Below are 51512 nucleotides of genomic sequence, written 5' to 3' on the forward strand. Positions count from 1 at the left end.
CCTTCGTACGCGCTCAGACTCACTCAGACCCGCTCAGAGCAGGTGTCCGTCAGGCGGAGTCGCCGCCTTCGGCACCGTCGACGGTGCCCGGCTCGCCGACCGTCTCGCCCGGTCCGGTGCCGGGGTCGCCCGCGCCGTCGCCCGGGTCGCCCGCGCCGTCGCCGGGGTCACCGGAGCCGTCGCCCGGGTCGCCGGAGTTGGTCGGGTCCGGACTGTTGTTGGGCGGCGGGCTGTTGGGCGTGGACGGGGCGGTGTTGTCGTCCTTGGGTTTCGTCGGCTTCTCCGGCTGCTGGTTGCCGCCGCTGTTGCTGCCGTTGTTCCAGTCGTTGGTGGGCCGCTGGTTGTTCCCGCCGGTCTCCCGCTCCCGCTCCGAGTCGTTCTCGGTCTCCTTCGTCGGCTCGGACGGCTTGGGCTTGGGCGCCACCGGGTTCTGGGAGGTCTTGACGGTCTCCTTGGGCGGGGAGTTGTCGCCGGGCTTGTCGCGGTTGCTCAACGCGTACGCGATCCCCGAGACGATCACGACCACCGCCAGCACGGCGGCCAGCACCACCGGGGCGCGGCGGCGACCGCCGCCACCCCGGGGCGCGCCGTCGTATCCGCCGTCGTCCGGATTGAGCGGCGGCAGTATCGGCCCCTGCGCGGTGTTGCCGTGCACCGGATGGTGCGCGGCGGTCGCCCCCATCGCGCGGGTCAGGCCCATCGACTGGGTCATGCCGTCCGGGCCCTGCACCGGCCCGGTGTTCCAGTGACCGTTGTGGCTGCCCTGCTGCTGGAGCATCTGGAGCGCGTACTGGACCAGTCCGCGCATCTCCTCGGCGCTCTGGAACCGGTCGTCCGGGTCCTTCGCCAGCGACCGCATCACCAGCCCGTCCAGCTCCGGCGGCACCACGTCCGAGGTCTGCGACGGCGGCACCGGGATGTCCTGGACATGCTGGTAGACCACCGAGAGCGGGGTCTCCCCGGTGAACGGGGGCCGCAGCGCCAGCAGTTCGTAGAGCAGACAGCCGGTCGCGTAGAGGTCGGAACGGTGGTCGACGGCCTTGCCCAGCGCCTGCTCGGGGGAGAGGTACTGGGGCGTGCCCATGACCATGCCGGTCTGCGTCATCGTCGTGGACGCGCCGTGCAGCGCGCGGGCGATGCCGAAGTCCATCACCTTGACCGCGCCCGTGGTGGTGATAGACACGTTGGCGGGCTTGATGTCCCGGTGCACGATCCCGTGCTGATGGGAGTAGGCCAGCGCGTCCAGCACCCCGGAGACGATGGCCAGCGCCTGCTCGGTCGGCGGCGCGGCCGCGTTGATCAGCAGATCGCGGATGGTGCGGCCCTCGACCAGCTCCATCACGATGTAGGGGACGGACTGCCCGGCCACCATGTCCTCGCCGGAGTCGTACACCGCGACGATGTTGTGGTGGTTGAGCCCGGCCACCGACTGCGCCTCGCGGGTGAAGCGGGCCTTGGAGACGGGGTCCTCGGCGAGGTCGGCGCGGAGCAGCTTCACCGCGACCGTACGGCCGAGGCGGATGTCCTCGGCGGCGAAGACCTCCGCCATGCCACCACGGCCCAGCCGACCCGTCAGCCGGTAGCGGCCCTCGCCGACCAGTCCGTCGATCCCCCAGGATTCCGGGGAGTCCGGCACACCGCCGCCATCAGCTTCGGGATCGGGTGCCATCAGTCCTCGCCGTCGTATCCGGGAAAGTCATATCCGTGAATGAAGAGCCTCGGCTCACGCTACAGCCTTCATAGGGGAGGCCAGCCCGAGATGGACCGGTCATCAAACCCGCTGTGAGCACGGCCACGCAAATTTCGTGGCACAGCTGTAACGCTACCGGGACGCTTCCTGTGCTCACGGTCACCAGCGGGGCTCGGCGCTTGACGTGTCGGACCCCTGAGGCAGACTTGCCCCCGTCTCAGGGATCACAGGAAGCACAGCGATCACGGGGAGTCGGAACGCGGACCGCCGGGCCACGGGCGGTGGATCCACCCGGCTCGCCGCGCCAGGGGGAGATGCGGTCATGGGCCAGGACGGCACGCGCGGGGAAACCCCCGGGGACACGGCGAACGCCCCCGGACACCCCGCACCCGGGCGGTACTCCCCCGGACACCACTCCCCCGGGTATGACGCCTCGGGACACCCCGTCCTCGGACAGCACGCCTCGGGACCTGCGGAAGGCACACCTCCGGTGGCGGGCCCGGCTGGGCCGGGGGTGACGAGCGATACGGGTGCTTCCGTGGCCGACTCGCGTGGTTCAGGGGCCGGTTCAGAGGCCGGTTCGGGCGGTCCGGACGGCACGGCGGGCGGTCCGGGCGGCACGGCGGGCGGTTCGCTCGCGGGCGGTCGCTACCAGGTGCTCTCTCCGCTCGGCGAGGGCGGCATGGCCCGTGTCCATCTCGCCTATGACACCGCGCTCGACCGCCAGGTCGCGATCAAGACCCTCCACACCGAACTGGGCCGCGAGCCGTCCTTCCGGGAACGCTTCCGCCGTGAGGCCCAGGCCGTCGCCAAGCTCTCCCACCCCCATATCGTCGCGGTGTACGACACCGGCGAGGACTCCCTCGTCCCCGGCGCCGCGCCGATGCCGTACATCGTCATGGAGTACGTGGAGGGGGACTCGCTCAGCGCGGTACTCCACGACGACATCGAGCGGTACGGCGCCATGCCCGCCGAGCGGGCGCTGAAGGTGACGGCGGAGGTGCTCTCCGCGCTGGAGGCCAGCCACGAGAGCGGACTGGTCCACCGGGACATCAAGCCGGGCAATGTGATGGTGACCCGGCGCGGTGACATCAAGGTGATGGACTTCGGCATCGCGCGGGCGGTGCAGTCCGGTGTGACCTCCATGACCCAGACCGGCATGGTCGTCGGCACCCCCCAGTACCTCTCCCCCGAGCAGGCGCTCGGCCGCTCGGTGGACGCGCGGGCCGACCTCTACTCGGTCGGTGTGATGCTCTTCCAACTGCTGACCGGCCGCCTCCCCTTCGAGGGCGACTCCCCTCTCTCCATCGCGTACGCCCATGTCCAGCGGGAGGCCCTCGCGCCCTCCGGCGTCAACCGCTCGGTCACGCCCGCGATGGACGCGCTCGTGGCCCGCGCCCTGAGGAAGAACCCGAACGAGCGCTTTCCCAGCGCGGCCACCATGCGCGAGGAGTGCGCCCGGGTCGCGGCGGCCGGGCGGACGCCACCGCCGGCGATCGTGCCGGGGGCCGCGCTGCCCAGCGGCGCGGGTGTGTCGGCGGCGGTCTTCCCTCCCGTGGGGGCCGACGGGGGCGGTGGTCCCGTGGGAGCAGGTGGTACTCCCGTGGGAGCAGGTGGGGGCAGTGGGGCCACAGGGGCTCCAGGAGCGCCTGCGGCGGGTATCCCGGGGCAGGGCATGGGCGGCGGGTACGCGGCGTACCCGCCGGGTCCTTACGGGCCTCCGGCGCCCGCTCCGGGCCCCGCGCCCGTTCCCTCGTACGGCTATCCGGCCGGCCCGGGCTACGGGCCGCCGTCCGCCCCGGCCGCGCGCGCCTTCTCGTACACCGTCTCCCCGGCGCCGCGACCCGCGCCCCGGCGGTCACCGACGCGCCGGAGAGCCTCCCTGCTCGCGCTCGTGTTCCTGCTGGTGATACTGGCGATCGTCGCGGCGCAGGGCCTGCTCAGAACCGGCGACGACCGGGACGGCGGCCCCGGCACGAGCGAGGACGCGGCCGGGAACGGGAGCGGCGCCGGGCAGAAGGGCGGCGGGTCGGCGGTGATCGCGCCGGACCGTACCCGCACCATCGACCCCCAGCGGTGTGCGGAGGCCATGGAGGACACCTCCGACCCGGCGAAGGTGCTCGCGCCCGATCTCCGTTACAAGGACCTGCTCTCCGTGAAGGAGTGCCTGCGGGCGGCGGGCTGGACCTGGAAGGTCACGGAGGTGGAGAACACCCAGTGGCCCCGGGACGCGGTGATCGAGCAGTACCCGGGGAAGGGGGTCGCCGTGACGCCCGAGGACCAGGAGTACGAACTGAAGGTCTCGACGGGCAGGTCGTCCGGAAGCTAGAACCGCCGGGCGGGCTCATGACCGCCCGGCGGGGCCGGACCGCCGGGCCGCCGGACCGCCGGGCCGCCGGACGGGCTCGGGCGCCGGACGGGCTCGGGCGCCGGGCCCGACGGGGGCGGTCGGAGCGCCAGGGTTCCGGCGGGATCACCGGGACCCCGCAGCGCACCCCCGCCACCCCCCGGCAGCACTCCTCCCGCCACCCCGGCGCTACTCCTCCCACCCACCCGGCACCACTCCTCCCACCCACCCGGCACCACTCCCCCCACCCACCCTCCCGAGATGCCGGATTCATCACGTCGTGTGACGCTGAGTCCGTCATCACCACCGCCATCGCGGCCGCGCGGACCACGCGGCCGGAACCGGTACGGGAGGGGGTCACCCGATGACTCCAGGGGTCCGCGCACGGTGCGCCCTCGCCCTCGCGGCGGCGTCGGCGCTACTGGCGGGCGCGATGGCCGTCGCGGGAGCCGAACCGGACACCCGAGTGGCACCCCGCATGCCGGAAGAGCGAGTTCCGGCCCTGGTGGGTGTCGTACGCACCCCCGCACCACCCGGGGGCGCGGTGATCGCCGGGGGAGCCGGGGGAGCCGTTCTCGTACCGCCTCCCCTGACCGAACGGGAGGACGAGCACCCGCCCGCCATCGGGCCCGCGCCCGTGGTCGGGCCGTCGCTCGCCGGGCGATCGGCGGGCGAGGGACGCTCACGGCCGGGACGGGAGTGGCCACAGGAGCACCTTGGGGCGATTGATCCATCGACGGCCCTCGATGTGTCACAGATTCGTCCCGGTTCCGTGCCGCCGTCCCCACCCTCCTCCAGCGATGACCCTGGCGCAGTCCCTCCCGCGATGGACGACCCGGCACTCACGGCGGACGAGGCGGGCGACCTGGCCGCCACCGCGACCGTCTCCCCACCCCCGGGCACCCACCCCCGGGATCCCGCTCTGGCACGTCAGCGCGGATCCGAGGCCCTCGCCCCGGCCACGGCCCCGCACCGGATCTCCCCCCTCTCGCTGGGCGTCGGCATGGCGCTGATGGGCCTCGGCATCGGCTTCCTGGGTGTACGGATACGGCGTCACTGAGCCCCCGGAACGGGCCATTCCATCTTCAGGTCCCCCTTGCGACGGAGAGGACAACTCCCCCTGGGGACGGTTGGAGTGAGACGGCATACCCGGTATACATACTCGGTATGTCCATCCGTCACGGGCTGCTCGCCCTCCTCGAACACGGGCCGCGCTACGGCTCACAACTGCGCACCGAGTTCGAGTCGCGTACCGGAGCCACCTGGCCCCTGAACGTCGGTCAGGTCTATACGACCCTGAACCGGCTGGAACGGGACGGCCTCGTCGCCCAAGGCGGCCAGGACACGGCGGGGCACGTCCTGTACTCGATCACCGACCACGGCCGCGACGAGCTGCGGAACTGGTTCACCAGCCCGGTCGACCGCAGCAGCCCGCCCCGGGACGAACTCTCCATCAAGCTGGCGATGGCGATCGGTGCCCCTGGCGTCGATATCCGCAAGGTCATCCAGTCCCAGCGGCACCACACCGTGAGGGCGATGCAGGACTACACCCGTCTCAAGGTGCAGGCCCTGGCCGCGATCGAGACCGGGGGTCCCCGCGAACGCGACGACGTGGCCTGGCTGCTCGTCCTGGAACAGCTCATCTTCCAGACGGAGGCCGAGGCGCGCTGGCTCGACCACTGCGAGGTCCGGCTTGTGCGGCTCTCCCTGCTGGCCCGCTCCTCGCCCGACGCCGGGGCGGTGGGCGGGGCGGGGCCGGAGGCGGCCGGAGAGGGGGCGGCCGGGAGTGCCTCTGGCGGGCCCGGCGCGGCCAGGACAGACTCCGGTTCCGGTCCCGGTTCGGATTCCGGCCCCGGTTCGGGCCCCAGTTCAGGTCCGGGTTCGGGTTCCGGTTCCGATCCTGGTTCGGGCACCGGCTCCGGATCCGGTTTCGGCTCCGATCCCGGTGATGACGACCCTGGCGGGGTACCCGCCCCCGTCAGCACGGCCGCCGCGGCGGGCCGGGCGGGCCGCCTCTTCCGCAGGGGCTGACAGCCGCCCGGCCCCGCCCGCGCCTCCGTAGCCCTTCTTCCTCCCTTCTCCTCGTCCGTACCGCTCGTACCGCTCGTAACTCCTTCTCCTCGCACTCCTTCTCCTCGCACTCCTTCTCCTCGTACCGCCGCCGCACTCCGGTACCGCCCCTCGCGCGGTCGTCCCCACGGCCGCCCGCCCGCACACCCCGTCCCCACCCACCACCCCACCCGCACCGCTCGTCCCGTGATTCCCGTCCCGGGATCCCCGCGCAGTGATCCCGCGTCGCGAACCGCCCGTCGCACGATCCGTCACGGCGGCTCCGAGCCCGTCATCACGCGATCACCCGGGCCATCCCCCGCCACCGAGACCACCCCTGGGGCGGGGCGGCCCGACCGCTCGATCGCCTGCCCCACCTCGTTCCGCCTACCGCTCCTCTCCGCTCCACCGCTTTCTCACCACGTACCGATGTCAGGACGACGCGTCACTCTTTCCCGTCGTCACGGCGCGCGTATCCATCCCGCGCCCCACTCCCACCGCTCGCTCCGGCTCGCGCCCCTACCCCCGCGAACCCCGGAGCCGCCGCTCGACCACTTCCGTCCTAGGGGGACCTGACCATGTCCACTTCTCTGTCCCAGCAGTCACAGAAGCCTGTGCTGCAACTCCGGCAACTGACCCGGGTCCACGGCAGCGGCGCCACCGAGGTGCACGCCCTGCGCGGGATCGACCTGGATGTCTTCCCCGGTGAACTCGTCGCTGTCATGGGCCCGTCGGGCTCGGGCAAGTCCACGCTGCTCACCATCGCGGGCGGGCTCGATCTGCCCACCTCGGGACAGGTGATCGTCGAGGACACCGACATCACCACCGCCGACCGCAAGGCCCTCGCCGCACTGCGCCGCCGCAGCATCGGCTATGTCTTCCAGGACTACAACCTGATCCCGGCGCTCACCGCGGCCGAGAACGTCTCCCTCCCCCGTGAGCTGGACGGAGTCTCCGCCCGCAAGGCCCGCAAGGAGGCCGTGGCCGCTCTGGCGGAGATGGAGCTGAGCCATCTCGCCGACCGCTTCCCCGATGAGATGTCCGGCGGTCAGCAGCAGCGCGTCGCCATCGCCCGGGCGCTGGTCGGCGGGCGGCGACTGGTCCTGGCCGACGAACCGACCGGCGCCCTGGACTCCGAGACCGGCGAGGCCGTGCTCGCGCTGCTGCGCGCGCGGTGTGACGCCGGAGCCGCGGCCATCCTCGTCACCCACGAACCGCGCTTCGCGGCCTGGGCGGACCGGGTGGTCTTCCTCAGGGACGGTGCCGTCGTCGACCAGACCGTCCGCAGCCACGCCGACTCGCTGCTGACCGGCCTCTCCGGCTCCGGATCGGGGCCGGTGTGGGGCTCAGGCCACTCCGGCCAGGGGGCGGCCGAACTGTGAACAGCTGGTTCCATGCCTGGCGGACCGCGATACGCATCGCCCGCCGTGACGCCTGGCGCAACAAGGGCCGCAGCCTGCTCGTCCTCGCGATGCTCGCCCTGCCGATCGTCGGTGTCAGCGCCGCCGACATCACCCTGCGCACCGCCGAACTCTCCCCCGCCGAGAAGCTCTCCCGCGATATCGGACGGGCCGACGCCCGGATGCGGGACGCCGGTACGGGCGGGGTCCCCGTGTATCAGGCCCCCAACGGAGACAGCGTCTCCCCCGTGGGGAACTTCGAGAACAAGCCCTATCCCCAGGGCTCCACGGATGTGCTCAAGGCGATCCCGGCGGGCACGACCATCCTGAGTGACACCTCGGGCCACGCCAAGCTCCGTACCAAACACGGTCTGCTGAGCACCGAGATCCGTGAGATCAAGTCCAGTGACCGCATGGTCAAGGGCATGATGCGGCTCCGCGACGGCCGGTTCCCGCGGAAGTCGGACGAGGTGGCCGCCACCACGTCCTTCCTCAAGAACAGCGGACTCTCGGTCGGTTCCACGCTCCAGGCACGCACCCTGGACCGTCCGTACACCATCGTCGGCTCCTATGAGCTGCCCGGCCTGCTCAAGGTCGACCAGGTCACCGCCCTGCCGGACGCGCTGCTCGCACCGCTGGACAAGGCGCTGGAGAAGGCGGGTCTGCCCACGACGGACGCCCACACCACTCATCTGCTCGCGCTGCGCGGTGGTTTCACGTGGAACATGGTCAAGCAGATCAACACCAAGGGTGTGGTGGTCGAGTCCCGCGCCGTGATCCTGGACCCGCCGGCCCGGTCCGATGTGCCGCTCTACCAGCAGGAGGGCCACGGAGGGTACGCCTACAGCACCGGGGCGGACATGATGACGCTGGCCGTCGTCGCCACGGTCGTCGGCCTCGCCATGCTGGAGATCTGTCTGCTCGCCGGTCCCGCCTTCGCGGTCGGCGCCCGGCGCTCGCGCCGCCAGCTCGGTCTCGTCGGCGCCAACGGCGGTGACCGCCACCATGTCCGCGCCATCGTGCTCGCCAGCGGACTGGTGCTCGGGGTGGCCGCGGCCCTGGTCGGTACCGCGCTGGGCATGGTGCTGACGCTGGCGCTGCGCACCACGATGGAGGACCTGGTCGGTGAACGCTTCGGGGCGCTGGACATCCGGCCGCTGGAGCTGCTGGGCATCGCCCTGCTCGCGGTGATCACCGGGCTCCTGGCCGCGCTCGTCCCGGCCGTCAACGCCGCCCGCCAGCCCGTCCTCGCCTCCCTCACCGGCCGCCGTGGTGTCCGCCGCACCAGCAGGGTGCTGCCCACGATCGGGCTGGTCGCCGTGGCCCTGGGCGCGGCCATCGCGCTCTACGGCTCCACCCTCAGCGACAGCATCGTCATCGTGGGCGCGGGCAGCGCCATCGCCGAGCTGGGCGTGGTCGCCATGACCCCGGCGCTGGTCGGACTCTTCGGCCGGATCGGGCGCTTCCTGCCGCTCTCCCCCCGGCTCGCGCTGCGGGACGCCGTCCGTAACCGGGGGCGCACGGCCCCGGCGGTCGCCGCCGTCCTGGCGGCCGTGGCGGGCACGGTCGCCGTGGCGACCTACGCGGCGAGCAGCGACTCCGAGCAGCGGGCCCAGTACCAGGCGAGCATGCCGCACGGGGCCGTCTCCGTGATGGTCGAGGAGGCGGGCGGGGCCCGGGACGTGCCGCAGATCCGCGCCGCCGTCCAGAAGGCACTCCCGGTGGACATACGAGCCGATGTGGACCGGCTCGTGGTCGGCAGCCCCGGATGCTCGATGTACGGCGCGTACTCGACCAACGAGAAGGGGTGTGGCCGCTATGAACTGGTCACGCCCAAGGCCAACGAGTGCCCGCTGTGGGCCGGCGACGCGGCCCGTCCGGGCGAGGACCCGGCCATGAAGTACTCGGTCGCCGAGCGCCGCGAGCTCTCCAAGGACTGGCGCTGCAAGGAGCCGATGGACGGCCACTACGGCTACACCGACATGCTCATCGGCGACGCGTCGATCCTGAAGGTCCTGGGGATCACCGACCCCGCCACGGTGAAGGCGTTCCAGGACGGCAAGGCTCTCGCCTTCGACCACCGCTACCTCGACACCTCGAACCGGGTCGGCATCAAGCTGATCACCGATCTCAAGGCCGCCGAGAAGGCCGAGGCCGCGTCCAAGCCGGTCCCCGGCGAGATCCGGACCCTGACCGCCCACAAGGCCGGCGATGTGGGGGCCTCCTACGGCATCCCGCTGCTCATCCCCAAGGAGGCGATGAAGGACGCCCGTCTGTCGACGGTCGCCTACGGTGCGTACTACTCCACCGACAAGCTGCCGGGCTCGGAGCAGCGCCAGCGCCTCGAACGGGATCTGGAGAAGATCGGCTCCGACGCGATGCTCCGCATCGAGGAGGGCTACACCAGCGAGAACGACATCTACACACTCGCCCTGCTGGCCTTCGCCGGACTGATCACCATCGGCGCGGCCGGGATCGCCACCGGGCTGGCCCAGTCCGACGCCGAGGCGGATCTGAAGACGCTGGCCGCCGTCGGCGCCCCGCCCCGGGTACGCCGGACGCTCAGCGGCTTCCAGTGCGGTGTGGTGGCCGCGATGGGTGTGATCCTCGGGTCGGTGGCGGGTGTCCTGCCCGCGATCGGGCTGCGGCTGGCCGACCGCCGGGAGCGGATGGAGTACTACGAGGCGGAGCTGGCCCGGGGCTTCGGCTCGGCCGAAGGCATGCCCTTCGTCCCGATCGTGATCCCCTGGCCGACGCTGCTGGCCCTGCTGATCGTGGTCCCGCTGGGCGCGACGCTGCTGGCCGCCCTGCTCACCCGCTCCCGGGGCGCCCTCGCCCGTCGCGCGGTGAACTGACGGCGGCCGGTGGTCCGGCGCTCTGGCCGGTGACCCAGAAGAGGTCTCAGCGCCCCGGCGGAGCCCGGTGACCCGGGGGAGACCGAGGTGGGCTGGGAAGCGCACCGAGGTGGGCTGAGGGGCGGGAGGGGCGGGGCCGTGCGGCCCCGCCCTTCGCGTTCCCGGGCGTCCCGGCGCTCTCCCCCCGGCCGGGGCGTGGTGCGACGACGATCACTCTCCTCCAGGGGCGCCCCGCGCGAACGCCCCGGTACGCGACAATGTCCGCATGGAGATGCCGAGCAATGAACGGTCACAGGAGAATCCGCACGTCCTGATCGTGGGCCAAGACGGTATGGCCCTCGGCGGCAGCCCCGACGACGAGTCGCGCGAGCTCCCGATCACGGACATGGTCGAACAACCCGCGAAGGTCATGCGCATCGGCAGCATGATCAAGCAGCTTCTGGAGGAGGTCCGCGCGGCTCCTCTGGACGAGGCGAGCCGAGTCCGGCTCAAGGAGATCCACTCCAGTTCGGTCAAGGAACTGGAGGACGGACTCGCGCCGGAGCTGGTGGAGGAACTGGAGCGGCTCTCGCTTCCCTTCACCGATGAGGCGGTCCCCTCCGAGGCCGAACTGCGTATCGCGCAGGCCCAGTTGGTGGGCTGGCTCGAGGGGCTCTTCCACGGCATCCAGACGGCGCTCTTCGCCCAGCAGATGGCGGCCCGCGCCCAGCTGGAGCAGATGCGCCGCGCCCTTCCGCCGGGCGCCTCCCACGAGGACGAGCCGCCGCACTCCGGTCCGGTCCGGTCGGGCCCGTATCTGTAGCCCGTCCGTCGGCCGGTAGCCGGACGCGCGGGGGATCGATGGCGATCCCCGCGGATCCGGGACCGGAAGCGATGACGACGCGGAGCGGTGGCGCCGCCCCGGGGAACCACTGGCCATGAGCGGACCAGAGGAGCCGACGGCGGGAGCGGGTCGGCCCCGGGGCGCCCGCCGGCCTCCGCCCGCGCGGGTCGGATCACCCGACCCCGGCCCGACCCCGGCCCGGCGCCCTCGCGGCGGCCTCGCGGCGGCCGATGGACGCATGAGCCCACCGCCACCAACGGCCACCAGCGGTGACAGCGGACCGTGACCGGGCGTGGCGGCGCCCTTCAGCGGTCATCGGCGATCGTGGTCGGCGACGGCTCCGACCGTCGTGTCGCCGGTACCGCGCCACCGTCGCACGGTGAGCGGTCCAGCCCGTTCAGCCGTTCAGCCGTTCAGCCGTTCAGCCGTTCAGCCGTTCAGCAGCAGTACCTTGCCCACATGGCCGCTGGCCGCCACCACACGGTGGGCCTCCGGCGCCTCCGGCAGGGCGATCCGCCGGTCCACGATCGGCTGTACCCGGCCCGTCTCGATCAGCGGCCACACATGCTCGCGCACCGCCGCCACGATCGACGCCTTCTCCCCGAGGGGACGCCGCCGCAGTGAGGTCGCGGTCACGGCGGCCCGCTTGTTCAGCAGGGTCGCCAGGTTCAGCTCGCCCTTGACCCCGCCCTGGAGGCCGATAATCGCGAGCCGCCCGTTGACCGCGAGCGCCCGGACATTGCGGTCCAGGTACTTGGCTCCGATGATGTCGAGGATCACATCCGCGCCCGAGCCGCCGGTCGCCCGGCGTAGCTCGTCCACGAAATCCTGCTTCCGGTAGTCGATCAGGATGTCCGCGCCCAGCTCGGCGCAGCGGGCCAGCTTCTCCGGCGACCCGGCCGTGACGGCCACCGTGGCCCCGACCGCCTTGGCGAGCTGGATCGCCATGGTGCCGATGCCGCTGGCACCGCCGTGGACCAGCAGGGTCTCCCCGGGACGGAGGTGGGCGATCATAAAGGCGTTGGACCACACCGTGGTGGTGACCTCCGGCAGCGCGGCCGCCGTGACCAGGTCCACCCCTTGGGGCACCGGCAGCAGCTGTCCGGCCGGTACCGCGACCTTCTCGGCATAGCCGCCGCCGGAGAGCAGCGCGCAGACCTCGTCCCCGACGGCCCAGCCCGCGACCCCCGCGCCCAGCGCGGTGATCCGGCCGGAACACTCAAGACCGGGGTACGGCGAGGCTCCCGGCGGTGGATCGTAGTAGCCCTGTCGCTGGAGCAGGTCGGCACGGTTGACACCGCTCGCCACCACCTCGACGAGGACCTCACCCTCGCCGGGCACCGGATCGGGCACCTCCGCCCACACCAGCGCCTCGGGCCCACCCGGTTCGGGAATCGTGATCGCATGCATGGCCGCGAGGCTACCCCCGTCGACGCCGCTCCTCGCCGGTGCGGGGCGGTGGTGACGCGGCGGAGGACGACGGGGGAACGGCGGGGTACGCGGGGGAGACGGACGGTGACGACGACGGAGGGGTGTCCTCACCCGTGCCGCCGCCGGTGCGCGCGCTGCCGGTGCCCTCCGCCCGGACGATCGTGATCACCCGGTCCGTCAGCCGCAGCGGACTGGCGGCCGGGTCGTCGTACCCCAGCAGCCGGTGTCCTCGTACCACGCTGACGACAAGATCCTGGGTCTCCCGGACATCGCGTCCCACCTCGGCCTTTATCACCGGCCGTTCCACCAGGTCGAGTCCGCTGCCCTGCTGGATGAGGTCCTCCATCACCGCGCCCGTACTGGGACTGAGCACGGAGAGACCCAGCAGCCGTCCGGCGGCGCTCGCGCTGGTGATCACCGCGTCGGCACCGGACTGCTTGAGCAGCGGGGCGTTCTCCTCCTCCCGCACGGTCACGACGATCTTCGCCTCGCGGTTGAGCTGGCGCGCCGTAAGCGTCACCAGCACCGCCGTGTCATCGCGCTGGGTGGCAATGATGATCTGCCCGGCCCGCTGGACCTCGGCCTTGATCAGGACATCGCTACGGGTGGCGTCCCCGACCACTCCGGCGAAGCCATCGGCGGCGGCTGCCTCGATCACCTTGCCGCTGGGGTCGACCACCACGATGTGGTCCTTCTTCAGCCCCGTCGCGGCCAGCGTCTGGATCGCGGACCGCCCTTTCGTTCCGTATCCGACGACGACGGTATGTCCACGCACGTGAAACCTCCCACGGTCGGATAGACGCTACCCTCCCCGCCCATGTCCTCGCCGACCTCCTCGGGCGACATGCCCCGACGCGGCGCCCCGGTCCCTGTGGACCCGGGGCTGATCGGGGACCATGGTCACGCAGACCGATGAGATGGACCACCGCTAGGGGGCTCGCGATGAGGGACGAGAAACACCACCCACACGGGAAAGGACGCTTCTCGATCCTGCGCTCCCTCTGGTACCGCTCGCGCAGCGAGGCGAAGGAGGACGCGGAGGCCGGGCGTTCCATCACCATGCCCGCCCAGGACACCGTGCCCCCGCTCCAGCAGGTGCTGCGGCGGCTGGCCATGGCGCTGCTGGTGCTGACGGTGACCACCCTGCTGGTCTGGTTCGACCGCGATGGCTACAACGACAACGCCGACGGCAAGGTCGATTTCCTGGACGCGGCCTACTACACCACCGTCACCCTCTCCACCACGGGCTACGGCGATATCGCACCGGTCAGCGATCTCGCCCGGCTGACCAATATCTTCATCATCACCCCGCTGCGGGTGCTCTTCCTGATCATCCTGGTCGGCACCACCCTGGAGGTCCTCACCGAGCGCACCCGTCAGCAGGTCCAGGTGCACCGCTGGCGCTCCCGGATGCAGGACCACGTCATCGTGGTCGGCTATGGCACCAAGGGGCGGCACTCGATCGAGACCCTGCTCGGCCAGGGCTACCCCAAGGACAAGATCGTGGTGGTCGATCCCCAGCAGAAGGCCGTGGACGCGGCGAGCTCCGATGGGCTGGTCGCCGTCCTCGGGGACGCCACCCGCTCCAAGACCCTGATCAAGGCGGAGCTTCAGACGGCCAGCCGGATAATCATCGCTCCCCAGCGCGATGACACCGCGACCCTGGTCACCCTCACCGCCCGCCAGCTCAACAAGCGCGCCACGATCGTGGTCGCGGTCCGCGAGGACGAGAACGTGCCCCTGCTCAAGCAGTCCGGCGCCAACACCGTGATCACCAGTTCCAGCTCGGCGGGCCGTCTGCTCGGCGTCTCGATGGCCAGTCCCCATGTGGCCGACACCCTGGAGGATCTGATGACCCGCCGGGGCAGTGGACTGAATCTGGCCGAGCGCGCGGTGAGCAACAACGAGGTGGGGCGCTCTCCTCGTGAGTGTGCCGACCTGGTGGTGGCCGTCATCCGCAACCAGCGGATGATGGACTACACCGACCCGGAGTGCGCGAGCCTGAAGTTCGGTGACCGGCTGATCACCATCCGCCGGGATGAACCGAGCTACTGACCTCGGCCCACCGGCCCGCGAGGACCTGGTGGGGCCCTGCTCGCGGGCGGGGTTCGGCCCGGCCGGGCGCGGGCGGCGAGCCCACGGTGGGGCCAGCACACCCTCGGCCGTTTCACGTGAAACATGACCGTGTTTCACGTGAAACACCCTCAGTTGGCCGATCCGCCCATCGGTCGCCAGGGGAACTCCAGCACCCGCAGTTCCTCCCCGGTCCGCACCCCTCCCGGCGGGATCACGGCCAGCCCATCGGCGGCGGCGACCCCACGGAGCATCGCGGGCCCCGCATAGCGCACGGGCGTCATCCAGCCATCGCGGAAGACACACGGCAGCAGGCGGGTGTCATGGAGATGGCCGGGCACCTCCTCCTGTGCGGGCACCCGGCAGGGAAGGGGGGCCCGCATTCCTCCGAGCCCTCGCAGCAGCGGCTCCACCAGGGTCAGCAGCCCGGCCACCGCCGCGAGCGGATTCCCGGGCAGTCCCACGAGATAGCGCGCCGGGCGGCCCTCAGTGGCGGGGAGGCGGGCCAGCAGCATCGGATGCCCCGGCCGGACGGCGACCCCGTCCACCAGCAGTTCGGCACCCAGCGTCCGCAGAACGGTATGGACATGGTCGACCGGGCCCGCCGCCGTGCCCCCGGTGGTGACCACCAGCTCGGCGGTGGAGCCACTGACGGCCTGGTGGAGTGCCTCCTGGTCATCACCGAGACGCCGGGTGGCGAGGGTCTCCACTCCGAGGGCGCTCAGCCAGGGCGCGGTCATCGGCCCCAGAGCGTCGCGGATCAGCCCGTCCCGGGCGGGCCCCTCGGTCAGCAGCTCGTCCCCCAGGACCAGCACCTCGGCCCGTGGTCGGCGCACCACGTCCAGCTCGTCATAGCCCGCCGCGGCGGCGAGCCCCAACACGGCCGGGGTGACCGGGAAACCCGCGGGCAGCAGCCGGTCACCGGAGCGGCACTCCTGGCCCCGGGGGCGGATGTCCTGCCCCTGGATCACGGTGCGCTCGGCGAAGAGCAGCCGACGCCGCTCATCGGCGCGGGCGTGTTCGGACCGGATCACGGCGGTGGCGCCGACCGGTACCCGGGCACCCGTGGCGATCCGCACCGCCGTACCGTCCTCCAGCGGCGACGCGGAGCTGTGGCCCGCCAACAGGGAGAGGCCCTCGCCCAGGTGCCAGGGGCCGGGGCCCGCGACAGCCCAGCCGTCCATGGCGGAGGTGTCGAAGGACGGCAGATCGCCCAGGGCGGTGAGCGGCTGGGCGAGCACGCGCCGCAGGGCGCCGGGCAGCGGCACACGGTCGACGCTCTGGCCGCCCGCGCCACGACCGGCGTGGACGGCCCGCTCATGGGCCTCGGGCCAGGACAGGCCCTGGTGCCGGGGGGCGCGTGTCCGAGGGCGCTCCCTTGCGGCGGCCCTCGCTCCGGCGTTCTCCCGGGCACCGGGTCCCACCAGCGCGAGGGCCTCCTCCAGACCGTCGCCGCCGGGGTCCGGGCCCCCGGGGCGCGTCATCAGGCGCCCTGTCCGGGGCCGGGGTCCGGTCGGCGTGCGCCCTGTCCGAGGTCCGGGTCCACGGTGCCGGGACCAGGGGCTGCGGTATCAGGGGCTCCCGGGGGCGCGGCCTCCGCCTCCCAGCGCCGGGCGAGCGCGGCCGCCTTGCGGACGGCCGCCGCGACCGCCTCCGGCCCGCCCTGACCGGCACTCGCCGCCGCGTACCCGACCAGGAAGGTGGTGAGCGGGGCGGCGGGCCGGGTCACCCCATGGGCGGCGTCCCGGGCGAGATCCAGGAGCAGGGGGGTGTCGACATCGAGGTCGATCCCGAGCTCCGCCTTGACCACGGAGATCCATTCATCCAGCACGGAGCCATGCTCCCTGATCCGGGCCCGTGCGGCGGAGACGTCGTCCCAGGTGTCGCAGTCGAAGGTGGCCAGCGGCTCCGCGTCGACCCGGGTCAGCTCCAGTTCCCCCGCCAGCAGCCGCAGCGGAAGCCCGCCGAGGCCGCCGTACTCGGTCGCGAGCAGTGCCAGCTCCCGGCGGAGCGGCTCGGCCCGGTAGACGGCCACCAGCGGATGGTCCTGACCGTCGGCGTCCCGGACGACGACCCCTTCCGCCCCAGGGGCGGCGGTCAGCGCGCCCAGGAGGTCCCGTACGGTCTCCCGACGCAGGAAGGGCAGATCCGCCGAGAGCACCAGCACCGTCCCGGCCTCGGGGTCGAGGGACCGCACCCCGGCGTCGAGCGCGGCCACGGGTCCGCCGCCGGGCGGCTGCTCCCGGGCCCAGACCACGGGGCGCGTGGTGACCCTGCGGTCCCCGACGACGACCGTGCGCCCGGCGTCCCGGCAGGCGTCGAGCACCCGGTCGAGCAGGGCCCGGCCACCCACGCTGACCCCCGGCTTGTCGGCTCCGCCCAGTCTGCGCGCGGCGCCCCCGGCGAGCACCACCACGTCATAGGCGGCGATCGGCGATCGGGGCTGCTGAGTCTCCGTCATAGCCGCAGTATCGCGCCCGCCTTCCCCTCCTCCGTACGGACCTGTCCCTACCGAGTCCATCGATGGCTGTCGGTGCCTGTCGGTGGCCATGGGTGCCCGTCGGTGTCTATCGGTGGCTGCCGGTCCCGCCCAGCCCGCTCCGGCCGGTACGTGGCGGGTGTGGCGTTCGATCACGGCGCCGGGCCGCCGCCACGCCCCGCGGCGCGGCCGGCGCGCGGCGGCGGCACACGGCCCCGCCGTCGGCGTCCCGGCCTCACCAGCGAGAGAGGCCGGATCCGGCCGCCTCACCCGGCGGGCCGCGCACCGGGAACCCGACCACACGGTGAGCGAGGCCGGGTCGCGACCACCTCAGGGGGCGGGCCGCGCCACGGCCCCTACAGCGTGCGCAGCAGCAGGGCGGGCCGCTCCACACAGTCGGCCACGAAGCGCAGGAAGCCTCCCGCCGTACCCCCGTCACAGACCCGGTGGTCGAAGGTGAGGGAGAGCTGCACCACCTGCCGTACCGCCAGTTCGCCCTCGTGGACCCAGGGCTTGGCCACGATCCTGCCCACGCCGAGCATCGCCGCCTCGGGGTGGTTGATGATGGGCGTGGAGCCGTCCACACCGAACACCCCGTAGTTGTTGAGGGTGAAGGTGCCACCGGTGAGATCGGCGGGAGTGAGCGCGCCCTGGCGGGCCGCCTCCGTCAGCCGGGTGAACTCCTCGCCGAGCGACTCCGCCGAACGGGCCTGGGCGCCCCGCACCACGGGGACCACCAGTCCGCGCTCGGTCTGGGCCGCGAAGCCGAGATGGACCTCAGGCAGCCGCACGATCTCCCGTGCCGCCAGGTCGACGGTGGAGTTCAGCTCGGGGTAGCGGGCCAGCGCCGCCACGCAGATCCGGGCGAACAACGCGAGCACGGAGATCTTGGGGCCGTCCGAGGCGTTCATCACCGCGCGCGCCGCCAGCAGTTCGGTGGCGTCCGCGTCGACCCAGCACGTGGCGTCGGGGATCTCGGAGCGGCTGCGCGACAGCTTGTCGGCCATCGCGCCCCGGATCCCACGGAGCGGTATCCGGGTGGCCCCGGCGGCCCCGGTGGCGATCGGGGCGCCGGTCTGCGGGGCGGGCGCGGCGGTCTCCTCGGGTGTGCTCAGGGCCCGTTCCACGTCGGAGCGCAGGATCAGCCCCTCGGGGCCGGAACCACTCAGCCGCCGCAGATCGACGCCGTGTTCCCGGGCGAGCCTGCGCACCAGGGGGGAGATCACGGGGACGGCCCCGGCGACCCTCTGACGCGTGTCCGGCGCCAGGGGCGCGGGCGCGGTGGCCCCGGGGACCCCGCGCGGGCCGGAGGCGGACTCACTCACGGTAGCTGCCGGGACGGCGGCACCCGGCGCGGCCGGGCGGATCCGGCGCCTGCGGGCGGCGGGCGCCCCGGTGCCATAGCCCACCAGGACGTTGCCCGACGCCTCCGGCGCGTCCGGGTCCGCCCCGGCGCCTCCCTCCGTCACGGGCGCGGCCTCCCCGATCGGCGCGGGCGCGCCGACGGTGGCCGCCTCCAGGGACGCCGCGCCGACGGCGACCGTGATCAGGGGCGCGCCGACGGGCAGTTCCGTGCCCTCGTCACCGAAGCGCGCGGTCACCACCCCTCCGTATGGGCAGGGGACCTCGACCATCGCCTTGGCCGTCTCGACCTCGACCACGGGCTGGTCGATGGCGACGACATCGCCCACGGCGACCAGCCAGCGCACGATCTCCGCCTCGGTCAGCCCCTCCCCGAGGTCGGGCAGGGTGAACTCCAGTACCTGAGCCATCAGTGACCCGCCTCCCACTGGAGCCGCGCCACCGCGTCCAGAATCCGGTCGACACCCGGCAGATGGTGCCGTTCCAGCATCGGCGGCGGATACGGGAGGTCGAATCCGGCCACCCTCAGCACGGGCGCCTCCAGATGGTGGAAGCAGCGCTCGGTCACCCGCGCGGCGATCTCTCCCCCGGGACCGCCGAAGCCGGTGGACTCATGGACGACGACCGCGCGCCCCGTGCGCCGTACGGAGGCGGTGACGGTCTCGTCGTCGAACGGCACCAGGGAGCGCAGATCCACGACCTCCAGGTCCCAGCCCTCCGCCCGGGCGGCCTCGGCCGCCTCCAGGCAGACCGGCAGGGAGGGCCCGTAGGTGATCAGGCTGGCGCTGCGGCCCGGGCGCCGGATGACGGCCCGGCCGATGGGCTCGACCGGGGCGGGGGACTCGGCCGACCAGGCCGCCTTCGACCAGTACAGCCGCTTGGGCTCCAGGAAGACCACGGGGTCGTCGCTGGCGATCGACGCCCTGAGCAGCCCATAGGCGTCCGCCACGGTCGCGGGGGTGACGACGTGGAGCCCCGGCGTCGCCATGTAGTACGCCTCGGACGAGTCGCTGTGGTGTTCGACGCCCCCGATCCCGCCGCCGTAAGGGATACGAATGGTCAGCGGCAGCCCCATCCGGCCCCGGGTGCGGTTGCGCATCTTCGAGACATGGCTGACCAGCTGCTCGAAGGCCGGGTAGGCGAAGGCGTCGAACTGCATCTCGACCACCGGCCGCAGTCCGTACATCGCCATGCCGACGGCGGCGCCGAGGATGCCCGCCTCCGCCAGGGGCGTGTCCGTACATCGGTCGTCGCCGAACTCCTTCGCGAGTCCGTCGGTGACCCGGAAGACCCCGCCGAGGGTCCCCACGTCCTCGCCCAGCACATGGACCGAGGGATCCGCCGCCATGGCGTCGCGCATCGCGCGCTGGAGGGCCTGCGCCATGGTCGCGGGCTTCACCCGCGACCCGGTCGCCGCTACAGGTGTCATGGTCGTCATCGCCTTCCCTCCATCCCGCCGGGCGCGCCCGCTCCGCCGCCGGTGTCCGCCCCCGTCCGCTCGGGGCCGTGTGCGGGGTCGTGTGTGGCCTCCCGCTCGGCCTCCAGCTCCGCCCGCAGCCCCGCCGCCTGCTCCCGCAGCTGCGGGGTCGGCTCGGCGTAGACATGGGCGAACAGGTCCATGGGATCGAGCACCGGATCGGCGTTCATCCGCTCCCGCAGCCGCGCGGCCATCGTCTCGGCGGCCTCGGCGGCGGCGCGGCGCCCCTCCTCGTCCAGGAGTCCGCGCCCGGTCAGCTCGCGCTCCAGCAGCAGCACCGGGTCATGGGCCCGCCATGCCTCGACCTCGGCGGAGGCGCGGTAGCGGGTGGCGTCGTCGGCGTTGGTGTGCGCGTCCATCCGGTAGGTGACGGCCTCGATCAGGGTGGGGCCACCACCGCCCCGGGCGCGGGCGACGGCATCGGAGATCACCTGGTGCACGGCGGGGGCGTCGTTCCCGTCGACCAGACGGCCGGGCATGCCGTATCCCACGGCCTTGTGGGCCAGGGAGGGCGCGGCCGTCTGCTTGGCGAGGGGCACCGAGATCGCGAAGCCGTTGTTCTGCACCAGGAAGACGACGGGGGCGCGCCAGACGGCCGCGAAGTTCAGCGCCTCATGGAAGTCCCCCTCGCTGGTGCCGCCGTCGCCGACCATGGCGAGCGCGACGACATCGTCCCCCTGGAGCCGGGCGGCGTGCGCCAGCCCCACGGCGTGCGGCAGCTGGGTGGCGAGGGGGGTGCTGAGGGGAGCCACCCGGTGCTCGTACGGGTCGTACCCGGTGTGCCAGTCGCCGCGCAGCAGGGTGAGCGCCTGCACCGGGTCCAGCCCGCGCGCGACGGCGGCGAGGGTGTCCCGGTAGCTCGGGAAGAGCCAGTCCCGCTCTTCCAGGGCGAGGGCGGCGGCGACCTCGCACGCCTCCTGGCCGGTGCTCGACGGGTAGACGGCGAGCCGGCCCTGCTTGGTCAGGGCCATCGCCTGCGCGTTGTACCGGCGGCCGAGGACGAGCTGGCGGTAGAGCGCCCGCAACAGCTCGGGGTCGGTGTCCGCGGCGGCGTCCGTACCCAGCACCCGGAACGGTTCGGGATCGGGCAGGAGCGGGGCGGCATCGACACGGGGCCGCCAGGCCGGGGGCGGGGCGAGCCGGTAGGCGGCACCGGGCGGTTCCTGAACCGTCATGCTGCTGTCTCGCAAGGCGAGCACCTCCTCGGGGAAGCGGCGACAGACGGCACGGCTATGACGTGCCTCACCTACCGATTGTTCGGTCGTGGACGCATTTTGGCTACAGGCACCCCCGCCCTGTGGACAAACGGTTCTCCACAGCCTGTGATGGAGCCAGGTCGTCCATGCCAGAGAGGCGGGGGGATATGACACCTGAACATATGGCCGAGGATGGCAACCGTCCGGCACCCGACGCGCACCCAGCGGAACCGGCTCAGCCGATCCGTCCGCTCGACTCCATCGACCGTGACATCCTGCGCATCCTCCAGAGCGAGGGCCGCGCCTCCATACGGTCCGTCGCCGACCGCGTCCATGTCTCCCGCGCCAACGCGTACGCGCGGATCAACCGGCTCATCGACGATGGGGTGATCCGGGGCTTCGGCGCCCGGGTCGACCATGAGCGGGCGGGCCAGGGCGCGTCCGCGTACATCACCCTCAAGATCGTGCAGAACTCCTGGCGCACGGTCCGCGAACAGCTCCAGGCGCTGCCGGGGGCCGCCCATATCGCTCTCGTCAGCGGCGACTTCGACGTGCTGTTCCTGGTCCACACACCGGACAACCGCAGTCTGCGCGAGCTGGTCCTGACCAAGCTCCAGTCGATCCCTGAGGTCCTGTCGACCCGGACCCTGCTTGTCTTCGAGGAGACGGCCCTCCACCCCGACCTCTCCCCCGTCTCCACCCCGCCCTGACGGCGCCGCGCCCACGCCGCCCGGCGGCCGGATCCCCGGCATCCGGCCGGTGCGCCCCGTACGGGCGCGGCGGGCCCGCGAACCACGGCGGGCCGGGACCCGGGACCGGCCCACGGACCCTACCGCCGGACCGTTCCCGTACCCGAGGCCGGAACCGCGCGGGTCGGCCGACAGCGACACCAGCACGGGGCGCGTCACCTAGGTGACGCGCCCCCGCCCGGCGATCACCCCCTACGGCACGCCCTCAGCGGTGGGTGCGCAGCCCGTCGAAGGCCAGCCGGACGACCGTCCCAGCCAGCCGCTCCTCCTCCTCCTGGGCCGCGCCCGGATGCGGCCGGTACCACTCCACCAGCGAGTTCACCATCCCGAAGAGCAGCCGTGTCGCCAGCCGGTCATCCACGTCCGCCCGCAGATCGCCCGCGTCGGCGGCGGCCCGCATCAGCTCCGAGACGCGCTGGTCGAACTCGCGCCTGCGCTCCAGCGCCCAGCGCTCGGTCGTCGTGTTGCCCCGTACGCGCAGCAAGAGCGTCACATAGGGCAGTTCGGCCATGAGCACCTCGACGGTGCGCCTGGTGACGTACTCGACGCGGTCGATCGCTCGCCCCTCGACCGCCCCCGGCTCGTCGAGGGTCTCGAAGAGCGCGTCGAGCGCCCTGCTCACCGCGCGGCGCAGCAGTTCCTCCTTGCTCGCCACATGGTGGTAGATCGACGACTTGGAGATCCCCGCCGCCTGGGAGAGGTGCTCCATGGAGGTTCCGTCGTACCCGCGCTCGTTGAAGACGCGCACGGCGACCGTCAGCAGGGTCTCGGGCGTGTAGGTGTCCCGTTTGGCCGTGGTCATACGTCGGTGTCCCATGTGGTCATGGTCATGTGTCGGTGTCCTCTTCCGTGTCGTCGGGGGCGGCGCCGGGGCGTTGCCGGTCGGCGGTCGGCCCGCCCGGTCGCTCCCCGGCCGCCGGCGGGTACTGGAAGAGCGCGAGGCTCGGCCCGTACCGTCCGCCCGGCACCCGCTCATGGGTGTTCGTCAGCAGGTCATGCGCCCAGCCAGGCGGGAGTCGGCGGTTCCACTCGAAGGGCCCCCTGGGGTAGTTCACGCCCAGCCGCAGGGCCGTGTCGATGTCCTCCTCGGTGGCCACGCCTTTGGCGACGGCGTCGGCGGCGAGGTCGATCAGCATCGCGACCGTCCGCGCGACGATCATCCCGGGTACGTCTCCGATGACGCTGACCTTCTTGCCGAGCGCCTGGAACAGGCCGATCGCCTCGGTGAGCGTACGGCGCGGGGTAGCGGGGGACACGGCGAGCGCCACACGGGTGGCGGTCCGGTAGTCGAGCGCCAGATCGAAGCTGACGGCGTCCTGGTACTCACCACAGGTCCGGCCGTCCGCGAGCACCAACTGACCGCCGCCGGGCAGCACCAGCCGGGTGCGCTCGTCCTCGGGCGCCCGGCGCAGCGCGACGGGCGACTCGGCGATCAGTTCCACCAGCCCGGCCGCCGCCCCCAGATCGCCCTCGGCGATCACATACGCGGGCGGCTCGGCCGCCTCGGCGGTGTGCGGCCGGGGGCGCTCGGCCCCCTCCCCGTACGAGAACCAGCCACGACCGGACTTCACTCCGAGCAGACCCGCGTCGACCAGACGGCGTTGCGCCAGGGACGGGACGAACTTGGGGCTGCGGTGGAACGACTCCCATACGGAGCGGGTGACCGCCTCGTTGACGTCCTGGCCGATCAGATCGGTCAGCTCGAACGGGCCCATCCGGAATCCGCCGCACTCCTTGAGCACCGCGTCGAGGGTGGCGGGGTCGGCGGCACGGTCCTCCAGGACCGCAAACGCCTCCGCGTAGAAGGGGCGCGCGAGCCGGTTGACGATGAAGCCCGGCAGATCGGCGCAGCGCACCGGGGTCTTGCCCCAGACGGTGACCGTCTCCTGGGCGCGCCGCGCGGCCGTGGGGTCGGTGGCGTAGCCGCTCACGACCTCGACCAGCGGGAGCAGCGGCGCCGGGTTGAAGAAGTGCAGGCCCACGAAGCGGCCCGGGTGGCGCAGGGCGCCCGCGACGGCCGTGACGGAAAGGGACGAGGTGTTGGTGGCGAGCAGGCAGTCGTCGGCGACGACCTCCTCCAGTGCCGCGAACAGCTCCCGCTTGGCGTCGAGACGCTCGACGATCGCCTCCACGACGAGCGTGGCGTCCGCGAGCCCGGCGAGTGCCGGGACCGGGCGCAGCCGGTCCCGCGCGGCGTCCCGTGCCTCCGCCGTCAACCGCCCCTTGACGACCAGCCGGTCCAGACGGGCGGCGACGGCGGTCACGGCCTCCTCCGCCCGCCCCGGGGCGGCGTCGTACAGCCGCACGGGATGGCCCGCGACGAGGGCGACCTGGGCGATGCCCTGGCCCATGGTCCCGGTCCCCACCACGGCCACCAGACCCCGCGTGTCCACCGTGTCCCGTGTGGTCGCCGAGGTCTGTGGTTCCCCGGTGACTCCTGCTCTCCCCGCGCTGCCGGTGCCGCCGGTGTCGCCCGCACCCACGGGGGCCACAGGGGACACCGGTGACACCGGTGATTCCGGGCGCCGGCCGGAGCCTCCGGCGTCGATGGCCGGATCGATGACGGTCATGGGAGTGATCCTCCCGGATGAGTTATCCACAGGCTTGACAGCCCCCCTTGTCCCGACCGATCGTTCGGTTACTCTAACTCTGTCCCTCCGTCCCCGCCCAGCGCGACGAGGAGTTGGTCCGCCCCATGCAGCTCACCGAGACCCGGCTCTCCGAGAGCCATCGGCCCACGCTCGACCAGGCCCTCGAAGCGATCCGCACCCGTGCGTACTGGTCGCCCCACCCCGAGCACCCCAAGGGGTACGGCGAGAGCGCGCCCGCCGACGGCCTCGCCGCCTTCGAGGCCCTCAAGGGCACCCGCTTCGACCTGGACCAGCCCGGCACCGATGACTGGACCGGGGGTGAAGTCTCGCCGTACGGACCTCGGCTGGGCATCGAGTATCCCCACCCGGACATCGACGTGCTGCTCCCCGCGATGCGCGCGGCGCTGCCCGCCTGGCGCGACGCGGGCCCCGAACTGCGGGCCCTGGTCTGCCTGGAGATCCTCTCGCGGATCAGTGCGCGGACCCATGAGTTCGCGCACACCGTCATGCACACCAGCGGCCAGGCGTTCATGATGGCGTTCCAGGCGGGCGGCCCCCATGCCCAGGACCGTGGCCTGGAGGCGGTGGCGTACGCCTACGCCGAGCAGACCCGCACCCCGGCCGCCGCCGACTGGTCCAAGCCGCAGGGCAAGCGCGACCCCCTGGAGCTGCGGAAGACCTTCACCACGGCGGGGCGGGGCATCGCCCTGATGATCGGCTGCAACACCTTCCCGACGTGGAACGGCTATCCGGGCCTGTTCGCCTCGCTGGCGACGGGCAACGCGGTGCTGGTCAAGCCCCACCCGCGTGCCGTGCTGCCGCTCGCGCTCACCGTGCGGGTGGCCCGTGAGGTGCTCGCGGAGGCGGGCTTCGACCCCAACCTCGTCGCCCTGGCCGTGGACCGCCCCGGCGAGGGCATCGCCAAGACGCTCGCCCTGCGCCCCGAGATCAAGGTCATCGACTACACGGGCTCCACCGAGTTCGGCGTCTGGCTGGAGACCCACGCCCACCAAGCCCAGGTCCACACGGAGAAGGCGGGCGTCAACACCGTCATCGTCGACTCCACCGACGACTACCGGGGCATGCTCTCCAACCTTGCCTTCTCGCTCTCCCTCTACAGCGGCCAGATGTGCACCACCCCGCAGAACCTGCTGATCCCCCGGGACGGCATCGACACGGACGCGGGCCACAAGACGTACGACGCGGTGGTGGCCGACCTCGCGGCCGCCGTCAGCGGGCTCCTCGGCGACGACGCCCGTGCCAACGCACTGCTGGGTGCCCTGGTCAACCCCGAGGTCAAGAGCCGTCTCGACGGCGCCCCCGGTCTCGGCGAGGTGGCGCTGGCCTCGCGCGAGATCACCCATCCCGACTTCCCGGACGCGGTCGTGCGCACCCCGGTGATCGTCAAGCTCGACGGCACCAAGCCGGACGCGGAGGCGGCCTATCTCTCCGAGTGCTTCGGCCCGGTCTCCTTCGCCGTCGCCGTGGACTCGACGGCGGACGCGATCGAGTTGCTGCGGCGCACGATCCGGGAGAAGGGCGCGATGACCGTCGGCGCGTACACCACGTCGGCGGAGACCGAGCGCGCGATCGAGGAGGTCTGTCTGGACGAGTCGGCGCAGCTCTCCCTGAACCTCACGGGTGGGGTGTACGTCAACCAGACCGCCGCCTTCTCGGACTTCCACGGCTCGGGCGGCAACCCGGCGGCGAACTCGGCCCTGACCGATGGGGCCTTCGTCGCCAACCGCTTCCGCGTCATCGAGATCCGCCGCCCCGCCTGACCCTCGCGCCCCCCTGGTGGCGCGCGCTCCCCGTGTCCAAGGGAGCGCGCGCCACGGCGGGCGATGACGGCGGTACGGAGAGGACCCCGCCCGGCGCGCACAGCGGGCGGGCGGGCCCTGCACCTGAGACCCGTCCCCGGGGCTCAGCCGCAGGCCACCGGGCGTCCGGGGCTCAGCCGCAGGCCCCGATCACCGCGCACTCGGGTGCTCGGGATGCCCGGGGTGCTCCGGGTGCTCGGGACGGGGCCCGCCCCAGTGGAAGAGGGCCATCGCCACACTGGTCGCCAGGTTGTAACTGGAGACCCGTGGGCGCATCGGCAAGGAGACCAGCCGTGTCGCCCGTTCCCGTACCGGCGCCGAGACCCCGTGCCGCTCCGACCCGAAGACGAGCAGCGCGTCATCGGGCAGCCCCATCCCCCGGATGTCCTCCCCGTCCGGATCGAGCACATAGAGCGGCCCCTCCGGGAAGTCGTCGAGTTCCAGCCGTTCCACGGCGGTGGCGAAGTGCAGCCCCGCCCCCGCCCGCACGGCGTTGGGGTGCCAGGGGTCGATATCACCCGTAGTGATCACTCCGGTCGCACCGAACCCGGCCGCCAGCCGCACCACGGCCCCGATGTTCCCCAGGTTGCGCGGGTTGTCCAGGACCACGATGGGCGACCGCCGGGCTCGCTCGGCCAGCACTGTGAGGTTCTCCTCGCGCCCCCGACGGGTCGCCAGGGCCGCGAGCTGCGTGGGGTGCACCCTCGGGACCAGTTCCCGCAGCCGCTGCCGGTCGACCTCGATGAGCAGCTCTTCCAGGGGTGCGGTCATATCGTCGGCGAGTTCCCGGGAGAGGGTCAGCGCCGCCTCCTTGTCGGCCGCGACCGCCACCCGTACCTCCGCACCGAACCGGAGGGCGTGCTTCAGCGTGTGGAACCCGTCCAGCAGGACAGCGCCGGACTCCGCCTCGGCCTCACGCCACCGTCGTACCGCCGTCGAGGCGTCGTCGTCACTCACCGCATCAGGCTACGGCGCCGCTGTCCCCGTCCCGTACCGGAGGTTCCCCATCCGGTTCCATCGTCACCTCAGGCGTCCTCGCCACCGCCCCGGGCGCGGCCCGGGACGAGCCCCGGGCGCTGGAGGACGAACGCGCCGCCACGGCGGCCCGCGCCGAGGCCATCCGGGCGAGCAGTCCCGTACGCCCGCGTCCCACCCTCGTACCGGCCCAGAGCAGGAAGACGGTCGGCAGGAAGACAGCATCGGCGGCGATCATCGCCAGGGAGAAGAACGGCAGTCCCAGCAGCACGGCGATGGCCAGATGCTCGATCATCATCACCGCGAGCAGGACGTTCTTCACCCGCCGCTGAAAGAGCGTGAACGGGAACGCCACCTGGACGACGACCGTTCCATAGGTGACGACCATCACGATCACGCCCCCCGAGGCCAGGAGATCGGAGAGCGCGGGCCAAGGAGTGAAGTAGTCCAGGTTCAGCGGGTAGTAGAGGGCGGTCCCCTCCTGCCAGCGCGACCCCTGGACCTTGTACCAGCCCGCCGTGGCGTAGATCAGACAGACCTCGACCATGATCACCAGCAGTCCGGCGTTATGGAGGAGGTTGGACAGAGCGTCCAGCAGCAGCCTCGGCTGACCGTCCGGCGCGCGCCGCTCCAGCGTCCACCAGAGTGCCTGCGCCAGCCAGAGGGCCCAGAGCAGCGTGTACATCTGCCAGCCGGTCTGGTTCACCAAGGTGCCGATGAGCAGGGCCGCACCCAGCACGGTCCACAGCAGGGGCCCCACGACATCGCGCCCCGGCGGCCGCCGCGCCGCCCGCCGGGCGTCCAGCGACCAGACCCGTCCACAGCGGGTGAAGAGCAGATAGACCGCCATCAGATGGATGACGTTGTCCCCACCGTCCCCCATGAAGATCGACCGGTTCTGAAGGGAGAGCACACCCACCATGAAGAGCGCCGACATCGTCCGGGTCCGCCACCCGACCAGCAACAGCGCGGCGGAGACCAGCGCCAGGGCGTAGACGAGTTCGAACCAGAGGTCGCCACGCGACCACAACAGCACGGTGAAGGCGTCGTTGCGCCCGACGAAGGCGTGCGCGCTCTCCCAGCTCCAGGGCCCGTCCGGGCCGTAAAGCTCATGACGGTGGGGGAGTTCGCGCACCAGGAAGAAGAGCCAGGTTCCGGCGAACCCCATCCGGACGACAGCGGTCTGGTACGGACCGAGCACCTCGGCGGTGATCCGCTGCGCCGCGTCCATGGCCCGCCGGCCGAGTACCTGACTCCGGTTCCGGATCTGATCCCGGTTCCGGTTCCGGTTCTGAACCTGGCTCTGGTTCCGGTTCTGAACCTGGCTCTGGCTCACCCGGCCGCCCCCAACTCCCGTTGCGCCGTCTCCCGGTTCGCCATCTCCCGCATCCGTCCGTTGTCGACACCGGCGGGGAGATCGGCCCTGGTCACGGTCCACCAGGGAAGCACCCGGTAGAAGGTGCGCGTCTCGGTCCTCTCCTCGCTCCACGGCGGAGCCGGCACCAGCCGGGTGGCGGAACGGAGCCGTATCCGTTCCACGGTTCCGCCGAGTTCCCTCTCCTCCAGCCGCGACATCGCGATGCGCCGTACATAGCGCTCCGCCAGCGCGCCGCGTGGCCCGGTGGCCCGGTTCTTGTCGTCGTGGGTGTTGACATAGAGGTCCCAGGCCCGGCGCAACGCGTTCTGATCCGTATGACTGGGGAAAGGATTGCCACGGATCGCCGCCGTGTCCCGGGCCGTCAGATCGATCCACCCGGTGGTCGTGCGCGCGCCGTCCGCCGCCCTGACGTCGGCCCGCACCTGTACGGAGATGTTCTGCTGGAGCGGATTGGGGGCGAAGAGCTTCCAGTTCTGCTCGAACTCCGGATAGATCCAGGCGTCGATGGTCTCGCCGTACTCCTTGCTGACCGTGTTGGCCGGGGCGACATGCAGGAAGACCATCCCGAGATGGACGAGCGCGGCGAAGGCGATCAGCGCGCCACAGGCACCCAGCGCCATCCGGTACGGCAGGGACAGCGCTCTGATTCCATGCCTGGGGCCGGGATCGGCACCGGGAACGCCGGTGGCACTGGGAGCACCGTCTCTGCCGCCGGGCTCCGGAGGCGGGGCTTCAGGGGAGCGGCCCGCCGCCCGGGAGCCGTTCTCGGGCCCGGCGCCGTCCGCCGTCTCCGTCCCGCCCACGGACATGCTCCGACCGGACGGGTGCCGGGGACCAGGGACCGGGACGGCCGGCCACGGTTCACGCTCGGCGCCCCTGGCGGGTCCGGCGGGCCCGCCGCCCGCGCCGGAACGAACGGAGTCACCGAGCTGAGCGCGATCCGTGGCGTCAGCGGAGTCGGTGGGGTCCATGGGGTCCATGGGGTCCGTGGGGTCACCAGGCCCGACGGGGTCGGCCATCCCGTCAGCCCTGCCCCGATCGGTCGTCCCGGCGGCCCTGATGGCCCCGGCGGCTCCGACCGGCTCAGGGGACCCCACCGCTCCAGCGGGCCCGCCAGCGCCCGCACGCTCGGTAACCGGGCTGGATCTCCGCTGGTCACGACGGTGAGGGAGAGTGCCTTCGGTGGGTGCGGACGGCGGTGGTGAACCCGTCCCCTCGGCACCCCTGGCGTCCTCGTCCTCGCTGGCGTCCATTCCGCCCCGATCCCCGCCGGCCGGCATCAGTTATCCACAGGGTTGACACCCTAAGGGCCCCCGACCCACCATTGAAGTCAATGAACCGAACGATCGGTCGGTAGGGGGCCCGGATGACGGCAGTGACCCTGGATACGGCGGACGCGCGCCAGGCGGTGTTCGACGCCGCCGTCGCCGCCGACGAGCGCATCGAACCCCGCGACTGGATGCCGGAGGGTTACCGCGCCACGCTGATTCGCCAGATGGCGCAGCACGCCCACTCCGAGATCATCGGCATGCAGCCGGAGGCCAACTGGATCACCCGCGCGCCCTCCCTGCGCCGCAAGGCAATCCTGATGGCCAAGGTGCAGGACGAGGCGGGGCACGGCCTGTATCTCTACAGCGCGGCGGAGACGCTCGGCGCCAGCCGCGACGAACTGCTCGACAAACTCCACGCGGGCCGCCAGCGCTATTCGTCGATCTTCAACTACCCCACGCTGACCTGGGCCGACGTCGGTGCGATCGGCTGGCTGGTGGACGGCGCCGCGATCACCAACCAGGTTCCCCTCTGCCGCTGCTCCTACGGACCCTACGCACGGGCGATGGTGCGTATCTGCAAGGAGGAGTCCTTCCACCAGCGCCAGGGCTATGAGCTGCTGCTGGCCCTCTCCCGGGGCACCCCCGCGCAGCACGCGATGGCACAGGACGCCGTGGACCGCTGGTGGTGGCCCTCGCTGATGATGTTCGGTCCGCCGGACGACGAGTCGTCCCACTCGGCCCAGTCGATGGCCTGGAAGATCAAGCGGCACTCCAACGACGAGTTGCGGCAGCGCTTCGTCGACATCTGCGTCCCCCAGGCCGCGTCGCTCGGGCTGACCCTCCCGGACCCCGATCTGCGGTGGAACGAGGAGCGGGGCCAGCATGACTTCGGCGCGATCGACTGGAGCGAGTTCCACGCGGTCCTCCAAGGCAACGGCCCGTGCAACGAGCAGCGGTTGAGCCAGCGCCGCCGTGCCCATGAGGAGGGCTCCTGGGTGCGCGAGGCGGCGGCCGCGCACGCGGCCAAGCGCGCCGGATCCGGATCGGGCACCCCCCTGGAGGTGACGGCATGAGCGGTTCGACCGAGTGGCCGCTGTGGGAGGTCTTCGTCCGCTCCCGCCGTGGGCTCTCCCACACCCACGCGGGCAGTCTCCACGCCCCCGACGCGGAGATGGCCCTGCGCAACGCCCGGGACCTGTACACCCGGCGCGGGGAGGGCGTCTCGCTGTGGGTGGTCGCCTCCACCGCCATCACCGCCTCCTCCCCGGACGAGAAGGACCCGTTCTTCGAGCCGTCCGCCGACAAGCCCTACCGCCACCCGACGTTCTACGAGATCCCGGACGGGGTGAGGCATCTGTGACGACCACGGTGAACACGCCCGCGCTCGCCCTCGGCGACGACGCCCTGGTGCTCTCGCACCGGCTGGCCGAGTGGGCGGGTCACGCCCCCGTGCTGGAGGAGGAGGTCGCGCTCGCCAATATCGCGCTGGACCTGCTGGGCCAGGCCCGGGTGCTGCTCTCCCTCGCCGGTGACGAGGACGAGCTGGCCTACCTCCGCGAGGAGCGCTCCTTCCGCAACCTCCAACTGGTCGAGCAGCCCAACGGCGACTTCGCCCACACCATCGTCCGCCAGCTCTACTTCTCCACCTATCAGCATCTGTTGTACGCGGAACTGGCCACCACGGCCGGTCCCTTCACCGGCCTCGCCGCCAAGGCCGTCAAGGAGGTGGCCTACCACCGGGACCACGCCGAGCAGTGGACCGTACGCCTCGGCGACGGCACCGAGGAGAGCCATCGGCGCATGCGCCGCGCCGGTGCGGCCCTGTGGCGGTACACGGGCGAGATGTTCCAGCCCGTCGAGGGACTCGCGGTGGACTGGGCCGCCCTGGAGGCGAGCTGGCTGGAGTCGCTGACGTCCGTACTGGAGTGGGCGACGCTTCCCGTGCCCGAGGGGCCACGCACGGGCGGCTGGGCGGCGGGCGCCGGACGACAGGGGCTGCACACCGAGCCCTTCGGCCGGATGCTCGCCGAGATGCAGCATCTGCACCGCAGCCACCCGGGGGCGTCATGGTGACCACCGAGACCCCGCTGGAAGCGCGGCTGCGCGCCGTCGCGGGCGCGGTGCCCGACCCCGAGCTGCCCACGCTGACCCTGGAAGAGCTGGGTGTGCTGCGCGGGATCCAGATACTGGGCCCCGGCCGGGTGGAGGTGGAGCTGACGCCCACCTACACCGGCTGCCCGGCGATCGGGGCGATGAGCGCCGACATCGAGCGGGCGCTGCGTGAGCAGGGCATGGCCGAGGTGTCGGTGGTCACCGTGCTGTCACCACCCTGGTCGACGGAGGACATCACCCCGGAGGGCCGCCGCAAGCTCGCGGAGTCCGGTATCGCCCCGCCCCGGACCCAGCCGGGCGCCGGGCCGGTCGCGCTGACGCTCTCCGTGCGCTGTCCGCACTGCGGCTCCACCGAGACCGAACTGCTCAGCAGGTTCTCCTCCACCGCCTGCAAAGCGCTGCGCCGCTGTGTCTCCTGCCGTGAACCCTTCGACCACTTCAAGGAGTTGTAGATGTTCCACACGCTCCGCGTCAGAGAGGTCGAACGACTCACGGACGACTCGGTGGCGATCACCTTCGCGGTCCCGGCCGAGCTGCGCGAGACCTTCCGTCACACCCCCGGCCAGCATCTCACCCTGCGCCGGACGGTCGACGGCGAGGAGATCCGGCGTACGTACTCGATCTGCGCCCCCGCCGCCGAGCCCGGCGCGGACCCGGTGCTGCGGGTGGGCATCCGCCATGTCGACGGCGGCGCCTTCTCCCGTTACGCGCTGAAGGAGCTGGCGGCCGGTGACACCGTCGATGTGATGCCCCCGATGGGCCGCTTCCGGCTCGACCCCCGTCCGGGGCGGTTCGCGGCCGTCGTCGGCGGCAGCGGCATCACCCCGGTCCTCTCGATGGCCGCCACCCTGCTGGCGCGGGAGCCCGAGGCACGGTTCTGTCTGATCCGCAGTGACCGCACGGTCGCCTCGACGATGTTCCTCGACGAGGTCGCCGACCTCAAGGACCGCTTTCCGGACCGGCTCCAGGTGGTGACCGCGCTCTCCCGGGAGGAGCGGCAGTCCGGACTCCCCTCCGGGCGGCTGGACCAGGAGCGCCTCGGCGGGCTGCTGCCCGCGCTGCTGCCGGTGAGCGAGGTGGACGGCTGGTTCCTCTGCGGTCCCCTCGGTCTGGTCACGGCGGCGGAGCGCGCACTGCGCGGGCTCGGCGTGGACCGGCGCCGCGTCCACCAGGAGATCTTCCATGTGGCGGAGGCCCCCGTCACCGGCGCGGGCCCGGCCGCCCCGGCCCCCTCCCACGCCACGCTCACGGCCACCCTGGGCGGCCGCTCGGGCACCTGGCCGGTCCGCGACGGCGAGTCGCTGCTGGAGACGGTGTTGCGGAGCCGCGCGGATGCCCCCTACGCCTGCAAGGGCGGGGTCTGCGGCACCTGTCGCGCCTTCCTGGTACGGGGGGAGGTCCGGATGGACCGGAACTTCGCCCTGGAGCCGGAGGAGACGGACGCGGGCTATGTCCTCGCCTGTCAGTCCCATCCCACGACCCCCACCCTGGAGCTCGACTTCGACCGCTGACCACCTCCCAGGCGACGCCGTCGGTGCCCCTCGGGCCCCAAGCCCGCGGTGACTTTCCCAGGCGCCCTGATCCCATCCGTCCCCGTGCCCTTCCCGCCAGGGGACACCTGGCCCCAAGCTTTTCGGCCCAGACTTCCGGTTGAAGATGAGCAGATGTCACTGATGTGGCGCGGGTGCTGGCATAACGGAATCCGTCTTCTCGTCATGCCTCTCCAGGGCGGCCGCCGATCCAGCAGCCTCAAGCGGCACTATGGCGGCCGTCGGCTCCTCCGCGCTCTTCGGCTTGGGCGCTGGCTCACTGCCGCCCACAGCATCCTGCGCTCTGTCACCGCGAAAGGTGTCGAGCAGGCTGTGCCATGCCTCAACCAAGGGGAGCAGCTGCTTCAGGATTCCGGTCAGGACGACAATCCCGATGGAGATCACGCCCGACCAGGCGAGAATCCAGAGAACCGCAGACGAGTCCACCGTTCGATCCCTTCTCCACAGGGCCGAACTGTCTGCAGGCACGCCTACTCAGCTCGGCCACGACTTGTGGCTGAACTGAGTTCCGTACCAGCAAGAGAAACTCAGGGACTTCTGGTTGGTTGGGTTTGGAGCGTTGCGAAAGTGGTCGCTCGTCCGTGCACTGCGGCGGAGCGAGTGGATGGCTGGGTTCACTCGCCTTGTCAGTACACCCGGGGAGTGACGGTCGCCACCTCGATGGGTGGCCCCCCAGACTTCCACGCGCCACGATAGTGACCCTCAACGGTGCCGTCTGGAGAAAGGGAAAGTCGCGGCGAACGGCTTCTCGCCCGACGGAGCGATCGGGGAAGCGGATGTGAGGGCGGCCCGAGCAGTGAAGGACCCCGCACCCCGGGACGCCCCGGCAAGGCCGCGCGTGCGGCCCTCGCACACCACCGCTCGGACGCCATCGATCTCCGCTTCACCAGTGCGGGCTGGCCGACGGCCACCGGAGAACAAGCCGCCGCCGATCCTGCGGTGAACAGCGATGGCATCGCCTACCCACCACCTCCGCTGTGGCCTTTTCCCCTCCCCTGACCTATCTTGACGATCCGTCAGATTTCCTGGTCGCCACCGACCCCGGGAGGCACGCCCGTGGACTTCACCTTCACCGAGGAACAACACGCCACCGTCGAGGCCGCGCGGGCCATCTTCTCGGGGGTCCGGGCCGATGCCGTGCCCAGTCCGGCGCTCACCCTGGGCGCGGTCGCTCCGGAGATCGACCGGGCGCTGTGGGCCCGGCTCGCGGAGAGCGATCTGCTCGGACTCTGTCTCGCCCCGGAGTACGAGGGCGCCGGGCTCGACACCGTCGCGCTCTGCCTGATGCTGCGCGAGTGCGGCGGATCGCTGGCACGGGTACCGCTGCTGGAGACCGGGGCGGCGGCGATGGCCGTGGACCGCTACGGCGCTCCCGAGCTCCGTACGGAGGTCCTCCCCCGGGTCGCCCGGGGCGAGCTGGTGCTCACCGCCGCGGCGCACGGCCGCACCGGCCACGACCCGGCCGAACTCTCCGTCACCGCCGCCCGCGAGGGCACGTCCGGTGCCTGGACGCTGGACGGTGTCCAGACCGCGGTGCCCTGGGCGCACTCGGCGGATCTGATCGCCGTGCCCGCCCAGAGCGGCGACGGTGAGGCCGTGATCGCCCTGGTCGCCCCGGCCCAGGACGGGGTCACACTGGCGGAACAGATCTCGACCAGTGGTGAACGGCTCGCCGAGGTCCGTCTGGAGGCGGTACGCGTCGATGGCCACCGGGTGGTCGACACGGACGGCGCCTGGGAGTGGCTACGCCAGACACTGACCACCGGAATCTGCGCGCTCGCGCTCGGCCTCGGTACCGCGGTACTCACCCTGACCAGCGGATACACCGGCAAACGCGAACAGTTCGGCCATCCGCTGGCGACCTTCCAGGCGGTCGCGGTGCAGACGGCGGACCGCTTCATCGATCTGCGCGCCATGGAGGTGACGCTCTGGCAGGCGGCCTGGCGGCTGACATCCGCGCCTGGGGGCCCCGGGCTCGGCGGGCCGCTCCCCGTGGCCGGTGATGTGGCGGTCGCGAAGATCTGGGCCTCGGAGGGGGTGCGCCGGATCGTCCAGACCGCACAGCATCTGCACGGCGGTGTGGGCGCCGACACCGACTACCCGCTGCACCGCTATCACGCCTGGGCCAAGCAGCTCGAACTCTCCCTCGGCCCGGCCGCCGCCCATGAGGAGGCACTCGGCGACCTTCTGGCCGCCCATCCGCTCGGCTGACCGGCTCGCGGCACTCCCGCACCTCGTGTCCACACAGAAGCGCCGTCCTCCCCCGGACGAAGTCCCAGAGGGAGGGGCCTGCGGCGTCCGGCGCTGGGGAACACTCCCCCGCGCTCCGCCCGGGGTACCTCCCGGGCCGCACGGCCCAGGGGGAGTGCGGGGCGTCCCGGGCCAGGCGGGAGTTCGCGGACCGTCAGATGACCGTCGCAGTCCCCCCACCGTCGGCGACCATGGGCCGCCCGGCGCCCTCCCACGCGAGCATGCCGCCCTCGATGTTCACCGCGTCGATTCCCTGCTGCACCAGATACTGGGTGACCTGCGCGGACCGTCCGCCCACCCGGCACATCACATAGGCCCGGCGCCCATCCGCCACGGCATCGGTCACCTCACCGAAGCGGGCGACGAAATCGCTCATCGGGACATGCAGCGCGCCATCGACGTGCCCGGCGGCCCACTCATCGGCCTCCCTGACATCCAGCACCAGGCCGTCCGACGGCACCGCCGCGGCCTCCACCGAGGGGAGCGGGGCGAAATTCATGGATATGCCTTCTCTCATCTGTCCGTGATCTGTACGGCTTGTACGGGGAGAGCCTGGCCAACCTCGTACGGGGTGCGTCCCCCGGGGCCCGGCCGGGCACCCGGCGGACGCCGCCCGGGCCCGGGACCATCCACGGTGACCGCGGCCCACCGGATCCGGCGGCCCTGACTCCGGCCCGCCCAGCCACCTCGGCCCCGGCCAACAAGCCCCCGCAAAACTACTCCACCAGCCCGGCCAGCTCCCGCTCCCGCTCGGCGACCTGGGCCAGCAGCTGTTCCGCGATCTCCTCCAGCAGCCGGTCCGGATCGTCCGGGGCCATCCGGAGCATCGATCCGATCGCGCTCTCCTCCAGCTCGGCGGCGACCTGGGCCAGCATGTCCTTGCGCTGGGCCAGCCACTCCAACCGGGCGTAGAGGCGTTCGCCCTCCTCGGGCCCGGTCCCGGTCTCCGGTGCGACGGGTGCGGGTCCCCGCTCCCACTCCGCCAGCAGCTCCCGCAGCTCCTCGGCGTCGCCGAGCCCATAGGCGACATTGACCCGGGTGAGGAACGCCTCGCGCCGCACCCGCTCCGGCTCCTCCTGGGCCAGGTCGGGATGGGCCTTGCGGGCCAGCTCCCGGTAGAGCCTGCGGGCCTCCTCGCTCGGCCGGACCCGCTGCGGCGCCCGTACCGGCTGCTCGGTGAGCATGGCCGCCGCCTCGGGCGAGATCCCGTCGGAGTCGATCCAGCCGTGGAACAGCTCGTCCACACCGGGCATCGGCAGCACGGCCGCCCGTGCCTCCCGCGCCCGGTGCCAGTCCTCCGGGTCGCCGCTGCGGGCCGCGCGGGCCTCCGCGATCAGCGCGTCCAGCTCATCGAGCCGGGCATACATCGGGCCGAGCCTCTGGTGGTGGAGCCGGGAGAAGTTCTCCATCTCCACCCGGAAGGTCTCCAGCGCGATCTCAAACTCGATCAACGCCTGCTCGGCCGCGCGCACCGCTGTGGCCAGCCGTTCCTCCGGAGTGGCCACCCGCTCCTCCGGGCTGGTGCGCTGATCCTGCTCTTCGTCGTTCCGGGTCGTGGGGCCCCCGGGCGCGTCCTCGGTCACCTGCTCAGCCTACGGGCGCCCCGCGGCGGACCCGCACGCCCCCGGTCACACCCCCATCTCGGCGGCTATCCGGCCGCTCTTGACCGCTGCCATGAGTTCGGCGTGGTCCTCCTCCGTCCGGTCCGCGTAGATCCGGGCGAAGCGCGCCAGCGCCTCGTCCAGTTCCTCCGTCTTGCCGCAGTACCCCGCGATCAGCCGGGGGTCGGCGCTGTGCGCGTGGGCCCGGGCCAGCAGCGCCCCGGTCATCCGCCCGTAGTCGTCCAGCTGGTCCGGGGAGAGGGCGGCCGGATCGACGCTGCCCTTGCGGTTACGGAACTGCCGCACCTGGAAGGGACGGCCCTCGACCGTCGTCCAGCCGAGCAGGATGTCGCTGACCACCTGCATCCGCTTCTGTCCCAGCACCACCCGGCGCCCCTCGTGCTCCACCTCGGGCACCATGAACCCGGCCGCCCGCACATGGGGCAGCAACGCCGACGGACGCGCCTCCTTCACCTGGAGCACCAGGGGATCGCCCCGGTGGTCGAGGAGCAGCACCACATAGGAGCGGGCGCCGACACTGCCCGTGCCCACCACCCGGAACGCCACGTCGTGGATGGCATAGCGCGCCAGCAGCGGCAGCCGGTCCTCGGCGACCGTGCCGAGATAGCCCTCCAGCGCGGCGGCGACGGCCCCGGCCTCGGCGTCGGAGACCCGGCGCAGCACCGGCGGCGCGTCCACGAAGCGGCGCACCAGCCCCGAGCCGTCAGCGCCTTCCGGGCTGGCGGAGCCATCGGAATCCGCGGCGCGCGAACCGTCCGACACCAGTTCCGTCGCCTTGGCCGCGAAGCGGGCGCTGGTGTTGTTCCGGGCCTTCTGGGAGACCTGCTCCAGGGTGCCGATCAGATCACGGGCGTCGGTATGGGAGACCAGTTCCTCGTCCGCGATGGCGTTCCACGCGTCGAGGGCGGGCAGCTTCGCCAGCAGTCGCATGGTGCGCCGATAGGCCCCCACGGCGTCGAACGCCGCCGACGCGCAGACCGACTCATCCGCCCCCACGGTCCGGCCCGCCAGCACCAGCGAGACGGCCAGCCGCTTGACGTCCCACTCCCAGGGGCCGACGACCGTCTCGTCGAAGTCGTTGAGATCGATGATGAGACCGCCACGGGCATCGCCGTAGAGGCCGAAGTTGGCGGCGTGGGCGTCGCCGCATATCTGCGCGCTCACCCCGGTGACCGGGGTTCCCACCAGGTCATGGGCCATCAGCCCGGCCGAGCCCCGCAGGAAGGCGAAGGGCGAGGCGGCCATCCGGCCCACCCTGATCGGGGTCAGCTCCGGCACCCGGCCCAGGCCGGACTCCTCGACGGCCTCGACCGCGCCCGGCCGGCCGGCCGCGAGCACCAGCCCGTCGTGCGAGGAGCGCGGCACACGGTCGCGCAACGCCTTGCCCTCCCGCTTCGGCGACCGCCGCAGCTCTCCCGCGCGGACCGCCCCCGACCGCGCGGCGAACCCCGGCACCACCGGGATCCGGCCCCCGGCTCTCCCGGAGACCCCCGCGCCCGTCACCCTCGCTCCCGCTGCCTCAGCCATGACCAGCCGCCCCCATCTCTCGTCCACCCGCACAGACAATCCGATGGCGACGACCGTACTCCTCCCGCCCATGGGCCCGGCCTCCCCTGTGGAGGGAGCATCACCTGGGGAAAACCCCGCCACCCGAAGGGCTCGTTCCGCTACCAGCGGGCCATCGCCGGTCGGCGCGTGGGCGTTTCACGTGAAACAAAGCCAGCGCCGCCCCCACCGAGCCGCACACCACCCACCCCACCACAGCCACAGCCCTCGCCCCCGAGCCCCGCGACCGGCCCCGGCCCCGGCCGAGCAGCCCCCGAGCCCCGCACCCGGTCCCAGCCGAGCAGCCCCCCGAGCCCCGCGACCGACGCCCCGGCTCAGCCTCCAAGCTCCGCGTCCCGCGCGAGTAGGGCGGCCTGGACCCGGTTCTCACACTCCAGCTTCGCCAGGATCCGACTGACATAGGTCTTCACCGTGGCCTCGCTCATATGCAGCCGCCGCCCGGCGTCCGCGTTGGAGAGACCCTCACCCAGCAGACAGAGCACCTCGTGCTCACGGCCGCTCAGCCCGGCCACCCGGGCGCGCGCCGCCTCACCACGGGCCGCCATCCGACCCGAGGCGAGCTGGTCGACAACATGCCGGGTGGCGGCGGGGGAGAGATAGGCGTCGCCCGCCGCGGCCGCCCGTACCGCGCCGATCAGTTCGGCGGGAGCGGTGTCCTTCAGCAGAAAACCGGCGCTGCCCGACTCCAGGGCCCGCAGGACGTTCTCCCGCTCCCCGAACGTCGTCAGGATGATCACCCGCGATGAGGGCGCGACCCGGCGCAGCTCGACCATCGCGGTGAGCCCGTCCATCCCGGGCATCTGGATATCGAGGAGGACCACGTCGGCGCCGTGCGCCCGCACCAGATCGATGGCCTCACGTCCATTGGCCCCCTCGGCGATGACCTCGATCCCCGGATCCGAGGTGAGGATCATCCGGATCCCGGCCCTGATCAGCGGCTCGTCATCGGCGATGACGACCCGAATCGACGCCCCCGTCATGTCCCCACCCTTGCCCTCGCCCTGTCGCCCATGTCCTTCCGGCCGAAGCCCGGCCGGAGAGCTCATATCCTGCCGGATCACCGCATGACGCGGCCCCGGCCCCGCACACCAGGGCCCGCCCCAGACGGACCCCGCCCGACCGGACTCGACCCCACCCGGACGGGCCGCACGCGGTCCCGCCCCACCGGACCGGCCCACACAGACGGTCCCCGCGAGGCCCCCGCCCGCGCCCTACCCCTCGTTGGCGTCGAACGCCCTCTTCTCGATCAGCTTCCCGTCCCGGAAGCAGAAGCGGAACACCGGCTCGGCGTCGAACCCCTCCCCCAGCTCCGAGGACATCAGCACCAGACACTTCGCGCCCTTCGGCGGCGTCGGCCCGGCGTCACCGACCCCGGCGGTCACGATGCTGCCCCCGCTCGGCAACTGGTCCCGAACGGTCCCCTCACTGCTGCCGACCGCGATCCGCTCGTACTCCGACGGATCGATCATCGACTGCGCCATGGCGACGACCAGGAAGTACATCCCCGCCGTCGCCGCGACCACCATCAGCAGACCCGCCGCCGCGATCACCCCGCACCCGACCTTCAGTCCGGTGCCCCGGCCCTGGGACCGCCGGGGATCGAGCCCGTCCGCGAGATACGGATACGGACGCGGCGAAGCGCTCCAGTCCATGACGGCCGCCCCGGGACCGGTGAACGGGACACCGGCGGGCCGGGCATCAGGACCCGCGGCCCCCACCCGGGCGGGCGCGCCGGTCGAGGACGGCTCGCCGGCCCCGTACGGCAGCACCCCGGCGACCCGGAACCCGCCACCGTCGACCGCGCCCGCGTGCACCATCCCGCCGACCAGCCGCGCGCGCTCGCGCAGCCCGGTGAGGCCCCGCCCACCGCTGACGACCTCACCCCGCGCGCCCCTGGCCGGACCGCTGACGATCTCGACGACGAGGGAGTCCGGCTCATAGCGGAGGGCGACGTCGATACGGGCTCCGGGCGCGTGCTTGTAGGCGTTGGTCAGGGCCTCCTGGACGATCCGGTACGCCGCGTGGTCGGCCGCCGGGGCCAGTGGCCGGGGCTCTCCCCCATGCACCAGTCCCACGGAGTTGCCCGCCGCACGGGCGGACTCGACCAGCTCCGGGACACCGGCCGTCCCGCGTGCCGCACGCCCCGCGTCGTCGACCGGTCCGGCGGGTGCCTCGACCCCGTCCCGCAGGATGCCGACGACCTCCCGCAGCTCGTGCATCGCGGTCACCGACGCCTGCCGGAGGATGCCGACGGCCTGGCGCTGGCGCTCGGTGAGCGCCGGGTCCACCTCCAGCGCCCCGGTGTGCACCGAGATCAGCGCCAGCTGGTGGCCGAGGCTGTCGTGCATGTCCTGGGCTATGCGCTGACGCTCCAGCAGCCGGGCCTGGCCGGCGATCATCTGGCTCTCCCACAGCAACTGCGCGTTGCGCTCCTGAAGCGCGTGCAGCAGGGTCCGCCGCTGGCTCCAGTAACGGCTGGCCAGCCCCGGGAAGACGGCGGTCGCCAGAAACGAGAGGGTGACCAGCAGCGACAGAAACGCCGACTGCTGGGACCAGGTGTCCATGCCCCAGGTACTCGCCAGCGTGATCCCGACGAAGACGACATAGGCGATCACGAAGGAGACGAGCGCACGCTCCACCCCGATGATCCGGCGTCCCGCCGACCACCCCACCAGCACCAGCAGCGGGGTGAATCCCGCGCCGATGGCGGTCAACGCCGCCGTGGCCACCAGCACCGGCTCGGGCAGTCTCCGCCGCGCCAAGGACAACAGCGCCGCCCCGACCGCCATCAACAGCAGCATCGGCCCGTGCTGCTCCTTCAGCAGCTCGGCGACCCCGGCCACCAGGAGCCCCATCACCAGCGCGAGCACCACCTCGGCGGCGGGCGGCCGCCGCTGCGTCAGGGGAGATCCCGACGCGGGCGGATGGGGCTCCGACAACCAGGCCCAGGAGATCCGCAGCCAGGCGAGAAGGCTCGACGAGACGTTCACCTGGGCACCCTAGGCACCAGGCGGCGCACCGAGCGCCCTACTTTCGTTCCGATCGGCGACGACGAACGTCGTGAGGCGCGAGGCCGATACATCACCGAGCTCTCGCCGCGTGAGGAGCGGGATTCCCGGACGCGTGCGCAACTGCTCCTGCTCCGAAGCCCTTTCGCCCACGCACCACAGACCACGCACCACAGACCACGCACCACAGACCACGCGCCGAAGACCAAGCGCGGACCGACCCCGTGTCCATTGCCGTACGCGAGTACCGACCGCCGACCAACCACCGACCGACCGCCGACCGACCGCCGCCAGAAGTACCTGGAGCCACTCGGAGGGACGGCAGAAAGCATGGACAACCGCGAAATCTCTCCGCCAAGCAGCGAAGGGCAACAGCCCGGCCCCCTCCGGTGAGCCCGCCGAACGGGCGGGTGAGACCCTGCTCACAGCCACCGGCCACCCGTCATTCACGGGAACGCGGAAGTGGGCGGCATCGTTATCACAATGCCGCCCACTTCACTGGTGCGCGAGGGGGGAGTTGAACCCCCACGCCCTTTCGGGCACTGGAACCTGAATCCAGCGCGTCTGCCTATTCCGCCACCCGCGCATTGGGTGTGTCACTCGTTCGACCGTCTGTTCGGCGTGTCTCCCTGGCGACATGCAGAAGATTAGCACGCCACGAAGGGTGGATTCACATCCGTGGGTACGGGGGCGGACCGGGGAGGGTCCAGGGGGATGGTGAGGGTATTCCGGGGCACAGGGCAGAGGAGGGCCGCGGGAGGAGTGGGCCACATCCGAGGGGCGGCAGGACCGGCGCGAACCGGGTACGACGAGGGGAAACCCCCGCCCCCCCCGGAACTCCCCGGACTCCCCGGACTCCCCGGACTCCCCGGACTCCCCTGGAATCTCCCAGACCCCCCAGACCCCCGAAAATCCGCGGAACTGCCGGGAACCGCCCGGAACCACCGGATTCCCCGGAACCGCCCGGAGCCCTCAGCCCCCTGAGAACCCCGGAACCGGAGCGCGAGCCGCCGAGCGCTCCGGACGGGATGGCACCGGCCCCGGGCGCCCCGGCCCACCGCCCGCCACCGGCCGCCCACCACCAGAAAAGGATCATGTTCCCGGGCCGTCGCACCCCCGTCCGCGCGGCACCACGAGCGCCTCGCCCCCCGCTCCTCCATGGCGGGCCCCGGGTGCGGGACACTGTGATGAGGCCCCCTCTACGATCCGTGTGAGAGGTGACACTCATCGACCGGGCAGACAAGGGGAACCAGCCGATTTCCCGACGCGTGGATACGATCAGTAAGCAGTATGAGGACGGCAACGACGGAGGAGGTGCCCGATGGGAGTCATGAAGCGTTTTGAACAGCGCCTGGAAGGGCTGGTCAACGGCACCTTCGCCAAGGTGTTCAAGTCCGAGGTGCAGCCCGTCGAAATCGCCGGTGCCCTCCAGCGCGAGTGCGACAACAACGCGACGATCTGGAACCGCGAGCGGACCGTCGTCCCCAATGACTTCATCGTCGAGCTGAGTACCCCGGACTTCGAGCGGCTCAGCCCCTATTCCGGGCAGCTCGGCGACGAGCTGGCCGGTCTGGTGCGCGACTACGCCAAGCAGCAGCGCTACACCTTCATGGGGCCGATCAAGGTCCATCTGGAGAAGGCCGACGACCTCGACACCGGGCTCTACCGGGTGCGCAGCCGCACCCTCGCGTCGAGCACGTCCCAGGCGCCCGGTGGTGCCCCGGGAGGCGAGGGCGGCCATGGCTACCCGCCGCGCCCGGTCACCAGCGGCGGCCCTTCCGGAGCGCCTCCGATGCCTTCCGCGCCGCCCGCGGGCGGCCGTACGGCGGCGGGCCCGGCCAGCGGTGGCGCCAGCCCCGCGCCGAGCGGCCAGACCAGGCGCTGGATCGAGATCAACGGCACCCGCCACCAGATCTCCCGCCCGACGCTGGTGCTGGGTCGCAGCACCGACGCCGATGTGCGGATCGACGACCCCGGCGTCTCCCGCCGGCACTGTGAGATCCGGACCGGTACGCCCTCGACCATCCAGGATCTCGGGTCCACCAACGGCATCGTGGTGGACGGGCAACACACCACCCGCGCTACGCTCCGCGACGGCTCGCGGATCGTCGTGGGCAGCACCACCATCGTTTACCGGCAAGCCGAAGGGTGAAGCGGGGGCAATGTCAGAGCTGACCCTGACGGTCATGCGGCTGGGTTTCCTAGCCGTTCTGTGGCTGTTCGTGATCGTGGCCGTCCAGGTCATCCGCAGCGATCTGTTCGGTACGCGTGTCACACAGCGCGGCTCGCGCCGCGGCGGCGACACACGAGCCCAGCAGACGCGTCCGCAACAGCAGCAGCGGCAGAACACGCCGCCGCCGCAGCGCCAGCAGCCGGGCGGCCGCCAGCGCCGGGGCGCGCCCACCAAGCTGGTCGTGTCGGAGGGCAATCTCACGGGCACCACGGTGGCGCTCCAGGGCCAGACCATCACCCTGGGCCGCGCCCACGACTCCACGATCGTGCTGGACGACGACTACGCGTCCAGCAGGCATGCCAGGATCTACCCGGACCGTGACGGCCAGTGGATCGTCGAGGACCTCGGGTCCACCAACGGCACCTATCTGGACCGGACCCGGCTCACCACCCCGACACCGATTCCGCTGGGCGCGCCGATCCGCATCGGCAAGACCGTCATCGAGCTGCGGAAGTAGTAGGACATATGACAGCGCGCGAGCGGAGCGAGCGGGCCGCGGCGGTACCGGAGACGGACCACCGCGGACTTCCGACCGGAGGGTGGGCAGTGTGGCGCGAGACCGGCTCTACCCCGGGCCGACGGGCGAGGTGCGCATGAGTCTGTCACTGCGGTTCGCCGCCGGATCCCACAAGGGCATGATCCGCGAGGGCAACGAGGACTCCGGTTACGCCGGGCCCCGGCTGCTGGCCATCGCCGACGGCATGGGCGGCCAGGCGGCGGGCGAGGTGGCCTCCTCCGAGGTCATCTCCACCCTCGTCCAGCTCGACGACGACATCCCCGGCTCCGACATCCTCACCTCGCTCGGCACCGCCGTGCAGCGCGCCAATGAGCAGCTGCGGGTGATGGTCGAGGAGGACCCCCAGCTGGAGGGGATGGGTACCACCCTCACGGCGCTGCTGTGGACGGGCCAGCGGCTCGGCCTGGTGCACGTCGGCGACTCCCGCGCCTATCTGCTGCGCGACGGGGTGCTCACCCAGATCACCCAGGACCACACCTGGGTCCAGCGTCTGGTCGACGAGGGCCGGATCACCGAGGAGGAGGCCACCACCCATCCGCAGCGCTCCCTGCTGATGCGCGCACTGGGCAGTGGCGACCATGTCGAACCCGATCTCTCCGTCCGTGAGGTCCGGGTCGGCGACCGCTATCTGATCTGCTCCGACGGACTCTCCGGGGTGGTCTCGCACCAGACCCTGGAGGAGACCCTCGCCAGCTACCAGGGTCCGCAGGAGACGGTGCAGAACCTGATCCAGCTCGCGCTGCGCGGCGGCGGCCCCGACAACATCACCTGCATCGTCGCCGATGTCCTGGACACCGACGGCAACGACCCGATGAGCGCCCAGCTCAGCGACACCCCGGTCGTGGTGGGCGCGGTCGCCGAGAACCAGCTCCAGCTCAACGACGGCGGCGCGATGCAGACGCCGGCCGGCCGTGCCTCCGGGCTCGGCCGTCCCGTACCGCCGCGCCACGACGGCTACGGACAGCCGGGCGCCGGGGGCGGCCGGGGGTACGGGGGCTCGCCCGACCAGGGGGCCTTCGACACATACGCCGACGGATATCCCGATGAGTACTCCGCCGACTACGCCGACGGCGGCAAGCCCCGTCCGGGCCGGGTCTGGCTGCGGCGCTCGCTCTACACGGTGCTCGCGCTGGCGGTCGTCGGCGGCGGGCTCTACGGCGGCTACCGCTGGACCCAGACCCAGTACTTCGTCGGCTCCCAGGGCGGGCATGTCGCGCTCTACCAGGGCATCAGCCAGGATCTGGCCTGGGTCTCGCTCTCGAAGGTGGAGCGGGACCACCCCGAGATCGAACTCAAGTACCTGCCGCCGTACCAGCGCAAGCAGGTCGAGGCGACGATCAGCCAAAACTCGCGCGGGCGCGCCCAGGCCAAGATCGGTGAGCTGGCCCTCCAGGCCTCCGCCTGCAAGAAGGAGGAGGAGCGCCGCGCGGCCGTCGCCGCCGCGCCGCCCGCCACCGAGCGCGGTACGGCCAGCGCCTCGCCGTCGCCCACCAGCAAGAACGCCACGACCCAGTCCGCAGCCTCTCCCTCTCCGGGCCCCACCCTCTCGGAGGACGAGAAGAGGCTGGCCTCGAACTGCGGAAAGCAGTAATCAGCCGTAGGGGGCCCTCTCCACCATGAGTGTTGTCACGAACACCACCACGATCGGCGCGATCGAAGCACCGAGCCGCCGCAACACCGAGCTGATGATGCTCGCCTTCGCGGTCGCCGTCCCGGTGTTCGCGTACATCAACGTGGGGCTCGCCCTCGATGGCAAGCTGCCCACCGGAGTCCTGGGATACGCACTCGGGCTCGGTCTGCTCGCCGGGGTCGCCCACCTGGTGGTGCGGAAGTTCGCCAAGTACGCCGACCCGTTGCTGCTGCCGCTCGCGGTGCTGCTCAACGGGCTGGGGCTGGTGATGATCTGGCGGCTCGACCAGTCGCCACGGCTGATCCAGCGCGCCGAACGCTACTTCGGGGGGTTCACCCCGGACGCGCCCAAGCAGCTGCTGTACTCGGCGATCGGCATCGCGCTCTTCGTCGCCGTGCTGCTGGTGCTCAAGGACCACCGGATCCTCCAGCGCTATACGTACATCTCGATGGCGGTGGCGCTGGTCCTGCTGATCCTGCCGATGTTCTTCCCGGCCCGTAACGGCGCCAAGATCTGGATCAGCCTGGGTCCGATCAACATCCAGCCCGGCGAGTTCGCGAAGATCATCATCGCGATCTTCTTCTCCGGCTATCTGATGGTGAAGCGGGACGCGCTGGCGCTGGCCAGCCGCCGGGTGATGGGGCTCTACCTGCCGCGCGGCCGTGACCTCGGACCGATCCTCATGGTCTGGGCGATGTCCATCCTGATCCTGGTCTTCGAGACCGACCTGGGCACCTCGCTGCTCTTCTTCGGCCTCTTCGTGATCATGCTCTATGTGGCCACCGAGCGGACCAGCTGGATCGTCTTCGGTCTGCTGATGTCGGCGGCGGGCGCGGTCGGGGTGGCCACCTTCGAGCCGCATGTGCAGCAGCGGGTGGACTTCTGGCTCAACCCGTTCGCGGACGAGACCTGGCGCCAGAGCGAGCAGGTCGGCCAGGCGCTGATGTCCTTCGGCGCGGGCGGCACCCTCGGCACCGGTCTGGGCCAGGGCGACTCCGACCTGATCCTCTTCGCGGCCAACTCCGACTTCATCCTCTCCAGCTTCGGTGAGGAACTGGGGCTCGCCGGGATGATGGCGTTCCTGATGGTCTACGGACTGATCGTGGAGCGCGGGGTGCGCACCGCCCTCGCCGCCCGGGACCCCTTCGGCAAGCTGCTGGCCATCGGCCTCTCCGGCGCCTTCGCCATCCAGGTCTTCGTGGTCGCGGGCGGGGTGATGGGGCTGATCCCGCTCACCGGTATGACGATGCCGTTCGTCGCGGCCGGCGGTTCCTCCGTGATCGCCAACTGGGCGCTGATCGCCATCCTCATCCGTATCAGCGACACCGCGCGACGGCCCGCGCCCGCCCCCGCTCCCTCGCCCGACGCCGAGATGACCCAGGTGGTCCGCCCGTGAACAAGCCCCTGCGCCATATCGCGATCTTCTGCGGGCTGCTCGTCCTCGCCCTGCTGATCCGGGCCAACTGGCTCCAGTACGTCGAGGCGGAGGAGCTGAACACGCACGACCGCAACCGGCGGGTGCTGATCGACCGGTACGCCAGCGAGCGCGGCAACATCATCGTCGACGGCAAGCCGATCACCGGCTCCGTCAAGACCGACGACACCGACTACGTCTACAAGCGCACGTACGTCAACGGCCCGATGTGGGCCCCGGTGACCGGGTACGCCTCGCAGGCGTTCGGCGCCAACCAGATCGAGAAGCTGGAGGACGGGATCCTCACCGGCAACTCGGACCAGCTCTTCTTCGACAACACCATGGCGATGTTCACGGGTGACCAGAAGAAGGGCGGCAATGTCGTCACCACGCTGAACGGCGCCGCGCAGACCGCCGCCTTCAAGGGCCTGGGCACGAAGAAGGGCGCGGTCGCCGCAATCGAGCCGAAGACCGGCAAGATCCTCGCGCTGGCCTCCACGCCCTCGTACAACCCCGGTTCCTTCGCCGGATACGGCAAGAGCGACGCGGACGCGTGGAAGCGGCTGGAGAGCGACGACAAGAACAAGCCGATGCTCAACCGGGCGCTGCGCGAGGTCTACCCGCCCGGGTCGACCTTCAAGGTGCTCACCGCCGCCGCCGCGCTGGAGCACGGCGAGGTCGACGACATCAACGCGCCGACCGACACCCCCGAGCCCTGGATCCTGCCCGACACCACGCTGCCGATGAAGAACCTGGTCAGCGGGTGTGAGAACGCCAGCCTCAAGCGGGCGATGGAGATCTCCTGCAACTCCGTCTTCGCCAAGCTGGGCGCCGGGGTCGGCCGGGACAAGATGGTCGAGACGGCGGAGAAGTTCGGCTTCAACAACCCGGAGATCGACACCCCCGTACGGGTGGCGGCGTCGCGGTACGACAAGGAGATGGACCGCTCCAGCAACGCGCTCTCCTCGATCGGCCAGTTCAACACGGCCACCACGCCGCTCCAGATGGCCATGGTCACCGCCGCCATCGCCAATGACGGCAAGCTGATGAAGCCGTACATGATCGACCAGCTGGAGGCCCCCAATCTCGACGTGATCGAGAAGACCGAGCCGCAGGAGATGAGCCGCCCGATCTCGCAGAAGACCGCCCAGCAGGTGCAGGACATGATGGAGAACGTCGTCTCCAGCGGCAGCGGCAAGAGGGCGCAGATCGGCAATGTCACCGTCGGTGGCAAGACCGGTACCGCCCAGCACGGTGAGAACAACAGCAAGCTCCCCTACGCCTGGTTCATCTCGTACGCCAAGACCGACGGCGGTTCCCCGGTCGCGGTCGCGGTGATCGTCGAGTCGGACGACTCGGTCGCGCGGGACGACATCACCGGTGGTGGGCTCGCCGCTCCGATCGCCCGGGACGTCATGAAGGCCGTTCTCGACAGCAAGGAGTGAGAGCGCTCACGTCCCGCTCGTATCACCGCACCTCCGGGATACCGGTCGGGTATCAGGTGACGGTCGGGAGCCGTTCGGGCGGTGTGTGCCCGGTAGCGTATGCCCGTACAGCACACCGCCGGACCATGGACCGATGCGGCGGGGACTGACGGAGAGGCTGGAACAGTGATGGAAGAGCCGCGTCGCCTCGGCGGGCGGTACGAACTGAGCTCGGTGATCGGCCGCGGTGGCATGGCGGAGGTCTACCTCGGCCACGACTCGCGGCTCGGCCGCACCGTCGCCGTGAAGACGCTCCGGGCCGATCTCGCCCGCGATCCGTCCTTCCAGGCCCGGTTCCGCCGTGAGGCCCAGTCGGCGGCCTCGCTCAACCACCCCGCGGTCGTCGCCGTCTACGACACCGGTGAGGACTATGTCGACGGGGTCTCCATCCCGTACATCGTGATGGAGTACGTCGACGGCTCGACGCTGAGGGAACTGCTGCACTCCGGGCGCAGACTGCTGCCCGAGCGCACGCTGGAGATGACCATCGGCATCCTCCAGGCACTGGAGTACTCGCACCGCAACGGCATCGTCCACCGTGACATCAAGCCCGCGAACGTCATGCTGACGCGCACCGGCCAGGTCAAGGTGATGGACTTCGGCATCGCGCGCGCCATGGGCGACGCGGGGATGACGATGACCCAGACCGCCGCCGTGATCGGCACCGCCCAGTACCTCTCGCCGGAGCAGGCCAAGGGCGAGCAGGTCGACGCGCGCTCCGACCTCTACTCCACCGGCTGCCTCCTCTACGAGCTGCTGACCGTGCGGCCGCCGTTCGTGGGCGACTCACCCGTTGCGGTCGCCTACCAGCACGTACGGGAGGAACCGCAGCCGCCGTCGACGTTCGACCCCGAGATCACGCCCGAGATGGACGCCATCGTCCTCAAGGCGCTCGTGAAGGACCCCGACTACCGCTACCAGTCGGCCGACGAGATGCGCGCCGACATCGAGGCGTGCCTGGACGGCCAGCCGGTCGCCGCGACCGCCTCCTTCGGCACGGTGGGCTACGGCGGGTACGGCAACGAGGAGCGGCCGACCACGGCGCTGCGCCAGCCCGAGATGGCCGCGCAGACCTCCATGCTGCCGCCGATGAACCCGGACGACGGGGGCTTCGGCTCCTATGACGACGGCCGGGGCCGGCGCCGCCAGCGCAAGTCGAACACCTCGACCGCGCTGCTGGTGGTCGCGGGCGTGCTGGTGCTGATCGGCGCGATCCTGATCGGCCGGGCACTCTGGCCGTCCGGAGGCGACGCCCCGGACACGGTCGCCGTGCCGACGCTGGTGGGCAAGACCGTCGCCGAGGCCACGGCGCTGGCCGACACGGCGGGCGTCAAGATCGCCCAGTCCGGCGCCGAGCGATGTGACCAGCCGAAGGGCTCCATCTGCAGCCAGACACCCGAGAGCGGCGACATGGAGAGCGGCGAGACCGTGCAGTACGTGCTCTCCGAGGGCGCGCCGCAGGTCGAGGTGCCCGATGTCACCGAGAAGTCCCGCGAGACCGCCGAGGCCACGCTGAAGACCAAGGGCTTCAAGGTCGAGATCAAGGAGGAGTCGACCGAGGAGGAGTCCCCGGGCACGGTCCTGAGCCAGCAGCCCAAGGGGCTCGCCATGGCCGAGAAGGGCTCGACCGTCACGCTGACCGTGGCCAAGGAACAGCCCAAGGACGTGCCGGACGTGGTCAACTCCCAGCTCGACAGCGCGCGCAACCAGCTGGAGATGCTCGGCTTCCAGGTGCGGGTCCAGGAGATCGACTCCGACCAGCCGCAGGGCCAGGTGCTGGAGCAGGACCCCGGGCCCAACTCCACCGCCCGCAAGGGCAGCACGGTCACGCTGAAGGTCTCGAAGGGGCCCAAGCAGCAGACCCTGGTGCCGGGGGTCTCCGGGCAGAAGCTCGCCGACGCCCGGAACATGCTGGAGCAGGCCGGGCTGCGGCTGGGCGATGTGGACGGGTCGAGGGACGACGACGCCCTGGTCATCAGCCAGGACCCGCCCGCGGGCACCCCGGCGCAGCAGGACCAGCGGATCAACCTCAAGACCTTCAAGATCGGTGGCGGCGACGGCAACCGCGGTGACGGCGACCGGGGCGACTGACCCCGTCGTCCGTCGTCCGTCGTCCAGCAGAGGTCGATCGAACGGAAGGCCCCGGACCCTGTGGTCCGG

38 protein-coding genes, 1 tRNA gene and 2 pseudogenes are annotated in these 51512 nt (G+C 71.7%); 21 read left to right on the forward strand and 20 right to left on the reverse strand.

The window, feature by feature from the left end:
• Positions 1-49 precede the first annotated feature (49 nt).
• Positions 50-1669, reverse strand: a complete 1620-nt coding sequence (locus tag ACFVIM_RS05210) for a protein kinase (protein ID WP_384298667.1) — start codon at positions 1667-1669, stop codon at positions 50-52.
• Between the two features lie 559 nt (positions 1670-2228).
• Between ACFVIM_RS05210 and ACFVIM_RS05215 the strand changes: the two genes are divergently transcribed.
• The 6 genes and pseudogenes from ACFVIM_RS05215 (at position 2229) to ACFVIM_RS05240 (ending at position 11143) form a co-directional block, all read left to right on the forward strand.
• On the forward strand, positions 2229-4019 hold the full coding sequence (locus ACFVIM_RS05215; protein WP_384298669.1) for a protein kinase: 1791 nt from the start codon (positions 2229-2231) through the stop codon (positions 4017-4019).
• A gap of 844 nt (positions 4020-4863) precedes the next feature.
• On the forward strand, positions 4864-5097 hold the full coding sequence (locus ACFVIM_RS05220) for a hypothetical protein (protein WP_384298671.1): 234 nt from the start codon (positions 4864-4866) through the stop codon (positions 5095-5097).
• Positions 5098-5204: 107 nt separating this feature from the next.
• Positions 5205-5840 (forward strand): annotated as a pseudogene (locus ACFVIM_RS05225) (PadR family transcriptional regulator); the annotation flags it as partial.
• 824 nt (positions 5841-6664) lie between these two features.
• A complete protein-coding gene (locus ACFVIM_RS05230; RefSeq protein WP_384298674.1) occupies positions 6665-7468 on the forward strand; it encodes an ABC transporter ATP-binding protein in 804 nt (267 codons plus the stop codon).
• A complete protein-coding gene (locus ACFVIM_RS05235) occupies positions 7465-10341 on the forward strand; it encodes an FtsX-like permease family protein (RefSeq protein WP_384298676.1) in 2877 nt (958 codons plus the stop codon). The genes ACFVIM_RS05230 and ACFVIM_RS05235 overlap by 4 nt, the downstream gene beginning before the upstream one ends.
• Before the next feature lie 265 nt (positions 10342-10606).
• Entirely contained in the window at positions 10607-11143 is a 537-nt protein-coding gene (locus ACFVIM_RS05240) for a bacterial proteasome activator family protein (RefSeq protein WP_384298678.1), read from the forward strand.
• Positions 11144-11593: 450 nt separating this feature from the next.
• Here ACFVIM_RS05240 and ACFVIM_RS05245 read toward each other — a convergent pair whose 3' ends face one another.
• Together ACFVIM_RS05245 and ACFVIM_RS05250 are read right to left on the reverse strand one after the other, a co-directional pair.
• Entirely contained in the window at positions 11594-12574 is a 981-nt protein-coding gene (locus ACFVIM_RS05245; RefSeq protein WP_384298680.1) for an NAD(P)H-quinone oxidoreductase, read from the reverse strand.
• 10 nt (positions 12575-12584) lie between these two features.
• A pseudogene (locus ACFVIM_RS05250) lies at positions 12585-13385 on the reverse strand (potassium channel family protein); the annotation flags it as partial.
• Between the two features lie 152 nt (positions 13386-13537).
• Between ACFVIM_RS05250 and ACFVIM_RS05255 the strand changes: the two are divergent.
• Positions 13538-14650 carry a potassium channel family protein gene (locus ACFVIM_RS05255; RefSeq protein ID WP_384298683.1) on the forward strand — a complete coding sequence of 371 codons (1113 nt, stop codon included), beginning with the start codon at positions 13538-13540 and terminating at the stop codon, positions 14648-14650.
• 149 nt (positions 14651-14799) lie between these two features.
• Here ACFVIM_RS05255 and ACFVIM_RS05260 read toward each other — a convergent pair whose 3' ends face one another.
• From ACFVIM_RS05260 to pdhA, 5 genes are all read right to left on the reverse strand, one after another.
• Positions 14800-16152 carry a molybdopterin molybdotransferase MoeA gene (locus tag ACFVIM_RS05260; protein ID WP_384298685.1) on the reverse strand — a complete coding sequence of 451 codons (1353 nt, stop codon included), beginning with the start codon at positions 16150-16152 and terminating at the stop codon, positions 14800-14802.
• Positions 16152-17129, reverse strand: coding sequence for an NTP transferase domain-containing protein (locus tag ACFVIM_RS05265; RefSeq protein ID WP_384298688.1), 978 nt, complete (start codon positions 17127-17129; stop codon positions 16152-16154). Before ACFVIM_RS05265 ends, ACFVIM_RS05260 begins: the two co-directional genes overlap by 1 nt.
• Before the next feature lie 374 nt (positions 17130-17503).
• Positions 17504-18919: a dihydrolipoamide acetyltransferase family protein gene (locus tag ACFVIM_RS05270; protein ID WP_384298689.1), complete on the reverse strand. Its 1416-nt coding sequence runs from the start codon at positions 18917-18919 to the stop codon at positions 17504-17506.
• Entirely contained in the window at positions 18919-19947 is a 1029-nt protein-coding gene (locus ACFVIM_RS05275; RefSeq protein WP_384298691.1) for an alpha-ketoacid dehydrogenase subunit beta, read from the reverse strand. Before ACFVIM_RS05275 ends, ACFVIM_RS05270 begins: the two co-directional genes overlap by 1 nt.
• Positions 19944-21161: a pyruvate dehydrogenase (acetyl-transferring) E1 component subunit alpha gene (pdhA, locus tag ACFVIM_RS05280; protein WP_384298747.1), complete on the reverse strand. Its 1218-nt coding sequence runs from the start codon at positions 21159-21161 to the stop codon at positions 19944-19946. Before pdhA ends, ACFVIM_RS05275 begins: the two co-directional genes overlap by 4 nt.
• A gap of 167 nt (positions 21162-21328) precedes the next feature.
• Between pdhA and ACFVIM_RS05285 the strand changes: the two genes are divergently transcribed.
• A complete protein-coding gene (locus tag ACFVIM_RS05285) occupies positions 21329-21892 on the forward strand; it encodes an Lrp/AsnC family transcriptional regulator (RefSeq protein ID WP_384298694.1) in 564 nt (187 codons plus the stop codon).
• 244 nt (positions 21893-22136) lie between these two features.
• Here ACFVIM_RS05285 and ACFVIM_RS05290 read toward each other — a convergent pair whose 3' ends face one another.
• Positions 22137-22733: a TetR/AcrR family transcriptional regulator gene (locus ACFVIM_RS05290; RefSeq protein WP_384298750.1), complete on the reverse strand. Its 597-nt coding sequence runs from the start codon at positions 22731-22733 to the stop codon at positions 22137-22139.
• A gap of 25 nt (positions 22734-22758) precedes the next feature.
• A complete protein-coding gene (locus ACFVIM_RS05295) occupies positions 22759-24501 on the reverse strand; it encodes a 3-hydroxyacyl-CoA dehydrogenase (RefSeq protein ID WP_384298697.1) in 1743 nt (580 codons plus the stop codon).
• Between the two features lie 125 nt (positions 24502-24626).
• Between ACFVIM_RS05295 and paaN the strand changes: the two genes are divergently transcribed.
• Positions 24627-26303 carry a phenylacetic acid degradation protein PaaN gene (paaN, locus tag ACFVIM_RS05300; RefSeq protein WP_384298699.1) on the forward strand — a complete coding sequence of 559 codons (1677 nt, stop codon included), beginning with the start codon at positions 24627-24629 and terminating at the stop codon, positions 26301-26303.
• A gap of 189 nt (positions 26304-26492) precedes the next feature.
• Here paaN and ACFVIM_RS05305 read toward each other — a convergent pair whose 3' ends face one another.
• From ACFVIM_RS05305 to ACFVIM_RS05315, 3 genes are all read right to left on the reverse strand, one after another.
• The gene (locus ACFVIM_RS05305; RefSeq protein WP_384298701.1) at positions 26493-27299 is read right to left on the reverse strand and encodes a TrmH family RNA methyltransferase; all 807 of its coding nucleotides are present in this window, start codon (positions 27297-27299) and stop codon (positions 26493-26495) included.
• A gap of 4 nt (positions 27300-27303) precedes the next feature.
• The gene (locus ACFVIM_RS05310) at positions 27304-28548 is read right to left on the reverse strand and encodes an HTTM domain-containing protein (protein WP_384298704.1); all 1245 of its coding nucleotides are present in this window, start codon (positions 28546-28548) and stop codon (positions 27304-27306) included.
• Positions 28549-28649: 101 nt separating this feature from the next.
• A complete protein-coding gene (locus ACFVIM_RS05315) occupies positions 28650-29504 on the reverse strand; it encodes a DUF5819 family protein (RefSeq protein ID WP_384298706.1) in 855 nt (284 codons plus the stop codon).
• 557 nt (positions 29505-30061) lie between these two features.
• Between ACFVIM_RS05315 and paaA the strand changes: the two genes are divergently transcribed.
• The 5 genes from paaA to ACFVIM_RS05340 are packed head-to-tail and all read left to right on the forward strand — an operon-like array spanning position 30062 to position 33589.
• Positions 30062-31039: a 1,2-phenylacetyl-CoA epoxidase subunit PaaA gene (paaA, locus tag ACFVIM_RS05320; protein WP_384298709.1), complete on the forward strand. Its 978-nt coding sequence runs from the start codon at positions 30062-30064 to the stop codon at positions 31037-31039.
• Entirely contained in the window at positions 31036-31326 is a 291-nt protein-coding gene (gene paaB / locus ACFVIM_RS05325) for a 1,2-phenylacetyl-CoA epoxidase subunit PaaB (RefSeq protein ID WP_384298711.1), read from the forward strand. Before paaA ends, paaB begins: the two co-directional genes overlap by 4 nt.
• Positions 31323-32039 carry a 1,2-phenylacetyl-CoA epoxidase subunit PaaC gene (paaC, locus tag ACFVIM_RS05330; RefSeq protein WP_384298713.1) on the forward strand — a complete coding sequence of 239 codons (717 nt, stop codon included), beginning with the start codon at positions 31323-31325 and terminating at the stop codon, positions 32037-32039. The genes paaB and paaC overlap by 4 nt, the downstream gene beginning before the upstream one ends.
• Positions 32036-32530: a 1,2-phenylacetyl-CoA epoxidase subunit PaaD gene (gene paaD, locus ACFVIM_RS05335; RefSeq protein WP_384298752.1), complete on the forward strand. Its 495-nt coding sequence runs from the start codon at positions 32036-32038 to the stop codon at positions 32528-32530. Before paaC ends, paaD begins: the two co-directional genes overlap by 4 nt.
• Positions 32531-33589: a 2Fe-2S iron-sulfur cluster-binding protein gene (locus ACFVIM_RS05340; protein WP_384298715.1), complete on the forward strand. Its 1059-nt coding sequence runs from the start codon at positions 32531-32533 to the stop codon at positions 33587-33589. It abuts the gene before it with no gap.
• A 156-nt stretch (positions 33590-33745) separates the two neighbouring features.
• On the opposite strand, the gene ACFVIM_RS05345 is transcribed toward ACFVIM_RS05340, so the two are convergent.
• Positions 33746-34054 carry a hypothetical protein gene (locus ACFVIM_RS05345; RefSeq protein ID WP_384298718.1) on the reverse strand — a complete coding sequence of 103 codons (309 nt, stop codon included), beginning with the start codon at positions 34052-34054 and terminating at the stop codon, positions 33746-33748.
• Positions 34055-34684: 630 nt separating this feature from the next.
• Between ACFVIM_RS05345 and ACFVIM_RS05350 the strand changes: the two genes are divergently transcribed.
• Positions 34685-35839, forward strand: coding sequence for an acyl-CoA dehydrogenase family protein (locus ACFVIM_RS05350; protein WP_384298720.1), 1155 nt, complete (start codon positions 34685-34687; stop codon positions 35837-35839).
• A 193-nt stretch (positions 35840-36032) separates the two neighbouring features.
• On the opposite strand, the gene ACFVIM_RS05355 is transcribed toward ACFVIM_RS05350, so the two are convergent.
• The 6 genes from ACFVIM_RS05355 to ACFVIM_RS05380 form a co-directional block, all read right to left on the reverse strand.
• Positions 36033-36377 (reverse strand): rhodanese-like domain-containing protein, encoded by a 345-nt coding sequence (locus ACFVIM_RS05355; RefSeq protein WP_384298723.1) that lies wholly within the window; start codon positions 36375-36377, stop codon positions 36033-36035.
• 217 nt (positions 36378-36594) lie between these two features.
• On the reverse strand, positions 36595-37461 hold the full coding sequence (locus ACFVIM_RS05360) for a hypothetical protein (protein ID WP_384298725.1): 867 nt from the start codon (positions 37459-37461) through the stop codon (positions 36595-36597).
• 45 nt (positions 37462-37506) lie between these two features.
• Positions 37507-39027: a DUF2252 domain-containing protein gene (locus tag ACFVIM_RS05365; protein WP_384298727.1), complete on the reverse strand. Its 1521-nt coding sequence runs from the start codon at positions 39025-39027 to the stop codon at positions 37507-37509.
• A 353-nt stretch (positions 39028-39380) separates the two neighbouring features.
• Positions 39381-40046 carry a response regulator gene (locus ACFVIM_RS05370; RefSeq protein ID WP_384298729.1) on the reverse strand — a complete coding sequence of 222 codons (666 nt, stop codon included), beginning with the start codon at positions 40044-40046 and terminating at the stop codon, positions 39381-39383.
• A 231-nt stretch (positions 40047-40277) separates the two neighbouring features.
• Complete coding sequence (locus ACFVIM_RS05375) at positions 40278-42056, reverse strand: histidine kinase (RefSeq protein ID WP_384298732.1); 1779 nt, start codon at positions 42054-42056, stop codon at positions 40278-40280.
• Between the two features lie 517 nt (positions 42057-42573).
• A tRNA-Leu gene (locus tag ACFVIM_RS05380) sits at positions 42574-42660 on the reverse strand.
• Positions 42661-43395: 735 nt separating this feature from the next.
• Between ACFVIM_RS05380 and ACFVIM_RS05385 the strand changes: the two genes are divergently transcribed.
• From ACFVIM_RS05385 to pknB, 6 genes are all read left to right on the forward strand, one after another.
• The gene (locus ACFVIM_RS05385) at positions 43396-44226 is read left to right on the forward strand and encodes an FhaA domain-containing protein (protein ID WP_384298734.1); all 831 of its coding nucleotides are present in this window, start codon (positions 43396-43398) and stop codon (positions 44224-44226) included.
• A 10-nt stretch (positions 44227-44236) separates the two neighbouring features.
• Positions 44237-44764: an FHA domain-containing protein gene (locus tag ACFVIM_RS05390; protein ID WP_384298737.1), complete on the forward strand. Its 528-nt coding sequence runs from the start codon at positions 44237-44239 to the stop codon at positions 44762-44764.
• 91 nt (positions 44765-44855) lie between these two features.
• Positions 44856-46415, forward strand: coding sequence for a PP2C family protein-serine/threonine phosphatase (locus ACFVIM_RS05395; RefSeq protein ID WP_384298739.1), 1560 nt, complete (start codon positions 44856-44858; stop codon positions 46413-46415).
• 25 nt (positions 46416-46440) lie between these two features.
• Positions 46441-47850 (forward strand): FtsW/RodA/SpoVE family cell cycle protein, encoded by a 1410-nt coding sequence (locus tag ACFVIM_RS05400; protein WP_384298741.1) that lies wholly within the window; start codon positions 46441-46443, stop codon positions 47848-47850.
• Positions 47847-49313 (forward strand): peptidoglycan D,D-transpeptidase FtsI family protein, encoded by a 1467-nt coding sequence (locus ACFVIM_RS05405; protein ID WP_384298743.1) that lies wholly within the window; start codon positions 47847-47849, stop codon positions 49311-49313. The genes ACFVIM_RS05400 and ACFVIM_RS05405 overlap by 4 nt, the downstream gene beginning before the upstream one ends.
• A 168-nt stretch (positions 49314-49481) precedes the next feature.
• A complete protein-coding gene (pknB, locus tag ACFVIM_RS05410; RefSeq protein WP_384298745.1) occupies positions 49482-51443 on the forward strand; it encodes a Stk1 family PASTA domain-containing Ser/Thr kinase in 1962 nt (653 codons plus the stop codon).
• Positions 51444-51512: the final 69 nt, after the last annotated feature.

The organism is Streptomyces sp. NPDC057638 (assembly GCF_042800315.1).
Lineage (GTDB): Bacteria > Actinomycetota > Actinomycetes > Streptomycetales > Streptomycetaceae > Streptomyces.

What these genes read in the sequence shown, in the direction of transcription:
- ACFVIM_RS05210 (WP_384298667.1), bottom strand. Translation starts at nt 1,669, where the DNA reads ATGGCACCCGATCCCGAAGCTGATGGCGGCGGTGTGCCGGACTCCCCG.
- ACFVIM_RS05220 (WP_384298671.1), top strand. Translation starts at nt 4,864, where the DNA reads ATGGACGACCCGGCACTCACGGCGGACGAGGCGGGCGACCTGGCCGCC.
- ACFVIM_RS05230 (WP_384298674.1), top strand. Translation starts at nt 6,665, where the DNA reads ATGTCCACTTCTCTGTCCCAGCAGTCACAGAAGCCTGTGCTGCAACTC.
- ACFVIM_RS05240 (WP_384298678.1), top strand. Translation starts at nt 10,607, where the DNA reads ATGGAGATGCCGAGCAATGAACGGTCACAGGAGAATCCGCACGTCCTG.
- ACFVIM_RS05245 (WP_384298680.1), bottom strand. Translation starts at nt 12,574, where the DNA reads ATGCATGCGATCACGATTCCCGAACCGGGTGGGCCCGAGGCGCTGGTG.
- ACFVIM_RS05255 (WP_384298683.1), top strand. Translation starts at nt 13,538, where the DNA reads ATGAGGGACGAGAAACACCACCCACACGGGAAAGGACGCTTCTCGATC.
- ACFVIM_RS05260 (WP_384298685.1), bottom strand. Translation starts at nt 16,152, where the DNA reads ATGACGCGCCCCGGGGGCCCGGACCCCGGCGGCGACGGTCTGGAGGAG.
- ACFVIM_RS05265 (WP_384298688.1), bottom strand. Translation starts at nt 17,129, where the DNA reads ATGACGGAGACTCAGCAGCCCCGATCGCCGATCGCCGCCTATGACGTG.
- ACFVIM_RS05270 (WP_384298689.1), bottom strand. Translation starts at nt 18,919, where the DNA reads ATGGCTCAGGTACTGGAGTTCACCCTGCCCGACCTCGGGGAGGGGCTG.
- ACFVIM_RS05275 (WP_384298691.1), bottom strand. Translation starts at nt 19,947, where the DNA reads ATGACGACCATGACACCTGTAGCGGCGACCGGGTCGCGGGTGAAGCCC.
- pdhA (WP_384298747.1), bottom strand. Translation starts at nt 21,161, where the DNA reads ATGACGGTTCAGGAACCGCCCGGTGCCGCCTACCGGCTCGCCCCGCCC.
- ACFVIM_RS05285 (WP_384298694.1), top strand. Translation starts at nt 21,329, where the DNA reads ATGCCAGAGAGGCGGGGGGATATGACACCTGAACATATGGCCGAGGAT.
- ACFVIM_RS05290 (WP_384298750.1), bottom strand. Translation starts at nt 22,733, where the DNA reads ATGACCACGGCCAAACGGGACACCTACACGCCCGAGACCCTGCTGACG.
- ACFVIM_RS05295 (WP_384298697.1), bottom strand. Translation starts at nt 24,501, where the DNA reads ATGACCGTCATCGATCCGGCCATCGACGCCGGAGGCTCCGGCCGGCGC.
- paaN (WP_384298699.1), top strand. Translation starts at nt 24,627, where the DNA reads ATGCAGCTCACCGAGACCCGGCTCTCCGAGAGCCATCGGCCCACGCTC.
- ACFVIM_RS05310 (WP_384298704.1), bottom strand. Translation starts at nt 28,548, where the DNA reads ATGGACGCGGCGCAGCGGATCACCGCCGAGGTGCTCGGTCCGTACCAG.
- ACFVIM_RS05315 (WP_384298706.1), bottom strand. Translation starts at nt 29,504, where the DNA reads ATGTCCGTGGGCGGGACGGAGACGGCGGACGGCGCCGGGCCCGAGAAC.
- paaA (WP_384298709.1), top strand. Translation starts at nt 30,062, where the DNA reads ATGACGGCAGTGACCCTGGATACGGCGGACGCGCGCCAGGCGGTGTTC.
- paaB (WP_384298711.1), top strand. Translation starts at nt 31,036, where the DNA reads ATGAGCGGTTCGACCGAGTGGCCGCTGTGGGAGGTCTTCGTCCGCTCC.
- ACFVIM_RS05340 (WP_384298715.1), top strand. Translation starts at nt 32,531, where the DNA reads ATGTTCCACACGCTCCGCGTCAGAGAGGTCGAACGACTCACGGACGAC.
- ACFVIM_RS05355 (WP_384298723.1), bottom strand. Translation starts at nt 36,377, where the DNA reads ATGAATTTCGCCCCGCTCCCCTCGGTGGAGGCCGCGGCGGTGCCGTCG.
- ACFVIM_RS05365 (WP_384298727.1), bottom strand. Translation starts at nt 39,027, where the DNA reads ATGGCTGAGGCAGCGGGAGCGAGGGTGACGGGCGCGGGGGTCTCCGGG.
- ACFVIM_RS05370 (WP_384298729.1), bottom strand. Translation starts at nt 40,046, where the DNA reads ATGACGGGGGCGTCGATTCGGGTCGTCATCGCCGATGACGAGCCGCTG.
- ACFVIM_RS05385 (WP_384298734.1), top strand. Translation starts at nt 43,396, where the DNA reads ATGGGAGTCATGAAGCGTTTTGAACAGCGCCTGGAAGGGCTGGTCAAC.
- ACFVIM_RS05390 (WP_384298737.1), top strand. Translation starts at nt 44,237, where the DNA reads ATGTCAGAGCTGACCCTGACGGTCATGCGGCTGGGTTTCCTAGCCGTT.
- ACFVIM_RS05400 (WP_384298741.1), top strand. Translation starts at nt 46,441, where the DNA reads ATGAGTGTTGTCACGAACACCACCACGATCGGCGCGATCGAAGCACCG.
- pknB (WP_384298745.1), top strand. Translation starts at nt 49,482, where the DNA reads ATGGAAGAGCCGCGTCGCCTCGGCGGGCGGTACGAACTGAGCTCGGTG.